Genomic DNA, 56,219 nt, shown 5'->3' on the forward strand with positions numbered 1-56,219 from the left:
TGTCATTCAGAAAACGTGCATACAACCAGTCCCCCACATCACGTTCAGCCATGCGGTTCAGGCGGCGACGTTCAGCCATCTGCAAAGTCGTATCATCCTGCGGTCGGGAAATTGTCTCACCTTTGATGACGGCCTTAAGCAGGCGATGGTTAATCATGTCGCCATACTTACGGATAGGCGAGGTCCAGGTGGCATAAGCTTCCAGGCCCAGACCAAAATGCGGACCTGGCTCGGTGCTGATCTCAGCGTAAGACTGGAATCGGCGGATGCGGCTGTCGAGGAAACCGGAAGGCTGCGCATCCAGTTCACGACGCAGTTTACAGAAGCCTTCCAGCGTCAGGACCTCTTCAGCATCAACGTGCATACCATGGGTTTTCAGGAGGGCAGCCAGTGCTTCTGCGTTCGCCGGATCGAATCCCATATGCACGTTATAAATACCGAAACCCAGCTTGTCGCGCAGTACGCGGGCTGCACAAATGTTTGCCGCAATCATGGACTCTTCCACAATGCGGTTCGCGATGCGGCGCGGCTCAGCGACGATGTCCAGTACTTCACCTTTTTCACCGAGAACGAAACGGTAATCCGGGCGATCTTTAAATACCAGAGCATGATTATGGCGCCACTCACCACGGCTCAGACAAATGCGGTGCAGCAGGCGGATCTGCTGTGCAATTGCGTCATTCTCTGGTTGCCAGTCACCCGTGCCTTCAAGCCAGTCAGAGACGTTGTCGTAGGCCAGCTTCGCTTTCGATTCAATCGTTGCTGCGAAGAAAGTGATATTGTCTTCGATCGTGCCGTCAGCAGTGATGCTCATGCGGCAGGCCAGAACCGGGCGAATTTCGTTAGCGCGCAGAGAACACAGATCGTCAGAAAGCTCGCGCGGCAACATTGGGATGTTGAACCCCGGCAGGTAGTTGGTAAATGCACGAATTTTTGCAATGTTATCCAGCTTACTGCCTTCAGCAATCCAGGCGGTAGGATCGGCAATCGCGACGGTTAACTGCAATTTGCCATCCGTTTGTTCTTCGGCGTAAAGCGCGTCATCCATGTCCTGCGTACTGGCGCTGTCGATGGTGACGAAGTTCAGTGCGGTTAAGTCCTCACGCACCAGGCCCTCATCCAGCATCTCAGTGGCGACACCATCGGGTGCTTCTTTTTCCAGATTATGGCGAGCCAGTGTGACCCACCACGGAACGAAGTGATCGTCAGCGAAGGTAATAAATTGGGTTAACTCGGCGTAGAAGGTGCGGTCGCCTTTTAACGGGTGGCGGCGCATTTCTGCTACAGCCCAGTCACCTTCTTTAAATTCATGTTCAACGCCACGCGCGGCGCGGCAGGGAATCGCATCTTTCAGCAGCGGATGATCCGGCACAATGGACAGGCGGTCATTCTTACCCTGAACTTTGCCCACGAAGCGCGTCAGGAACGGTTCGATCAGTTCTTCCGGCTCGGCAGATTCGCGATCTTTTTCCGTATGGATAACCGCCACAATGCGGTCGCCATGCATCACTTTTTTCATCTGCGGCGGTGGAATGAAATAGCTTTTTTGTGCATCGACTTCCAGGAAGCCAAAGCCTTTTTCCGTGGCTTTTACCACCCCTTCAGCTCGTGGCGTCTGGGAATGTAGTTGCTGTTTAAGCTGCGCTAGCAGCGGGTTGTCCTGAAGCATAATTGTCTATTTTCGTGGCTGAAAGAGCGGCTGACAGTTTTACGCGAATCTGCCAGTCGCAGCAAGCGCTCTTTCAGCAAGTGGATCGGTTAATACGTCTCGCCCAACGCGATCTTCAAACGATTTAGCCATCCGCACAATCCGCTCCAGGCCAGCACGTTAATTGCCTGTTCTGAGGATATACCCTGATCGAGCAATGAGGTAAGCAGTGCGGCGCTAAAGCGATCGGGCGCCCGGGTTAACCATTGTACCGCCTGCAGGGTGACGCGCTCAACCGGATGTCGTTGCTCCCAGCGCTGTATTTGACGCTCATCCTGGCGAAGTACGGTGATAATCTCAGTGAGCTCAGTGGCTGAGAGGGCGTACTCATTGAAGCAGGATACGCTACCGTTAATCCGCGATGTGAGCAGCGTTGCCAGAGAAAATGTCCGTGAGTGCACATCGCTGTGTAATGTGCTGGTAAAAAGCGCTTTAAATAACGCCAGTTCGTCAGGTGAGTGTTGCAGTAATGGCCCCAGCGTTTGCAATACAGTGGGAGTATGGCTGACATGTGTTTCTGCGCTGGGAAAATGTTTTTCAATCGGCAGGTCGGCGGTGTGCCACTGGGCTTCTTCTGCACTAAAGGGGGATGCCTCGGCAAATTGCTGAATATCGAGGCCAGGAATGCGGCGCACAGGATGGCCAAACCAGGCCTGAAACAACGCAACGACGCGGGCCTGAAAGCCGACAAAGCCAACGATTTGATTCATCAGAACACTGTCGCTGGTCGTGAGTCCAACCGCCACCAGATGCTGGCGATCCCGTGAGCCGATGACGGCCGGAGAGCTGGCGAGCTGGCGAGCGTATTGGGTGATTTGTGCCAGTCGATGGTTACTTTCCCTGGATGAATTAGGGCCAGGAAGGGGGGTGAGACGTGCAGCATAATGATTACATAAACGCTGTACGCCACAAACCTGAGCGACGGTTAAGGCGGTACTCATACGCTCGTAGGCGCTGAACGTGTGCATTGAGTCCAGAGCAGCATGTACAGGGAAGAGAAGGTGAGCAAGTTTACGGGCAGGTTCTAACCAGGACTGAAAGGGTAAAAGCGCAACGGCAGGTATCGTCAGATCCAGCAAAAATCGGTCCTCGACGTGTGCGGCTTCTGGCACTAACGGCAGAACATCTTGCGGATATGTACTGGATTGTGTCTCATGATACCAGTGGCTTTTGCCTTCAATTCGGCGTTGTTCCATGGGCGTTCCTTGGTCTAAAAAGTGGCGACCCGGATACGTCGTCATAGCTGTACGCCGGATCGTTTGCGCTGCGATATCCTGACCTAAGCGAATGAGGTGATGAAAGATTGTTAAGTGATAATAAATATCAGAAAAGCATATATAGCGACGAGCGAGGGGGAAGGGAGTGGAAAATAATGGGCGACGGAGCGTCGCCCATAGAGGAAGTCTGAAAGATTATTTCAGTTCCAGTTCGTTCATTGCGGCGATGCTGAAGCCGCCGTCAACGTGAACGACTTCACCGGAGATACCTGCGGACAGGTCTGAGCACAGGAATGCCGCAGAGTTGCCCACATCTTCAATGGTAACGGTACGACGAATCGGCGTAACCGCTTCGCAATGCGCCAGCATTTTACGGAAATCTTTGATACCGGAAGCAGCCAGAGTACGGATTGGACCAGCGGAGATTGCGTTCACACGCACGCCTTCAGGACCCATCGCGTTAGCCATATAACGAACATTGGCTTCCAGAGAGGCTTTCGCCAGACCCATTACGTTGTAGTTCGGGATTGCGCGCTCTGCACCCAGGTAGGACAGCGTCAGCAGTGCAGAACCAGGGTTCAGCATGGAACGGCATGCTTTTGCCATTGCAACAAAGCTGTACGCGCTGATGTCATGAGCAATTTTAAAGCCTTCGCGGGTGACCGCATTCACGTAGTCGCCATCCAACTGGTCAGCAGGTGCGAAACCGATGGAGTGTACGAAACCGTCGAATTTCGGCCAGACTTTGCCCAGTTCAGCGAACATGGTGTCGATGCTGGCGTCTTCAGCCACATCACACTGCAGTACGATGTTGGAACCCAGCTGAGCGGCAAATTCTTCCACGCGGCCTTTCAGTTTGTCGTTCTGGTAGGTGAACGCCAGTTCAGCGCCTTCGCGGTGCATCGCCTGAGCGATACCATAGGCGATGGACAATTTACTGGCAAGACCGGTCACCAGAATGCGCTTACCGGAAAGAAAACCCATAGCTTTAATCCTTATAGTCATTACTTATTTTTTTTAGCAATCAATGAGTTATGATTGCAATTTCAAGGTCACTCGAAATTGGTGTGAAATTATATCCCACTCTTTGCCCCTTGTGTCACGATCTTTCTCTGCTATTCACCCGTCGGGGAGCAGCAGTAAACGGCATTTCAGTGGGCAGGGAATTGTTGTCAGCACCCGGTGGCCTGTCACTATTCATTGCACGTGAGGAGTATATCACTCCCCCCTGGTTCTGCCTCATCCAACCAGAGAAGAGCAGGGGGATAAGGTGAAAATACAAGGCGTCAGAGGGTTAAAATGGTATGATCTGACCTCTAGTCGATGTTTTAACGTATATCAATGTAAGAACATTCTTAAAACAAAAAATATGACCATATTCATTTAGTTATGATATATTGTTTTTATCGATCAATATCGATTCATTGATCGATATTATTGATTGATTCTGATTAGAAGTGCATTATCAGGACGTTATGATCAATTGGAGTGGTCTTATGCACTATCATTTCATCGCGGAACCGATGAGAGACACAACAGATAAGTTGCTGGGTGTTGAGATGCTCGCCCGCTTCGCTTCTGAGACGGTTCATCCGTTACATGCAGATTCCATTATTTCGGCATGGAGTAGCGAACAAAAACGTAATTTCATGCTTGAGCAAATTCGGTTAATTGCAGAAAAGCGTGATTGGTTCGAGAACAATAATCTGCTCTGTACGCTAAGCCTTGTTGATGAAATGGCGCTATTAGCAATCGGTGATCCTGTCATTAAGTCGGCCTTACATTCCATGCCTTTTATTGCGCTGGAACTCTCAGAACGCTTTCTGTCGAATACAGTTTGCCTGAACAATCTGCTCATTAATTCGCTGAGTGATGGCCCAAATGCCTTGTGGCTGGGCGATCTCGGCTCTGGCAGTATTGGCGCGAGTCCGCTGGTGTGCGGCCGTTTTGACGTTGTGAAAATGGATCGCGACTTCTTCCTGTCACAGGTAGAAAAAACAATATTCCCGGTGTTGATTAAAAATATCAGGGGGTATTGCGACCGCGTTGTGGTTGAGGGGGTAGATACGACCCATCTTATCGAGGAGGTCTGCACCGCCGGCGTTTGGGCGATGCAGGGAGAGATTTTCCCGTCAGTCACCTTCTCTGAGGTTGACGCGCTACTCTTGCCCCGGTTTTGTCACTGATGACTGAACGGATAGCCCTCCCGTCCTGGTGGGCTATTATTTCATTAACGGTCTTTCCGCCAGGCATCAGCGGTAAGCGCCTCGCCAAAATGTCCTGCAATAAGACGACGAGTCAGTTCATGTAGCGGTGAGGCCAGCACATCCGCCGTACTGCCGCGCTCGACAACTTCGCCCTGATGCATGACTAACACCTGGTCGCTGATGTGTTTCATCATCCCAATGTGTTGGGTCACATAGATATAGGAAATCCCCTGTTTTTCCTGTAACTCGAGCATCAGGTTGATGAGCTGCGATCGCATCGACATATCCAGAGAGGCCAGCGCTTCGTCGGCGATAATCACTTTTGGGCGCAAAATCAGCGCACGGGCAAGGCCCAGGCGTTGTTTTTGCCCTGGCGCGAGCATATGCGGATAGTAGCTAACATGATCGGGTAGCAGACCCACCATACGCATGGTTTCCACAATCTGTTTGCGGCGCTGTTCAGGCTCCAGATCGGTATTCAGGCGTAACGGAAAATCGAGGATCTGCGAAATACGTTGGCGCGGATTAAGCGACGTGGACGGATCCTGGAAAATCATGCGAATACGCTGACTACGAAATGAATAATCGCCATATTTTAGCGGATGATCGTCAATCAGCAGCTCGCCGCTGCTCGGTTCAACCATCCCAGCCAGCATTTTTGCCAGCGTGGACTTGCCTGAGCCGTTCTCGCCAATAATGGCGAGCGTTTGACGTTCACGCAGCGTAAAGCTCAGCGGTTTAACAGCTTCGACGGTCTGGCGGCGAAATAATCCCGTCCGGTAGCGAAAGGTTTTGCTCAGATTGCGAACTTCGAGCAGGGTTTCTACCATCTCACTCTCTCTCCATGTTCAGGGGGAAATGACAGGCGTAGAGATGATTCTTTGCTCCGGTCAGTCTTGGGGTTTCAATGCATTCGCGCTGCGCATAAGGGCAACGTGGCCCCAGACGACAGCCGATAGGCAACTGTTCTAACAACGGAATTGCTCCTGGCATGGTATTCAGGCGGCTTTTATGCGGCATTGCGCTACCAAAATCAGGAATAGCGCGAATCAACGCTTGCGTATAAGGGTGATGGGGTATCGTCACCAAATCTTTACTGGGCGCGGTTTCCACCGTTTGTCCGCAGTACATTACGTTGATTTTGTCGGCCCATTGGCTGAGCATTTGCAGGTCATGGCTGATCAACAAAATGGTGGTATTGCTGTTTTGATTCAGTCGGGTCAACAGACGAAAAATTTGCGCCTGTGTGGTGGGTTCCATCGCGTTGGTGGGTTCATCTGCAATCAGCAGACGAGGTTGGTTTGCCAGTGCGATGGCGATCATGACCTTCTGGCACTCGCCGTCGGTCAGCTCATAAGGGAAACTGCGCATTGCATCTTTATGGTCTTTTATCCCGACGCGGTGCAGCAGTTCAATCGCGCGACGTTTGCGCCAGCCAATACGTTGCCACCAGCGCCCCTTGTATGTCCAGGCGGGAATGTTTTGCATCAGTTGGCGTCCAATACGTTCGGACGGATCCAGACAAGACTGTGGCTCCTGAAAGATCATGGACACATTATGGCCGACGAGCTTACGTCGCTCGCGGGCGGAAAGGCGCAACAGGTCGATATCATCAAAACGCATGCGGTCCGCGGTCACGCGCCAGTTATCTTTGGCGACGCCGCAGATGGCCTTAGCGATCAAGCTTTTACCTGAACCCGATTCACCGACCAGTCCACGGATCTCACCTTCGTTTAGCGTCATGCTGACGCGGTCAACCGCTTTCACCCAGTCGTCACCGGTCCTGAACTCGATAGTCAGGTTGCGGATATCCAGTAATGGCATTATTCCACCCCCGCAATAATCGCGCGACGCACGCCGTCACCTAGCAGGTTTACCAGCAGCACACTTATCATAATTGCCGCTCCGGGCAGCATGACTGTCCATGGTGCAACATAGATCAACTCCAGCGCATCGCCGAGCATGGCTCCCCATTCTGGGGATGGGAGTTGTGCGCCGAGATCAAGGAAGCCCAGGGCGGCGATATCCAGAATCGCCATTGACAGTGCTCGGGTGATTTCAGTGATAAGACCGGCAGTGATATTCGGCAGAATCGCAAACCACAGAATATTGAGCGTGCTCGCGCCATCCAGACGAGCGGCAATGACATACTCTTTTTCCAGTTCGTCATGCACCATGCTGTAGACGGAGCGCACCATACGCGGCAGTAAAGCCAGCCAGACGGCGAACATCGCATGCGTCAGATGTGGCCCGGCAAAAGCCACCACAATAATGGCCAGCAGTAGCGATGGGATTGACAGCAGGGTATCCAGAATATGGTTCAGCACCGCTGAGCGTAGTCCGTGCGTTGCCCCGGCAACCACGCCCAGCAACAGACCGCAGAGTGTGGCGGCGAGGGTAACGACAAACGCACCACCTACAGTAGGGGCCGCGCCGCTAAGCAGACGGCTTAATACGTCGCGGCCGAGATCGTCGGTTCCGAGGAAGAATGACACTTCGCCATAGCGTGACCAGGACGGTGGCAACAGTTGGTAGCCGAGAAATTGCTGATCGATGCCGTAAGGGGCAAACCAGCCACCAAACACGCACAGAATGACCAGTCCCGCACAACCGTACAGACCCACCATCGCAGAAGCATCGCCATAAAAATTACGCCATGCGGTGCGTAGTGTTCCGGGCGGGCGCTTTTCGCTATATACGCTATCGTAAGGCATACCATTCCTTATGTTTCAGAGGGTTAGCCATAGCACCCAAAATATCAGAGATAACGTTAACGATAATAACCAGGGAGCCAATCACCATCACACCCGCCGAAATAGCGGCGTAGTCTTGCTGGCGAATCGCGTTAATCAACCAACGCCCCAGCCCTGGCCAGCTAAAGACCATCTCGGTGATCATCGCCAGCGTCAGCATGGTGGAAAACTGTAATCCAAGACGAGGAATGACCGGCGGAAGGGCGTTGTGCAATACGTGGCGACGCAGAATGGTGAAGCGTGACAAACCGCGCGTGGCTGCCGCTTTAACATAGTTCTGATCGAAGACCTCAATGGTGCTGATCCGCATCAGGCGGATGACCTCCGTCGTGGGCGCGACGGAAAGCGTCAATACCGGAAGCACCATATGACGGATTGCGCTGACCAACATTTCGTCGCGCCAGGGGGAGTCAGAGATCCACGCATCAATAATGGCGAAACCGGTCACCGGTTTTACTTCGTAAAGCAAATCGAAACGTCCCGAAACGGGTAACCAGCCGAGAGTCAGTGAGAAGAGGAGCGTCAGCAGTAGCGCCAGCCAAAAAACGGGAATGGAAAACCCCATCAGAGCCAATGCGCTGATGCAGCGATCCTGCCATTTATTACGTGTGATGCCGGCCAGCATGCCGATAGGGATCCCGACCATCAGCGCAAACCCAAAGGCAAGAATACACAGCTCCATCGTGGCTGGGAAAACCTCTTTCAGCTGTTCTGAGATTAACTGACCGTTAATACTGGAAACGCCAAAATCCCAGTGAATCAGACCGTTGAACCAGAATATCCAGGCGTTCCATAGCGATGCACCTTGTAACGGCGCATGGGGGGTGAAGTAGCTCAGACTGAACCCAATGAATGTCAGGAAGAACAGGGTGACCAGCAGCAATAAGAAGCGGCGTAGGGTGAAGATAATCATGGTTTTTTCACCTCATCAGTCTTTTCCCTGGAAACCCCGGCAAAGGAAGCATTCCCGAACGGACTTAGCACCAGACCTTTGATGTCATAGCGGTAAGCCTGTAGGCGCAATGATGAGGCCAACGGCAGGATCGGCAACTCTTGCGCCAGGATATTTTGTGCTTCGTCATAGGCGTCAATACGTGAGGAGAGCTGCTGCGAAGACAATGCCTTGCGCAGTATGCTGTCGAACTGCGGATTACACCAGTGCGCGAAGTTGGTCTGTGAGTTGATGGCGGCACAACTGAGCAGCGGTCGGAAAAAGCTGTCAGGATCGTTACTGTCTGTCGCCCAACCGGACAACGTCAGATCATGGTTCATATCCATTAATCGCGCCTCCTGAAAACGACCTTCAACCGGGATGATCTTCACTTTCACACCCACCTGCGCCATATCTGCCTGGATCAGTTCCGCTGTTTTCAGCGGACTCGGGTTCCAGGCCTGAGAGCTGGTCGGGACCCACAGTTGCAACGTCAGGTTCTCCAGTCCCAGTGCTTTTAACTGCTCACGGGATTTAGCCGGGTTGTATTCAGTAATCTTAGCTTCGTTGTCATAAGCCCACGAGGCGCGGGGCAAAATAGATGCTGCAGTTTCTGCCGTACCGTAGTAGATAGACTGCATCAGACGCTGGTTGTTAATGGCCAGAGCCAGCGCATGCCGCACTGCGGGGTTATCCAGCGGCGGTTTATTGGTGTTGAATGCCAGATAGGCAATGTTCATTCCAGGGCGCAGTGTCAGGCGCAGACGTGGGTCATCACGTAATATGGTGAGCTGACTGGCCGCGGGCCAGGCCAGAACGTCGCACTCACCGGTCAGGAGCTTTGATAACCGTCCGGTTCCGCCTGAACCAAGATCCACAACGACCTGTGGCATCAGGGGCGTGCCGCGCCAGAATTTTTCGTGACGTTGTAGACGAATATATTGTCCCGCGCGGTTTTCTGAAAGCAGGAACGGTCCTGTGCCGACGGGCTGCCTGTCGAGTAATTCCTGGCGATCTTGTTTGGCCAGTTGTGTGGCATATTCAGCCGACATTACGGAGGCATAGTGTGTCGCCAGATGCCACAGGAAGGAGGCATCTGGCTGAGTCAGACGAAATTCAACCGTGTTGTTATCCAACTTGCGCACGCTTTGCACGTTGTCAGCGAATTGCAGGCTATCGAAGTAGGGAAAACTGCTGCCATTGACGTTGTGCCACGGATGATGACGGTCAAATATGCGCTCGAAGGTAAACACCACATCATCTGCATTTAGCTTACGGGTAGGGGTAAACCAGGCCGTCTTTTGAAACGAGACATCGCGGCGCAAGTGAAAACGGTAGGTTGCGCCGTTGTCCAGCACTTCCCAGCTCTCAGCCAGTTCTGGCACCAGTCGGTAGGTGTACGGGTCCACATCAAGCAGCCGGTCATAGAGTTGGGCAGCCAGAGTGTCGACAATCAGGCCGCTGCTCGCTTTCTGTGGGTTGAATGTATTGACTTGCCCGCTGACGCAATAGACAAAGCCGCTGTCACGAATATCAGCGTGCGTGGTCTGCAGAGGCGCGGCAACAGCCTGACCACTCAGAAGTCCAGCCATCACGATCAGAGTTGATAAAACCAGGCGCATAATTTTAAGGGACTATGAATAAAGAAGCTATCTTACTAATATTTAATGACATTCGCCATTACCGTTTGAGTTTGGGCGCAACCATACCGTTAGTTGCAAATTCAACGTTGTGGTCTGGTCAATATTCATACCAGCGATCCACTTTGAATATAACTCATAAACTATCTTAGCATTTTCATGCCCCATCTGACCCGTAATAAACGAAGCGCGAGCCTCGTGAGAGTATAGCTATGCCAAATTTATGTGCTGTGGTGGCGCAAGAGCCGAAACTTAAGGAAGGGATAGCGTTAAAGGGAACCTGGAAGAGGTACAGAAATCATATGAATGCTGAACTATAATCATTCAGGTAGTGGTTTATGTTAAATACAGGGCAATAAAGCGAAAATATATAATTATTTCATCATATTACTTACCCATCTTTTTCTGGCGTCTTTATTTTCTACACCCGGCGTATGTTAATGGTTTCTATTGGTTATTACAGGTGAGTTGACTATCCGGTTATCAATGACCTTCTCGCGGCCATCTAACCATTAATGGAATGATTACTATGAAGAAATTACTTGGTATTGCTGTTTCACTGATCCTTTTATCGGGCCCCGTTTTTGCGACTCCGGCTCCAGAGTGTGTGAAGGTGGACAAAGCACAAATCGAAGCGCTATTCGACAAGTGGAATGAATCACTGAAAACGGGTAATGCGAAGACGGTCTCCGAAAATTATCTTAGTGATGCCGTATTACTTCCCACAGTATCGAATAAAGCCCGTTTAACAGATGCTGAACGTGAGGATTATTTTGAACATTTCCTGGCGAAGAAACCTACCGGGAAAATTGACAGTCGAACTATTCGCCTTGGCTGTAATAAGGCGATTGATGCTGGTACTTATACCTTCACCTTCGCAGATAAATCGACCGTTTCGGCCCGTTATACGTTTACTTACGCGTGGGATGGGAAGGCGTGGAAAATTTCCACCCACCATTCTTCAGCAATGCCTGAAGGGTAACAGAACAGATACACAGGGGCGGGGATTCACCGCTCCCTGGTGTATTGCGGGCTTGCTTAGCCAGGGCTAACCGATAATGGCAATCCCAAGTCGTTCCATGATTAAAGAGGCCTGGTAGCTATCTATCTTAACGCCTTGTAAATCGACGCCCCGAACATCTAAATCACCCAGTTCAGAATTGGTCAGATCGCAATGCGTGAAGTTCGCAGCTCGCCAGTCGAACGACGTAAACTCACCACCAGAGAGATCGGAGCCGCTAAATGTTGCGCCGAGTATCTGCGTGCCAATCCAGCGGTTTTCCCACAGCTCACATTTTTCTAACACGACTTTTGAAAAATTGGCGTAGCTCAGGTTGGTGTTGGTGATATATGCGCTGCAGAACCAGGTGCGCGTGGTTATCATATTCATAAAACTTGCGCCGCGAAAATCCGCACCTTGAGCGCGGCATCCACGGATTTCAACACCCAATGCGCTGACATTCCTGAAGTCTGCCATTGATAAATCACAGCTTTTAAAGATGGCATCCTTCAGGATAGCCCGGCTGAAATGACACCCTTTTTGGCTCTCACGGTCGTAAAACTGACAACCGATAAATTCAGTGCCACTAAGGTCGGTGCCAGAAAAGTCGCAGTTAAAAAACGTGCTGTTTTCAATTTTCGCCCCGGTAAAGCGGTTCCTGTCAATTTTTTCGCCCACTAACGCTAGAGTCATAATGCTAATCCTGTTTTTTTATACAGTATTTGCATCATGGTAAACTGATTACCGTCCTCGCGTCAAACGGCCAACTTATTCGCCGATAGCGTTAGCCTGACGGGCGTACAGGTAGGCGGTTGCTCTGGACACGCCCAGATGCTGCGCCACCGTATCCATGGATTTACGTACGTTCAGTAAACCTTCTTTACGCAATTGTTGAATCAGTACCTTTCTGTCTTCTGTTTTCAGCGCTCGCGCCGTTGTTGCACGTTTAGCCGCAAAGTCATCAATACGCTGGCGAATCACTTCATTACTGCCAGGATCGAGGTGTTCGCTGACAGGTGAGCACTCGGTTTCAGTAAACCGTGCCAGTGCACTCTGCATCCCGCGAAATAGCGTCATATCAACATTCAGGCAAAGCGCCGCGACGTATTTGCCTTGTTCGTCCTTGATGCCAATAGAGGTACTTTTTACCGGGCGACCATCCGCAAACTGATTGCTGTAGTTGGCAACGATGTTGGGAAAATCAGCTGATGCGATCCGCGCCAGCCCAAGCTCTGTTGCGGGCTGACCCGGTTTGCGACCGGACAGATTATTGTGTATGGACAAGATCGCATGCTCAGGGTTCTTGAGGTCATGAACCACAACCTCGCAAAACGGAGAGAAGGTGTCGCTCAGTCCTTTGGCGATAATATCAATTTGATTGAGTAGCGAGTTATCGTCGGTTTTTGGCATGCCAGTCTCCTGCAGTGATGCCTGTTGCCATTATGGCGGCCAGTTTACAGCGTCCTGGGGCTTCTTTTCCAGACTGGAACAGGCGCATAGCGATAAGGTATCCGCACCGCAGATACCTTAATGAGATTACCCGGCAAGGAAATCACTGTAGCGGCTGATATCAACATTGCCACCACTGATGATAATGCCGATTTTCTTTCCTCTAAGGTCCGCTTTTCGCGCTCTTGCGGCGGCAAAACCAAGGCAGCCCGTTGGCTCCACGACCATTTTCATTCGCTCCGCGATAAATTTCATTGCGGCAATTAATTCATCATCTGAAACCGTCAGAATATCGTTAACATGCTTCTGGATCAGTGGAAAGGTATGCTGTCCAAGATGTTGGGTTTGCGCGCCATCAGCAATGGTTTTCGGCGTATCGATATGCACAATTTTGCCACTGCGAAACGACTGTTGACCGTCGTTGCCTGCCTCAGGCTCTACACCATAGATAAGACAATCAGGGGACAAGTGTCGCGCGGCCAGTGCGGAACCCGATAGAAGACCGCCACCGCCCAGACAAACAAAAAGGGCATCCAGAGCACCAACTTCTTCAATCAGTTCTTTCGTTGCGGTACCCTGGCCTGCAATAACGTGCGGGTGATCGTAAGGTGGGATCAGCGTCAGTCCTTGTTTTTCTGCCAGATCCCGGCCAATTTTTTCACGATCTTCAGTGTAACGGTCGTACATCACGACATGTCCGCCATATCCTTTCGTGGCAGCAACTTTAGCGGCTGGCGCGTCGTGCGGCATGATAATTGTCGCCGGAATACCCAGCAATTTTGCGGACAGGGCGATTGCCTGAGCATGGTTTCCGGATGAAAAAGCCACAACGCCGGCGGCTCGCTGCTGTGGCGTAAACTGGCGCAAAGCATTCATCGCGCCGCGAAACTTAAATGCCCCCATCCGCTGGAAGTTTTCGCATTTAAAGAAAACGTCAGCGCCAAACTCTTCATTCACCGTTCGTGATGTCATAACCGGTGTCTTGTTAGCATAACCTGCGATGCGCTCAGCGGCCGCGGCAACATCGTGGTAATCAGGTAGTGTCATTTCAGTCATTGTTTTTCACCTGTAGCAGTTAAAAGTCACACTTGTTGTGCTAACGCGATGGCTTCAATTTCTACGGCAAAGCCATAATGAAGCTCTGCAACGCCAGCGACAGCACGGGCTGGACGGGAATCACCAATCCATTCGCCGTAGATCCGATTAAACGTCGGCCACTGGTTAATGTCCGTGACATAGACGCGTACCGATACCAGTTGCTGGCGAGAAACGCCGGCCCCCGCCAGACAAGCATCAACATTTTGTAGAGCCAGTCTGGTCTGTTCTTCAAAAGAAGCATCCGCTTTTCTTTCGCCATTAGTCGTGACAGGTAGCTGTCCGGAAATGAAAACGAATCCCCCGGCAGTCACACTATGTGAGTAATGGCCTGCTGGTGGGAAGCTATCCGTCGTGGTGTTCAGGGTAATATTGGTGGGCATGGTTTAATCTCCAGCTTAAGTAATAATGATTCATTTAGTATAAAATAATACTATTTGTATTATTTTATACACCATCGTCATCCATGCATCCAGTCTCTTTTTCAGCGACGCTGTCTCTGTAAACGGCGTAAAACGTTCGGCATATCAGCTGAGATATTTGTATGGCATTACGGTGTGTGGCTGTAAGAGCGGATAGAAATGATGAGATCGCAGAAATGTTTTTTTTGCTTTTACGCGTGGTCGGGATCTCAGGTGCAACTCATCATTAACTGTATAAATTGATACGTTATGTATTGATTATGTTGATGTCCGCAATACCCACTTCTGGCTCGAAGTGGGCAGGGGAAAGATCAGAAAGCAGGCGAGGGAAGTATTTTATTTGAGCAACTTTGACATTAAATCAGGGAATGCGGGTACATCTGTGGCCAATGAAAACGCAGGGTTAATAGCCTTACGGGCAATCAGCCCGTCAATAAATGCAAACAGAATGATGGTGATCGCTTCCGGGTTAATATCCCGACGAAACTCTCCTGCGGCGATACCTTGCGCAATTATTCCCGCAATGCTTTGCCGCATGATGTTATCACTGGCGATAAACGCTTCCCTGAGCTCCGGGTTGCGTGCCGATTCGGCCATGATTTCTACCCAAAGGTGGTGCGTGACAGGGTAACCGACATCGCTTATGCAAGAAACGACCTGCTTGCAAAGACGATCAAAAAACGATCCGCCACAGGGCTCATTATGGGCAGCCAGGGCAGTATTTTGCTCTTCCAGAACGATTGCCCGTATAAGCTCATCCTTACTTTTGAAGTAAGTATACATAGCCCCCTGGCTGATACCTGCACGCGTGGAAATTTCGCGCACGCTGGTAGCACTGAATCCCTTCTCAGCAAAACAGGCTGCGGCAGCGGTAATAAGCTTATGGTAGGTTTCAGTATTCTTTAGCATATCGACCTTTATCTTTGAATCTATGGCGAAACTTTACCGCGCTTTAAGGCCTGGAACCAGCGATGAGATTTATCGATATCTTGCCTTACTTCATGAGAGGTAATGCGCTGAGCATATTCTTGAGGTTTACCATATCCCACGGCAGATGTTCAGCAATGGTAAGCCCGACGGCCTCCGCGTGTGCGGTGGCAAGATTAACCAGTTTAAGCACCTCTTCAATAGTCAGTTTACCTTCGGCCACATCGCCAAAATCATGTTCACCTCTGCCTGGTTGGGCGAACAAAACAGAACGGAAAAGTGACGGGTCCAGAACATCCAGATCAATATGAATCGCCAGATATTCGATGTGCTCGCGGGCAATCCACGCCATAACCTCGTTGGCACCGTTTTTGACATCATCAGGGCCAGTCGTCGCAATACTGTGATGGGTCAGATAGTCGCTTTCGTATATCAGTGGATTGTGAATGCCGGCAATCATAATTTTTGACGCAGAAACCTTGTGCGTGACGTGGGCTACTAAATCTTTATCGCCCGTGCCGATCAGCGCGCCAAGAACATGGGCATGCGCATTTGGATACTGTTCAGCCGTCTGCACGTCGGGGTGAGAGTCGATCCAAAGCACGCCCAACTTATCACCGTACTTATGCAGCAGATGCGCGAAGGGCACCAAAGAAACATTTTCATGTGCGTTGTGGAGGATTTTGCACATGAAGGCGCTTAACGGTCGGTAATGCATCACTAAATCTGGTGTTTTTTAAGCAACGCGCGCAGCTGATGGTACGTCAGCCCCAGCAGTTCGGCGGCCTTTTTCTGGTTGAATTTTGCCTGTTGTAAGCTGGTTTGCAGAAACGTCTTTTCTTGCTGTTGCTGGAATGCGCGGAGATCCAGCGGTAACGTTGCCACTGTAGAGTGGGTTTCCTGCTGCTGAACGTCTGTGGTGTGGCGCTTAAACGGATCTATCACTACCTCGTCCAGTGGATATTCGCTGGTACCATGTCGATATACCGAGCGTTCAACAACGTTTTTCAATTCACGGATATTGCCCGGCCAACGATAGTGGAGAAGTGTTTCTCTGGCTTGTGCGCTAAAACCGGGAAACAGCGGCAATCCAATCTCGCGGCACATTTGAATCGCAAAATGTTCGGCCATCAACATGATGTCGCTTTTACGCTCCCGTAAAGGTGGAAGTTGCACGACATCAAAGGCCAGTCTATCCAACAGGTCTGCGCGGAAAGTACCTTCGCTGACCATTCTCGGTAAGTCGGCATTGGTAGCACAGACAAGTCGTACGTTAACCTGCAGCGGCTGGCTACCGCCTACGCGCTCGAGTTCTCCATACTCAATAACGCGCAGTAATTTCTCCTGTACCAGCATCGGTGCGGTTGCCAGTTCATCAAGAAAAAGTGTGCCACCGTCGGCGCGCTCGAAGCGACCCGGATGGCGTTTTTGCGCCCCGGTAAAAGCGCCAGCTTCGTGGCCGAAGAGTTCGGAATCGAGTAAATTTTCGTTGAGCGCCGCACAATTAAGAGAAATAAACGGTCCTTGCCAGCGCGTGGAAAGGTAGTGCAGACGGTTGGCGATTAACTCTTTTCCGGTGCCACGCTCACCGATAACCAGCACGGGTTTTTCCAGGGGAGCCAGATGGGAGACTTGTTCCAGCACTTCAATGAAGCTGTTTGCTTCTCCCAGAAGAGTATCTTTGTATCCTGCCATGATGAAATTCACCATTTGTTAGTGTTATTCACCAATTTACCCTAATTATCTCATCAGGTAAAATTAGATATTATCTTTAAAATCAATAAAATAAAAAGTTGGCACGACAAGTGCATTATTGAAGCAGCAGGGCATTGCCCGATATCAGAACAGTAAGTGAGGATTACATTATGGGTATTTTTTCTCGTTTTGCCGACATCGTGAACGCCAATATTAATGCGTTGCTGGAAAAGGCCGAAGATCCGCAGAAACTGGTGCGGTTGATGATTCAGGAAATGGAAGACACACTGGTTGAGGTTCGATCTAACTCAGCGCGTGCTCTGGCAGAAAAGAAACAGCTGTCTCGCCGGATTGAGCAGGCCAGTGCGCAGCAGGCGGAGTGGCAGGAAAAAGCGGAGCTGGCGCTGCGTAAAGAGAAAGAAGATCTGGCGCGTTCTGCATTAATTGAAAAGCAGAAACTGACCGATTTAATTGCTTCTCTGGAGCATGAAGTGACGCTGGTTGACGATACGCTGGCGCGGATGAAAAAAGAGATTGGTGAGCTGGAAAATAAACTCAGTGAAACCCGGGCTCGTCAGCAGGCATTGATGTTGCGTCATCAGGCGGCGAGTTCTTCCCGCGATGTCCGTCGTCAGTTGGATAGCGGCAAACTGGATGAAGCAATGGCCCGCTTTGAATCTTTTGAGCGCCGTATTGATCAGATGGAAGCGGAAGCCGAAAGCCATAACTTTGGTAAGCAAAAATCTCTGGATCAGCAATTTGCAGACCTGAAAGCAGATGATGAAATCAGCGAGCAGCTGGCGCAGCTTAAAGCCAAAATGCAGCAAGACAAGCAATAATAACAACTGGCGGCGCCCGAACGCGCCGCCGCTCATCACCTGTAAGGAGTACTCATGAGCGCGCTATTTCTGGCCATTCCGTTAACTATCTTTGTGCTGTTCGTTTTGCCGATCTGGCTGTGGTTGCATTACAGCAACCGTTCCAGCCGTGGTGAACTCTCGCAAAGCGATCAGCAACGTCTGGTGGAACTCAACAATGATGCACAGCGTATGCGTGAACGTATTCAGGCGCTGGAAGATATCCTTGATGCCGAACATCCAAACTGGAGGGACCGCTAATGGGGGGCGTTAACCTGAACAAAAAGCTGTGGCGTATCCCACAGCAGGGCATGGTAAAAGGGGTCTGTGCCGGTATTGCGCACTATCTCGATGTCCCCGTGAAACTGATAAGGATCCTGGTGGTACTGTCAGTCTTTTTTGGTCTGGCCTTTTTCACCGTAGTTGCCTACATCGTGCTGACGTTTGTGCTGGACCCAATGCCGGACAACGTCGCATCCGGCGAGCAACAGCCATCGAGCGGAGAATTGTTAGATTCCGTCGATCGTGAACTGGCCGCGAGCGAAAAGCGTTTGCGTGAAATGGAGCGTTATGTGACATCGGATACCTTCACATTACGCAGTCGTTTCCGTCAATTGTGAGGATTGAAATGAATAATCGCTGGCAACGTGCCGGGCAAAGGGTCAAGCCGGGCTTTAAAATAGCAGGCAAGCTGGTGCTTCTTACTGCGCTTCGCTACGGCCCTGCGGGCGTTGCGGGGTGGGCGGTGAAATCCGTAGCCCGCCGTCCGTTAAAAATGTTGCTGGTGTTGGTACTGGAGCCATTATTGAGCAAGGTTGCCAGGAAAATTTCCCAACGCTATGGCCAGTGATAGTACGCTCGCAATATTTCCTTAAGATCAAGTATATAGTGTTAGGTGACTTTCCATCATTTAACGGAACGATACTATGTTGAAAAAAGGCGTATTCGCGCTGGCGCTGGTCATCGGCATGCCGGTGTTTGCGGCCGAGCACTGGATTGATGTTCGTGTTCCTGAACAATATCAGCAGGAACACGTTCAGGGGGCCATCAACATCCCTTTAAAGGATTTGCAGGCTCGAATTGCGGCAGAAGTCCCTGATAAGACCGACACCGTGAAGTTGTATTGCAACTCAGGTCGTCAATCCGGGATGGCAAAAGATATGCTGACCGGGATGGGCTATACACAGGTCACCAACGAAGGCGGTATCAGCGGGATTAATCTTCCTAAAGTAGAGAATAAATAATCCGCATGCTTTCTTTTGGCTAAAGGCGACATGAACGATGTCGCCTGATTTCTTTCAGGGAGTTGATAACTCAGTATTAAACCTTATGTTTACTCCCTGTTTGTTATAATTTCTTCGGTTCCTTCAGCATAACGGGATGGCGATGAAGCGACTTAAAAATGAACTCAACTCGCTGGTTAATCGCGGCGTAGATCGGCATCTGCGCCTGGCTGTCACCGGACTTAGCCGCAGCGGTAAAACAGCGTTTATTACCGCAATGGTAAACCAGTTACTCAATATTCATGCTGGTGCTCGTTTGCCGTTGCTCAGTTGTGTGCGTGAAGAGCGTCTGCTTGGCGTAAAGCGGGTTCCTCAGCGCGATTTTGGTATTCCGCGCTTTACCTATGACGAGGGACTGGCCCAGCTATATGGCTCTCCGCCAACCTGGCCGACGCCGACGCGTGGTGTTAGTGAAATTCGCCTGGCGTTGCGCTACAAATCCAACGATTCTTTGCTGCGTCACTTTAAAGATACGTCTACGTTGTACCTGGAAATCGTCGATTATCCGGGGGAATGGCTGCTTGATTTACCGATGCTGGCCCAGGATTACCTTGGCTGGTCACGGCAAATGACCGGATTATTACAGGGACAGAGAGGTGAATGGTCGGCCAGATGGCGGCAGCTATGCGAGGGGCTTGACCCGCTGGCGCCTGCTGACGAAAACCGTCTGGCGGAAATCGCCGCGGCGTGGACAGATTATCTGCATCAGTGCAAACAGCAGGGATTGCATTTTATTCAGCCCGGGCGCTTTGTGCTGCCGGGGGACATGGCTGGCGCACCTGCGCTGCAATTTTTCCCGTGGCCGGATGTTGATGCCTTTGGTGAGTCAAAACTGGCACAGGCGGGTAAACATACCAACGCAGGCATGCTGCGCGACAGGTTTAATTACTACTGCGAAAAGGTCGTGAAAGGGTTCTACAAGAATCACTTCCTGCGCTTTGATCGCCAAATTGTGTTGGTCGATTGCCTGCAACCGCTTAACAGCGGACCACAGGCGTTTAACGATATGCGACTGGCGCTGACACAACTGATGCAAAGCTTTCATTATGGGCAGCGCACGTTGTTCCGCCGGTTGTTCTCGCCGGTAATCGATAAGTTGCTGTTCGCTGCCACCAAGGCCGACCACGTTACGATCGATCAACATGCCAATATGGTGTCGTTGTTGCAGCAATTGATTCAGGACGCCTGGCAAAATGCCGCGTTTGAAGGCATCAGTATGGACTGTCTGGGGCTGGCATCGGTGCAAGCAACCACCAGTGGGCTGATTGATGTGAAGGGCGAGAAGATCCCCGCGCTGCGCGGCAATCGTCTGAGCGACGGTGAGCCGTTGACCGTCTATCCGGGAGAAGTCCCTGCGCGTTTACCGGGCCAGGCTTTTTGGGATCGCCAGGGTTTCCAGTTTGAAGCCTTTCGCCCACAGGTCATGGATGTGGATAAACCCTTACCGCATATTCGCCTGGATGCCGCGCTGGAGTTTTTAATAGGAGATAAATTGCGATGAGCGAGCCGTTAAAACCGCGTATCGATTTCTCAGGTCCACTGGAAGTGGAACCAAACACGGCATTTAAAGCACAGCAAATGTTCAACGATACCGAAGCGCAGACTTTTTCTCCGGCGACAGTGGATGAACAGCTGGAAGACGAAGGTCAGGCTGAAGCCGTTATTGATGCCGCGTTACGTCCTAAACGCAGTCTGTGGCGCAAAATGGTGATGGGCGGGCTGGCACTGTTTGGTATCAGTGTGGTTGCTCAGGGCGTGCAGTGGACGATGAACGCCTGGCAGACTCAGGACTGGGTTGCGCTGGGGGGCTGTGCTGCGGGTGCGCTGATTATTGGCGCAGGCGTGGGGTCGGTGGCAACCGAGTGGCGTCGGCTGTGGCGTTTACGTCAACGCGCACACGAGCGTGATGAAGCGCGTGATCTGTTACACAGTCACGGAACCGGAAAAGGCCGCGCATTTTGTGAAAAGTTGGCACAACAGGCAGGTATCGATCAGTCTCACCCTGCGCTACAACGCTGGTATGCCTCTATCCATGAAACGCAAAATGATCGAGAAGTTGTGAGTCTGTATGCCCACCTGGTGCAGCCAGTGCTGGATGCGCAAGCACGACGTGAGATCAGTCGTTCTGCGGCGGAATCCACGCTGATGATTGCCGTGAGCCCGTTAGCGTTGGTGGATATGGCGTTTATTGCCTGGCGAAATCTGCGGTTGATTAACCGTATAGCGACGCTGTATGGCATCGAACTCGGCTATTACAGCCGCCTGCGCCTGTTTCGTCTGGTACTGTTAAATATTGCTTTTGCCGGGGCCAGCGAGCTGGTGCGGGAAGTGGGGATGGACTGGATGTCGCAGGATTTAGCGGCCCGGCTATCCACGCGTGCCGCGCAGGGTATTGGCGCGGGCTTATTAACAGCGCGTCTGGGGATTAAAGCGATGGAGTTGTGCCGTCCATTACCGTGGATTGATGATGATAAACCGCGACTGGGGGATTTCCGCCGTCAGCTGATCGGTCAGGTGAAAGAGACCTTACAAAAGAACAAATCCCCGCGTGAAAGTTGAGTAAATACGGGTGCCGATCGTATAACTTTACGCCCCGGCGCCCAATTTTCCAGCGTGCTGTCAATATTTGTTGACAGAGTCCTTCCTGCTAACCCAATACTGGCTTATCATCTAACACATGATCCCTTGTTTAGGTGAAGGTTCCTATGCGTTTGGAAGTCTTTTGTGAAGACCGTCTTGGTCTGACCCGCGAATTGCTCGATTTACTGGTGCTGAGAAGCATTGATTTACGCGGTATCGAGATTGACCCCATCGGGCGAATCTACCTTAATTTTGCGGAACTGGAGTTCACTAACTTCAGCAGCCTGATGGCTGAAATCCGCCGCATCGCAGGGGTAACAGACGTCCGCACCGTGCCCTGGATGCCTTCCGAACGCGAACATCTGGCGCTTAGCGCGTTGCTTGAAGCACTGCCTGAACCCGTTCTTTCCCTGGATATGAAAAGCAAAGTGGAGATGGCAAACCCGGCAAGTTGCCAGCTTTTTGCCCATCCCCAGGAGCGGATGCGCAACCACACGGCGGCACAGCTCATTAATGGGTTTAACTTCCAGCGCTGGCTGGAAAGTAATCCGCAGGATTCCCATAGTGAACATGTTGTGATTAACGGGCAAAACTTCCTGATGGAGATTACGCCAGTCCATTTGCAGGGTGAAAACCAGGAGCAGATGCTGACGGGAGCCGTTGTCATGTTGCGTTCCACCCTCCGCATGGGCCGTCAATTGCAAAACATGACCACCCAGGATCTGAGCGCATTCAGCCAGATTATTGCCGTTAGCGCCAAAATGAAACACGTTGTTGAACAGGCGCGCAAGCTGGCGACGCTGAGTGCGCCGTTGCTGATCACCGGAAATACCGGTACGGGCAAAGATCTCTTTGCGCATGCCTGCCATCTGGCGAGCCCACGTGCGTCAAAACCCTATCTGGCGCTGAACTGCGCGTCTATTCCTGAAGATGCGGTAGAAAGCGAACTGTTTGGCCACGCACCGGAAGGGAAAAAAGGGTTCTTTGAGCAGGCGAATGGCGGTTCAGTGCTGTTGGATGAGATTGGCGAAATGTCGCCGCGCATGCAAACGAAATTGCTGCGCTTCCTCAATGACGGGACGTTCCGTCGCGTGGGCGAAGATCATGAAGTTCATGTTGATGTTCGCGTAATCTGCGCGACGCAAAAGAACCTGGTGGAACTGGTGCAGAAAGGTCTTTTCCGTGAGGACCTCTATTATCGTCTGAATGTCCTGACGCTTAATCTGCCGCCGCTACGCGATTGCCCGCAAGATATTATGCCGCTCACCGAGCTGTTTGTGGCGCGTTTTGCCGACGAGCAGGGCGTACCGCGTCCGAAGTTGTCTGCCGATCTCAGCACGGTGCTAACCCGCTACGGCTGGCCGGGTAATGTGCGTCAGCTTAAAAATGCTATCTATCGGGCGTTAACTCAGCTTGAAGGCTATGAACTGCGCCCGCAGGATATCTTATTGCCGGATTATGATGCAGCAACAGTTGCCGTCGGAGAAGAGGTGATGGAAGGGTCGCTGGATGAAATCACCAGCCGCTTTGAACGTTCTGTGTTAACGCAGCTTTATATGAATTATCCCAGCACGCGCAAACTGGCTAAACGCCTGGGGGTTTCACATACCGCGATTGCCAATAAATTACGCGAGTATGGTCTGAGCCAGCAGAAAAAAAGCGAAGAGTAATGATGTAAATAAAAATGCCTCCATCTGGAGGCATTTTTGTATTCAGGGCAACTTAGGCTTTCAGCACGGCCAACGCTGCATCATAGTCAGGCTCGTTGGTAATTTCATTTACCAGTTGGCTGAACACGATGTTGTCATTTTCGTCAATAACGACAACGGCACGAGCAGCCAGACCTTTCAGCGGACCTTCGGCAATTTCAACGCCGTAGTTTTTCAGGAATTCAGCGTTACGCAGGGTGGACAGCGTGATAACGTTGCTCAGACCTTCTGCGCCGCAAAAACGAGAGTGGGCGAATGGCAGATCGGCTGAAATGCACAGTACGACGGTGTTGTCGATTTCTGTCGCCAGTTGGTTAAACTTACGTACTGATGCCGCGCACACGCCGGTATCGATGCTTGGGAAAATATTCAGCACTTTGCGCTTGCCTGCGAACTGGCCCAGCGTAACGTCAGACAGGTCTTTAGCCACAAGGGTAAAAGCCTGAGCTTTGCTTCCAGCCTGAGGAATAGAGCCGGCGACTGCAACCGGGTTGCCCTGGAAATGAACGGTTTGTGACATGGTTATCTTCCTGTTTACATATAGTTAACGTCAAGGCTAGTTTATGCCATCAGCAGTTAACACGGCAAACGCTATTTGCGGATATCCGCTTCAGGGACTGCATTAAGGAAAACAAATGAGATCAGTTAAGGTGTTTGAGGAAGCCTGGCCGTTACACACTCCCTTTGTGATTGCCCGCGGGAGCAGGACCGAAGCGCATGTGGTGGTGGTTGAACTGGAAGAGAATGGTGTAAAAGGTATTGGAGAATGTACGCCTTATCCTCGCTATGGCGAAAGCGATGCGTCGGTACTGGCTCAAATTATGAGTGTTGTGCCACAACTGGAACACGGTTTGACGCGTGAAGCGCTGCAGGCATTACTGCCTGCGGGGGCGGCGCGTAATGCCGTTGACTGTGCGCTTTGGGATCTCAATGCACGTCAGCAACAACAGTCTCTGGCCGACTACGTTGGTACTGAACTGGATGCAACAGTAACGACCGCGCAAACCGTCGTGATTGGCTCGCCGGAGCAGATGGCGGCGAGCGCGACCGCGCTCTGGGATAACGGTGCCAGATTGCTGAAAGTCAAACTGGATGCACACTTAATCAGCGAAAGGATGGTTGCGATCCGGGCGGCTGTGCCTGAGGCGACAATCATTGTCGATGCTAATGAGTCCTGGCGTGCTGAAGGGCTGGCCGCACGCTGCCAGTTAATGGCGGATTTAGGCGTTGCGATGCTGGAGCAGCCTCTGCCGGCTAATGATGATGCCGCGCTGGAGAATTTCGTGCATCCGCTGCCTGTCTGTGCTGATGAAAGCTGCCATACCCGCAGCAGTCTGAAAGCGCTGCATGGCCGCTATGAAATGGTGAATATTAAACTGGATAAGACAGGCGGACTGACGGAGGCGCTGGCGCTGGCGGCCGAAGCTCGCGAGCAGGGATTTGCGTTGATGCTCGGCTGTATGTTGTGTACATCCAGGGCGATCGGCGCTGCATTGCCGCTTACACCACAGGTCAGCTTTGCCGATTTGGATGGCCCAACCTGGCTGGCCCGAGACGCCGAGCCTGCCTTGCATTTTACAACCGGACAGCTTCATCTCAAGGATGCCAGCGCAAAAGATTAGACATTGCCAGCAGGTATTTTTCGCTCGCTTCATCCGATGAAATGGGCGGAAATTCTGCAGTAATGCAATGTAGGTTTAGATCGGCGCACCAGCTACCAAAAGAACCTGGCGTTTCATAACCGACGCTGGTTACCAGCGGCAATTCGAACGACCGCGCCAGCCACGCGCCTAATTCGCTGTGTCTGGGATCTTCAATACAGGCCAGCGGATCGTGGAAAGAAACTACCCATGCAGGATGAATGTGGTGAATAAGTTGGCATAGTGCCTGGGTCTCAGGCTCTGATCCCGGATGATCGCCGGTTAATAACACCACATCACGCTCTTCTGCGCTGCTGTTCCAACGATATACCGTTTCACCGGATTTCCAGTTTGCCGCCGGAAAGTTACGGTTAAGATCAACGCCGTTAGCATTTGCACGCAGACCCAACTGGCAACCGTCAGGGTTAACGGCCAGCACGACATGATGACGACGCAGGGAAGGGTTCAGCGTACGTAAGGCACAGGACAGGGTGACGACTGATGAGTTTTCATCACCGTGAGTACCAGCCAGTATCAAACCGCTTTCACGATCGGCTGCCGGTGCCGGGAACCAGATTAGCGGTGCGCCCAATAGTGAACGTCCGTAATGTTCAGTTCCTGGCGGAAATGCGCCACGCTCGGCACGGGGACGGGTAACGGTCATAATCATCTCTGAATGCATGTATTGTTACTCGCAGTGTTGTGCAAAATTTATGGATAATCAAATCGTTTTCACACACTTATCTTTTCAGGTGTAATATCACTTTCCTGTCGGAAGTTAATTGCATTTCCTGCTGGCGATACAAATAATTACTCATTCACGTAGTGGCCAGATTTGAGGGTATTTTATGAGGCATTCTGTTTCAGTAACCTGTTGTGCGCTGTTGGTTAGCAGCATTTCTTTATCCTATGCTGCGGATGTTCCCAGCGGGACGGTACTGGCAGAAAAGCAAGAACTGGTGCGTCATATAAAAGATGAGCCAGCGTCACTCGATCCGGCAAAAGCCGTTGGGCTTCCAGAAATTCAGGTTATTCGCGATTTATTTGAAGGGTTGGTCAACCAGAATGACAAGGGTGAGATTATTCCCGGTGTTGCCACACAGTGGAAGAGTAATGATAACCGCATCTGGACGTTTACGTTGCGCGATAATGCACAATGGGCCGATGGTACGCCGGTAACAGCACAGGACTTTGTCTACAGTTGGCAGCGTCTGGTGGACCCGAAAACACTATCGCCGTTTGCCTGGTTTGCCGCGCTTGCTGGGATCAACAATGCCCAGGCGATCATCGATGGCAAAGCCACGCCCGATAAGTTGGGTGTCAGCGCGGTGGATGCGCATACCTTCAAAGTGCAGTTGGACAAACCACTACCCTGGTTTGCCAACCTGACAGCGAGCTTTGCGTTTTATCCCGTGCAAAAAGCCAATGTCGAAAGCGGTAAAGAGTGGACGAAACCAGGCAACATTATCGGTAATGGTGCCTATGTGCTGAAAGACCGTGTGGTTAATGAGAAACTGGAAGTTGTGCCGAACACACATTATTGGGACAACGCCAAAACAGTGCTGCAAAAAGTGACTTTCCTGCCGATTAACCAGGAGTCTGCTGCGACCAAACGCTATCTTGCCGGCGATATTGATATCACTGAGTCCTTCCCGAAAAACATGTATCAGAAGCTATTGAAGGATATTCCTGGGCAGGTTTATACGCCACCGCAGCTTGGTACTTATTACTATGCGTTTAACACGCAAAAAGGACCGACTGCCGATTCACGCGTGCGTCTGGCGCTTAGTATGACTATCGATCGCCGTCTTATGGCGGAGAAAGTATTAGGGACTGGAGAAAAACCCGCATGGCATTTTACGCCGGATGTGACGGCAGGGTTTATCCCGGAACCTTCTCCGTTTGAACAAATGAGTCAGGAAGAGCTTAACGCTCAGGCGAAAACGCTGCTGCGTGCGGCCGGTTATGGTCCGCAGAAACCACTGAAATTGACGCTATTGTATAACACGTCTGAAAATCATCAGAAGATTGCTATTGCTGTGGCTTCCATGTGGAAGAAAAATCTTGGTGTGGATGTGAAGCTACAGAACCAGGAATGGAAAACGTATATCGATAGCCGTAATACCGGTAATTTTGATGTGATCCGCGCATCCTGGGTGGGAGATTACAACGAGCCATCCACATTCCTGTCGCTATTAACCTCGACCCATACGGGCAATATTTCCCGCTTTAACAATCCGGCATACGATAAAGTGTTGACTCAGGCGACGCTGGAAAATACAGAGAAAGCACGCAACGCCGATTATAACGCAGCAGAAAAAATCCTGATGGAACAGGCACCTATTGCGCCGATTTATCAGTACACCAACGGGCGTTTAATTAAACCGTGGCTGAAAGGGTATCCGATTACCAACCCGGAAGATGTGGCATACAGTCGCACTATGTATATTGTTAAACACTAGTTGCGTACGTTCTCCTGTTAACCTTCGTTAACCTCGTTAAACCCAGAACTGGCGCTGACTTCAGCGCCAGCATCTCCAGATAACCAGTATTAACCTCATTAGAAATAATAATAAGAACATATCTAATGGATTATTCATACTGCAGACTTTGATTTACACTGTCATTTAAATTTGATGAGATGGCATCTTTCAATAAAAGACACTGTTAGTGCTTATCGAAACTGAGTTCAATAATTAGAATAGTGGTACAAAACATGGAGCATAGCTGAAAACATCGGGGCACCTCGCTTGTTCATAGTGGATGCATATAATATTGCGAACCACAACAAAGAACTCTCAACTATATTAGTCTTCATAAACTGATTTCATATTTGAAGGAAAGAGCGGTCGTGCCGTCCTGGCTACAGCACTTGAGATACGTCAACTGATGAGCAAAATATCGAAAATGCCACGGTCTGTAGTCCAAAAAATAGATGATAATTGTCATCATTGCAATTAATCAATGTTTGTTAATATTATGTCATGTGTTTATGTTTGTGGTTAGATTTCAGTCTAATTAAGTCACTATTGGTATCTGGCCGGGTTATCAGGTTGTGATTGTGGTGATTTTCAGGTGTAGAAAATAATATGGATTGCATGTGGGTTAGAATTAATTTTGTTGGCATATCGCAAGAAATTTCCACTACCGACAGTGACACCATTGTCTGTTGAATAATCGTGGTTTTCTCCGGGGAAGCCTTATGTAGTCGGCATTGTAGCTTAACCGGCCCCAGTGATCGTAACGTTAGTATCCGTGCCAGGCACATACCTAAACCTGTCTCTTCTCTGGGGAGGGGCTATTTCCTGGTGTTTCAGGTGACTACATTATATTGCTAAACAGCAGGGAAACGCTGTATATTTCGCATGGTTGACATGCTCTGACTTGTAAGTGCGGTTACTAGCTTATAAACAAAGGATTATGAATGTTTTTGATCACTATCTGTTACGCGCTTTTTGCTTTGTGTCTTTTTGCCACATTGTATGTCTTGATGACGTATGAAGAACCGGGAAAATTGCATAACTGGGAAATTATAGTATTAATATTTATTTCTACATTCTGGCTTCCTGAACTGATTATTCTGGTTGTCTCTTTTGCGCTTCTGGGACCAATGCTTTTGGGGATCAGGCATCTGCGCCGGCAGAGTATTTCTGCCTGAATCATAGATACCTTGATCTCGCCTTCTGCAAATGGGTTTCGATCAAATCTGACCTGTGAACAGTGAGAACTGGCTGGAAGATTGTTCGCGATTGGTGCGACTCGCAACAGGGTTACTCTCATTATTGACGTCGAAATATCGACCCTGTACAAACGATTCCCGGCATCTAAACGATAAATTAGGGTCGTGCAGGAGATCCAATTTTAATTGTCCGGGTGTCGTTTCCTGGTACGCGGCGGAGAGAACGCAGGTAGCGATTATCTACGATGTGGATGTTTCAACGATGTATAAAAACTTCCCGCGGGGTGAGCATAAACCTCATAGCGAATCATCTATATATCTTGAACAGTGTTGAAGTATCGGCAGATATCCCTTCCCTGAATTGTTAATTATGTTAGGTTAATGTGAAAATAATGATTATTGTATTGGTATGGGTTTTGAATCAATTAGTTGTGAATTAGTATAAAATATATCCATAGTGGCTTTTCCTTGCAGTGTTTCATCTGGTTATCTGATGCAATTTAGTTTGGCTCACTGATTTTTACATTCTTGCCTGTATGTGTTGCGACCTGTCATATCAATTTTGCAGCTGGCATGAAACCATCGTCTGCAATCTCCTCGGCTTCTTTCCCTCTAAAATCCGGCCTCATCTATTCGCGAGCGGCCTCTGGTGGCAGAGTCACCAAACCGACGCACTTTGTATGCATAAAATTGAAGGGCTGGTTGAAACAAATAAAGGAATAGGAAAATTCACTGTAAAGGAGTGTGATGAGCATGGCCACATTGCTCAAACTCTTTATCAGCTTGCTCTGAACAAGGAACGTGATGCCAGCAAATTGCAGAAGTTGAATGTTTTTTAGCGTGGTTTGTCAGTATCGGTGTCATTATTAATTCCCTACATTGTCAAAACATCGTCTACGCCTGGGATGCCGCGCGCCAGGAATATTGCTTTAAAGTCATTGATGGTTTTGTGACAAAACGTTTTTTCAGCTCAGTAAGTTTTCAGCGGCAATACGCGATAAGAATAAAATCAAATGCCTCAAGCGGGTGCTAAGGGATCTTAACCACCTGCAACATACGGAATCCGCAGAAATGTTGACGATATGGCGTAGAAACTCGGTTTCCATGATATCGACGCGCCAAATACCTGGAGCGAGAGGCTACCCTGGAAAGCGGCAATCCGACCACACTGAAGACACTAAACCAGAGAAGATCATACGTCCGGGGGCTGATGCTCCCGACAAATTAACGTCGAATCATCCTCACTCAACAGTTCTTTCGTTAAATTACAAAAACCTCGACCGTTTACTTTTTGGTGAAACCGGCAGCTCTGGCACAGACCAAATCCCGGCACATTACTGGTGCGCTGAATGCCTCTCAGCAGTTCGAAAAGTAGCTCCTTGAGTAAACCCGCGCATTCACCCATAGCAGATTCACCCGTCACCAAAAATGAGGGGGGAAGCAGGGAATCCAGCAGATTTTTGGCCGACTCGGTGAGCTGCAGATGAACGCTACGCTTATCCCTGGCATCCTGCGTGCGTATCACCAGTCCTTTTGATTCCAACAATTTTAGCGATTGTGACACCGTTCCTTTGGTGAGGCCGAGGTAGTCCGTCACGGCGAGAGGCGTATTGGAATAGCGATTACAGCGTGCGAGATACATCAACGCACTGAGCTGTACTGGCTGAAGATCCGCCAGTAAAGGATGCTGGCGAAACCACATCCGCGTCAGACCAGACAGCCGGTCCAGTACGTCAAAAAGCGACATGTCATGCATAACAAAATCCTCCTCGGCATATAGTATCGACTAAAAACTATATTGACAAAGCATAAAACTGGCGTAGCATAAATTATAGTATCGAATCGATACTATAATTTAAAGGAGAGGTATCATGACCAAAGCCCGTTTTTATCATGCTGGTTGCCCGGTTTGCGTTTCCGCAGAAGAAACACTGCTGCAGCATCTGTCACCCGATGTGGAAATCGACGTTATTCATTTGGGAGAACAACCTGATCGAGTTGCAGAGGCGGAGCGAATCGGAGTGAAGTCTGTTCCTGCACTGGTGATCGACGGCAATGTGCTGCATATCAACTTTGGCGCACCGATTGAAGCGTTGAAATAGCGTCGCATGTTCGGGAAGTTGCGAGAGCAATTTCCCGAACCAGCGTGGACATGGGGAAGGGGGCATTTATGTGTGCTACAGAAAAGTACCATCCTGTAGATTGCGATCTGCATGACTATCTGGAGATTGCCTGTCTTTATCACTATTTGCTGCGCATTGAACTGACCACTGGGGAACACTTTGATGGCAGGGCCGTGACGACGTGTACTACAGCAGACAAAGAGGAATTCTTGCTTGTGGAGTGCCAAGAACACCATCATAGAATTCGCCTGGATTATCTGTCAGCCATTACCCCATTGACGGCTGGCGCCACTTTTAGCACCGTGATATTCCGTTGAATCTGTACGTAAAAAGACTGCGCCACTGTTATACGGTGTAAATGCGGATGTCATGCGCCTGAAAAGCGGTGCCGTACTGTTTGCTGATGTTTTCCTCCACGACAATGACATCAATGTTACCGCTGGCGGTGACAACATAACGTGCGACGGCAGGGATCTTATCTGCCGTCAGTGCGACGATAGTTTCGTTACACTGCTTAATTACCGCTTTTTTAAACTCACAATCGGCGTAATCAAACCCGGTTAATCCGGACTCCGGTGCCATCGCACAACCACCAATAAAACCTTGATCAAATAAAATATCCTGTACCTGGGCAATGGCTGTCGGACCTACGCACCCTCCGGACGATCGCTGCACTGGCCCACCTAACATGATGACCTCGAATAGCGGTTTTTTCAGCAGTACGGCGGCAATATCAGGTGAATTTGTCACGACGGTTAATGCCAACTCAGCGGGAAGGGCTTCAGCCATTGCCAGGTTGGTCGTTCCTGTGTCGATAAAAATACAGCTACCGGACTTCACTAGCCGGGCGCATCTTTGCGCGATGCTGCTCTTTTTCGCTGTATTAATATTCTTGCGTACTGCGATGTCAGCTGACTCTGGTAGTGAAATTACAGCCCCGCCGTAGACTTTCTTGCAAACACCTTCTTTGCACAACTCATGTAAATCACGGCGAATCGTATGTTCTGACACTCCCAAACGGGTGGCCAGTTCAGTACAGATCACTCTGCCGTTTTCCTGCAGGATCTGATAGATAAGCGCCTGGCGTTGATCCGGGAATGCAGCGTAATCGAGCATGATAACTCCATAAAAATAAACATCGAGCAATAACGTGCATGATCGTGCATTATATTGCAGGATGTCAATATCCCTTAGCGGGGGCATACCGTTCAGAATAAAACGATAAGAGGATCGCGATGAAAATTGCACATATGGCTTTATGGACCCGGGATCTTGAGCGACAAGCCCAGTTCTGGGTGTCATTTTTTGATGGTGTGATAAACGAAAAATACTGCAGCAAAACCAATCCTGGGTTTGAATCTTATTTCGTCAGGATGGGTGAGGACATTGCGATTGAGCTAATGACAAAACCGGGACTGACCCACCCGGTACCTGACAATAACACTTCAGGGTGGGTGCATCTTGCTCTCTCTGTTGGTGGCGCGGGGCATGTTGATGCACTGGCGATACGCGCAAAAGAACAGGGCATCCTGGTCTCCGGACCACGAACCACCGGTGACGGATATTACGAGGCCGTCATTCAGGACCCCGACGGTAATTTAATCGAGATTGTAGCGTAATACGTAAATCAGGCCGGATGACAAAATTGCTCGCGCAGGATCTGTGTTAGAAGTTCAAATACCAGCCTTACTCTGCCCGGTAGCAGCGGAAGATGTGGCCGAAAAATATAGAGTTGCCAGGGCTGATAGTTAAGTTCTGGCAGCAGGTTTACCAGTTCACCGTTTTGCAAATAAGGCCGAACAGAGATATCTGCCAGTTGCCCAACCGTTCTTCCCGCCAGGGTGGCGGCCAGTTCGCTCTCAATATCGGAAGCGATAAACACCGGGTTTGCCGGAAAGAAACTGTTGCCATCGGCAAACTGCCATGGCCAAACGCGCCCTGAATTACTGTTGGTCAGGGCACTGAGCGGGTAGTTATGTTGCAAATCCTGGCGGTTTTTTGGCTTGCCCATTTTTTCAACTAATTGGGGAGACGCAACGATATTGACACCTACCGGGCAGATTGTTTTCACGATATATCGGTTATCCGGGACGGTGCCAATACGAATACCCATGTCGATCTGCTCGTCAATAATATTCAGATGTCTGCCGGTATTGTGCCACTCGATGCTGATTTCCGGATAACCGGCAAGGCCGTGCAGCAACTGGCGAATAATCTCACGGTTTTCGAATAGCGGGGGTAGTGTAATGCGTACTTTGCCTGCTATTTCCTGCGGGTTGTGACGTTTACCTTCTGAGAATAGCGCTTCGCTTTCAGCCAGCAGACGCTCTGCTTTTGGCCAGAACAGCTGACCGAAAGGCGTCAGCTTCATCTGCCGTGTATTGCGCAGAAACAACATTTCGCCAAGGCTTTGTTCCAGTTCAGCAATACCTCGAGTGATTTGTTGGGGGGCCAGACCGAGTGTTGCGGCAGCCTCTCTGAACTTCAGCGTTTCGGCTGCCGTACAAAATATCTTTAATGCGTCGAGTTTATCCAGCATACCGGGTGCACTTTTACGGGAAGATTATTCCTTCATTATATCAATATCTGGAATTCTGAAAGCATAAACGATTCATATACGAGTGATAATTATGACGTAATAATCATGCTCATTGAGATTCGGGTGGCGTAATACCCCGGATGCGTAACACTTAAAACAATGAACAGGAGGGAGTATGGTGCAACGTACATGGCTAATCACCGGTGTCAGCAGTGGGTTCGGTCGCGAAATGGCGCAGCAACTTCTTGAACGCGGTGAACGCGTGGTGGGGACCGTACGCGATCGCGCTAAAGTTAGCGATCTCCTGAGTCGCTGGCCCGTGACATTTGATGCACCGCAAGTAGATGTGACGGATAGCGCTGCACTGCGTCATACAGTGGATAGTGCCTGGCAGCGCTATGGGCGAGTTGATGTGGTCATCAGTAATGCGGGATACGGCCTGTTTGGTGCTGCGGAAGAGTTGAGTGACGATCAGGTCCGCCAGATGCTTGAGACAAATTTGTTGGGGTCCATTCAGTTAATCCGCTGCGCATTGCCACATATGCGAAAACAAGGCGGTGGACGTATCATCCAGATCTCCTCATATGGCGGACAGGTCGCATTTGCCGGAAACTCCCTGTATCACGCGACTAAATGGGGTATTGAAGGATTTGTCGAGTCGGTTGCCCAGGAAGTTGCTGCGTTTGATATCGGAATGACGATTGTTGAACCCGGCGGTGCACGGACTGAATTCCGTTATGGTAGCGCCCAGGTTGCCACACTGATGCCGGAATATGACGCGACACCTGCGCACAGTTTTCTGAAAATGCTTGATCCTGTCAATGGGCTTGCGCCTGGCGATCCGGCGCGTATGGCCGCGCAAATCATTGCCAGCGCCGACCTTGTTCCTGCGCCATTGCGTATGGTTCTGGGTTCGCAGGCGCTGCAAAGTACGCTCTCGGTGCTGCGTCAACGTGTTGCTGACTTTGAGACCCAGCATGCGCTTGCGGCATCAACAGATTTCCCTGCCGGTGAGTAGCACCTGCCACAGCGCTATTCATGACTTGTCTTCATAAGTTTGTCCTGATTTAACCCTCTAATCGTCGATACGCTGTGCCTCTATAATTTTGTTGTTTTCAGCATTCGGCGGCAGAGACTGTCGCCTGCCCGGAGAATCGAACATGTCAAATCATTTGAATGCCAGACAGCTGGCAGTCGTCCCCATTGCAGCATTCACTGCCACAGGACAGCCAGATAAGCTGGAGGCAGCGCTTAATGCAGGGTTAGATGCAGGGCTAACCCTGAATGAAGTGAAAGAGATTTTACAGCAGCTTTACGCATACTGTGGTTTTCCCCGCAGTCTGAATGGCCTGTCGTGCCTGATGTCGGTAGTGAAAGACCGCAAAGAAAAAGGGATTGTGGACCCAGAAGGGAAATCCGCTTCGCCGCAACCTGCTGACTGGAACAGCCTGCTGGCGGGAAGCCAAACGCAAACCCAACTGGTTGGACAGCCGGTTAGCGGCCCGCTGTTTGATTTTGCCCCTGCCATTGATACCTGGCTTAAAGCACATCTGTTTGGCGATATTTTTCAGCGCGATGTGCTGGACTGGCCGACCCGGGAACTGGCAACCGTCTCTGCGTTAGCCGTACTGGGCGGCGTGAACGGCCAACTGAAAAGTCACTTTGCGATCAGCCTGAATGTTGGGCTTCGCCCTGAGCAACTTATCGCGTTTACTGCGCTTCTTAAGCAGCACTGTGGTGCTGAGATTGCGGAAAATGCCCGTGCAGTTCTTGATGAATGTACTTCAGGAACACAGTCAGCTACTACCCCTACGGGAGTCATAATGAACGAACAATTTGATGGCAACAGCGTCTTTCCCCGGGGAGAGAAAAATGAAGCCTATGCGAAGTACTTCACCGGGACCAGCTATCTGACCATGCTTTCAATGGAAGGTGTGGTGATTGGTAACGTGGCATTTGAACCTGGCTGCCGTAATTTTTGGCACATTCATCATCAGGGCGGTCAAATTCTGCTGGTGACTGGCGGCAGAGGCTGGTACCAGGCGTGGAATCAACCCGCGCGAGAACTGAAAACGGGTGATGTGGTTCATATTCCGGCGGGAATGAAACACTGGCATGGTGCTGCGCGTGATAGCTGGTTTGCCCATATTGCGGTGGAAATCCCGGCAGCAGGCGCATCGAATGAATGGCTGGAGCCGGTCGCTGACGCCGAGTACAACCTGTTGCCCTGAGCTATGCTGGTTGAGGTGCACTTTATCCCTGAGGAGATCTAAATGGTCATGAATGTGAAGGGTTATGCCGCGTTGGCGGTAAAAGAAGATCTGGTCCCGCACAGTTTTGTTCGTCGGGATCCGCGTGAAGATGATGTCGTTATTGAGATATTATTCAGTGGGGTGTGTCACTCTGACATCCACAGTGCCTACAATGACTGGGGCGGCGCTACGTATCCGATGGTTCCCGGCCACGAAATAATAGGCCGCGTAGTGCATGTTGGGAAATCGGTAACAAAATTTGCGGTCGGCGATCTTGCCGGCGTGGGGTGTATGGTTGATTCATGCCAGCACTGTAGCGCCTGCGAACAGGGTCTTGAGCAATATTGCGAAGAGGGGAACACCCTTACGTATAACGATACGGACCGTCATGATGGCCTGCCTACTTTCGGTGGCTATTCTGACAAGATTGTCGTGACCGAGAAGTTCGTCGTGAAGGTGCCGGAAGGAATCGACTTACGCGGTGCTGCGCCGTTGTTGTGCGCCGGTATCACCACATGGTCGCCGTTACGTCACTGGCAGGTTGGGCCGGGGAGTAAAGTCGCTGTTGTTGGGTTGGGTGGTCTGGGACACATGGCGATCAAGCTTGCTAAAGCATTGGGGGCTGATGTTACGTTGTTCACGCGGTCGCCAGGCAAAGAAGCTGATGCCCGACGCCTGGGAGCCAGTCATGTTGTGCTTTCAACCGAAAGCGAGCAGATGAAAGCCGCGGCGAGCCAGTTTGACCTGATTATTGATACTGTTCCCTACGTGCATGATCTGAACCCGTATATTCCAACGCTGGCGCTTAGCGGAACGTTGGTGCTGGTGGGATATCTGGGGCCGTTGGATCCGTTCCTGAATACGGTTCCGCTGATCCTCGGTAGAAGAGCCGTTGCGGGTTCGGTGATTGGGGGGATTGCGGAAACTCAGGAGATGATGGATTTCTGCGGTCAGCATGGCATTACGGCCGATGTTGAGGTTATCAATATTCAGGATATTAATACCGCGTGGCAACGGATGTTGAAAAGCGACGTGAAATACCGCTTTGTCATTGATATCGCGTCACTGAAATAAAGGCAAAAAAGACGCGGATATCCGCGTCTTGGTTTTGGTTAGTGGGCAGAAGGTTGTGCCTCGGCGTTATCCATATACAACGTCTGACTGGGGAACGCAAAGTCAGCTCCGTTTTCCTGAACTATTGTAATAATTTTCAAGTACACATCTTGTTGTACAGCAAGCCACTCCTGCCACACGGTGGTTTTTGTGAAGCAATACACCATGATATTCAGCGATGAATCGGCAAACTCATTAAAATAGACCAGCAGGGTTTGCTTTTGATCTATTCCGGGATGACTTTGCAGCATTTTTCTGACCGACTCGACCACTGCGCCAATTTTATCAGCATCTTCATAACGTAACCCGATCACCGTTTTGATTCGTCGATTACTCATCCGCCCCGGGTTTTCTACACTGATGGAAGAGAAAATTGAGTTCGGCACATATAACGGACGGTGGTCGAAGGTGTTTATTTTGGTCATTCTCCAGCCAATTTCCGTCACCGTACCTTCGATATTTCGGTCCGGAGAGCGGATCCAGTCACCGATGCTAAACGGTCTGTCGAAGTAGAGCATAATGCCAGAGAAAAAATTACTCAGGATATCTTTACCTGCCATACCGACAGCGATACCGCCGATGCCGCCGAACGTTAACAGCCCTGACAGGCTCATGCCGAAATGCTCGCCGTACAGCAGGATGATGGCGACGACGATGGTAATCTTAATGATGCGCGACATGATCCGCGCACTGGTGATATCTCTGCCCTTGTTAATCTGCGTTTTTTCAAACTGGTTGATGACCAGAAAGAGTTTTATCGTCAGGATCAACGCAATCAACGAGGTACAGATAAAGTCGACCACGCTTGGAGAGATAAATTTCAGCTTATAACTATCGATGACGTTATTCGCAATAGTGCCAAATGTACCAATGATAATGGCATAAACAAAAAACTGTGCCGCATGGAATATGAATCCTTTGCAGTGTTTTTCACTACGATGAAACCAGACGCTCATCAGGACTAACGCTGCACAGCTGCTGAGAATTACCGTTAAATTAAACGCATTATTTATAAACAGTTCAGCGATCATGATTCTCCCAGGTCACTCCGTGTTAGCTAAATATCATCTGACATCCTTCATCAGCGGATATTTTACCCAGTTCAGGCTGTCAGATCATTAATCAAAAGGAGAGAGAAATAATACAATCAGCGTTATTTTCAGGCGAATAGTGCGCATGTCAAGTCTGAGTGTGGTGTATGTAGCAGACAGTGAGTTTATGTCATGGTATTGTTGCTGCAAAGTAACACGGTTTTCATCTGCAAAAGGACAGTACTATGATCATGGCTAAGCTGAAGACAGCGAAGGGACGGAAGTTTCTGTTATGTCTGCTTGGGGTATTTATCATTGCGGCATCGGTTGTGACGCGCGCGACGATTGGTGGTGTCATTGAACAGTATGACATTCCGCTTTCCGACTGGACAGCCTCGATGTATGCCATTCAATCCGCAATGATTTGCGTCTACAGTATGGTTTTTACTATTTTGCTGGCTATTCCGCTTGGTATCTATTTCCTCGGAGGCGAGGAGAAGCACTAGGTACATGTCATGCCGGATGACATCGCCATCCGGCATTTTGCTGCAGGATTAATCGTCTTCTTCGTCGTCCAGTTCAACCGGGGTCTGGTACTGATCCGGTTTGATAACCAGCAGGTCGCAACGCAGATGGTCGATAACCTGTTCTGCGGTATTCCCCAAAAACGCGGCTGATATACCGGTGCGCCCAACGGTGCCGAGAACCACGATACCCGCCTGTAAATGCTCAGCTAAATCCGGGATGACTTCTTCAGGCAATCCTTTTTCAACGTGTGTAACTTTTTCATCAATACTGAATTTTTGGCGTAACGCCTTCATGGCCAGCAGATGTTGTCCACGGATGGCGTCGTTGTACACGCTGGGATCAAATTCAGGTAGCTCAATCGCAATGTTGATAGGCGTTACAGGATAGGCACCCACCAGGTGTACTTCGGTATGGTTAACCTGTTCTGCAAGCTGCAACGTCTCTTTGACCAGTTTTTCGTTGAGTGCATTGTGATATGCCTCTTCACTGGCGAGATTCACCGCCACCAGCGCTTTACCCCCTTCCGGCCACGGCTGATCTTTGACCATCCACACCGGGCTTGGACATTTACGCAATAAATGCCAGTCGGTTGGTGTGAAAATCACGGCTTCAAGGCGGTCGTGTTGGTGTGCCATTTTGAGCACCAGGTCATGCTTAGCGCTGATCACTTCCTGGATGATGGCTTCGAAGGGACGGTTGTGCCAGACCACTTTAATATCAAGCGGGATCCCTGCTTCGATATAGTATTTCGCTTGTTCACGTATCCATGCTGTTCGCTGGCTGATGACCCCCTGACGCATTGCCGTACGCTCGTCCGGCGACAGCAGGGTGGTCATTTCGTAGGAAAAGTCATAGATCGGCAAAAAGGCTTTAATTTTGCCACCAATCCGTTGATGCAAATAAACTGCTCGCCGTAATGCTGGTTGATCGTCCTGGTTTGGATCGATGACTACCAGCATGTTTTGATACATAGCCATACAGGGTCTCCTTACAACTGTCACCGCAGTTCGTATTTAAAAGAGTAACCCAATAATGTGGATTGAAACAGGGGAGAACCTTCTGTCAGATCAATAAATGGAGGGAATCTGTGGTTTCAGCCCACATCCAACTCAATGTAAATCGCTTTTTCTCAGGATATGACTCCCGCCGGGAGCAACATTGCTTTCAGCACATCATTTGTTTCTCCTGGTAGCCGTTATTTACACAGGTGAAGAGTAGGGTTATCCCTGATTTAGCAACAGGCTGTGAATAATGAAGACTGGAATGGTTAGATATTTATAAGGAACAAAAATGCAAAATCCTATTCCCCTTGAAGAAGGGCGCGCCTTGTTTGGCCGGAACACTGAGATCTACCAGGAGGGCAGGCCTGATTATCCTGAACGGGTATATGATTTATTGAAAAAACATTGCGGTTCTGAAAACCATTTTCAGGCTTTTGAGATTGGGCCAGGAACGGCGCAGGCAACGGAAAAACTGCTGCATATGGGCTATCAGGTTACTGCAATTGAACCCGACCCGAATTTGGCGATGAAGTTAAACAAACGGCTGGAAGGTTATCCGCAGAATTCATTTACGCTAGTCCATTCCACCTTTGAAGATGCTAAATTGCCAACGAGTTACTTTGATTTAGGTATTGCCGCAACGTCTTTTCACTGGGTTGATCCTGCAAAGGGACTCGAAAAGGTTTTCCAACTTTTACGGTCTGGAGGATGGTTTGCTATGTGGTGGACTGTTTTTGGTGATCCATCCAACATGGACGCTTTTATGCAGAAAACTAATCACTTATTTGCCCCCCTGAGCACCAGCCCTTCGCATAAGGCTGGCTACCGTCACCCCTATCCATTACAAAAAGACGAAAGGATTAACGATCTGAAAAAATCCGGATTTACCGAGATCCTCAGCGAGGAGATCAGATGGGCGTCTCAAATGGATGTCAGACGAACAATCCAACTCGTATCGACATTCTCCCCGGTGGCTCGCCTGAATGAAACGGAGCGCGCAACATTTCTCTGTGAGATAGAGAGAATCATCAATAACGATTTCGGTGGCACGGTTAAGCGCAATTTCGTTACTGCTATTTATCTTGCCAGGAAGCCGGAGTAAAAAACGAGACGTTTATGCGCTCAGGAAAATAGGCTGGTGGGCATGTGACTTTGCTGGAAGAGGAGGAAAGCGGAACCTCCTGCCAGATCGTTAAATCGGAAAATTTAGAGATTTGACAGAAGGTTAGCTGAGAAGGTTACGCAACGTTACGCGTGTGTCCAGCCAGGACGGCCAGCGCATCGCTATTCTCAATCGTGATATATTTACCTTTCACCGCCAGCATACCGCTTTTCTGGAAGCGACCCAGCAGGCGGCTGATGGTTTCAACCGTCAGGCCGAGGTAATTCCCGATATCGCCACGGGTCATCGTCAGACGGAATTCGCGCGGAGAGAAGCCTCGCTGGGCAAAACGGCGGGACAAATTGTAGATAAAGGCCGCCAGGCGCTCTTCAGCATTCTTCTTCGACAGCAGCAGGATCATGTCCTGGTCGCCTTTGATTTCGCCACTCATCAGACGCATCATCTGCTGACGCAGGTTCGGCATTTTACCGGACAGGTCATCCAGGGTTTCGAAAGGAATTTCGCATACCATTGACGTTTCCAGCGCCTGGGCAAAGCTTGGGTGATGACCGCTGCCAATTGCGTCAAAACCAACCAGGTCACCCGCTAAGTGGAAACCGGTGATTTGCTCATCGCCTTGTTCGGTAATGGTATAGCTTTTTATCGTTCCGGAACGGATAGCATAGAGTGACTTAAGCTCGTCACCTGCTTTAAAGAGCGTTTGCCCCTTTTGGATAGGCTTTTTGCGCTCGATGATGTTATCGAGCTGGTCAAGCTCATGCTCGTTAAGTGTGAACGGGATGCAAAGCTGGCTGATGCTGCAATCCTGGCAATGGATAGCACAACCGCCAGACTGAATGCGCCGTATAATTCGCTTTTCCGGGATCATAGGTCTGCTCAAGCCGTAATTGATATTTGTCAATTTTAACATCTTTTTGGTGAGCACGTAAGCCTGAGCTACTCCCAATAGAGAATAATTCAGGCATAAGCGAGTTGAATGTTTGTATCTATATGATTAACCGTACTTTATTTGTGGGTGTATTGTGTGGAAGTGTGATGAATAAGGCATTAATTGCCTGGATTCTAGAGTAGTAGATAGCCTTCATGGCGCAATAACCACTCTTTTCGCTGCACGCCACCCGCATATCCAGTCATTGTGCCATTCCGTCCAATCACGCGGTGGCATGGGACGACGATGCTGACAGGATTGGAACCATTAGCCGCGCCAACGGCTCTGGCGGCACCGGGGCGCCCCAGCTGTTCAGCCAGTTGTCCATAATGCATGACCTGCCCGCAGGGGATAGTACGCAACGCTTTCCAGACCTCGCGTTGGAAAGGGGTTCCCGCGGTTGCGGTTTCAAGCGTGTCTATAATGCTGAGATTTCCCGCAAAATACTCTGCCAGCTTATCGCTTAGCCCTCCGGGGTTTTTGGCAGCAATACGCTGATAACCCTCAGAACGATAATGAATATCCAGCAATTGCTCCATACGATCGCGATGTTGATCCCATTCAACCGCACGCAGGCGAAATTGCTCATCACAAATTACCCACAACGGGCCAAGGGGCGTTGCAATGGTGTCTTCAAGTAAGTTCAGCATCCGTTTCTCTCATTACAGGCGGGGTTACACATTATCATGTCAGTGATAGTTGCAGCTATACCCCCAAAAACGGATCTTAACTTGTGGAGGTAAAGGAATGTCGCATGGTGCGTTATTGGAAATAACCGTAAACCGTTGTCGGTATAATAGTGCGCGGTTATGATAATGACCGTCGCATAATCGCTGGAGGATGAAACATGAACCTTGATGATGCATCGCTGTTTCTTGACGCCATGGGGGATGTTCAACCACTGAAGGGATGCGCCGATGTTCACTGGCAGCCAACGCGTAATCTTCGCGTCCCGGCACGTATTGATACGCTGCAGTTGGATAACTTTCTCTCGACAGGTTTTCTGGATATCGTCCCGCTGAGCGTGCCGCTGGAATTTCGTCGCGAAGGGTTACAGCATGGCGTGACTGACAAGCTGCGAACCGGGAAATATCCGCAACAAGCAAGCCTTAATCTTGTGCGGCAGCCCGTTGAAACCTGCCGCCAGATGCTATTTAGCTTTATTTTACAGGCGCAGCAGGATGGGTTACGCAACGTCCTGGTGATTCACGGTAAGGGGCGTGATGATAACTCCCATGCCAACATCGTTCGTAGCTACGTCGCGCGTTGGTTAACGGAGTTTGATGATGTGCAGGCCTTCTGCGCCGCACTGCCGCATCATGGCGGCAGCGGGGCATGTTATGTGGCGTTACGTAAAACTGCGCAGGCAAAACAGGATAACTGGGAACGCCACGCTAAACGTAGTCGCTAAACAGGGCAGTCATCAGGCAGCCAGCACTCTGTTTCTGCCTTCATTTTTGGCTTTGTACAATGCGTCGTCCACGCGCTTAAATAACTCATCAATACTTTCATTGGCTTCGTGTCGTGCTACACCAATACTGACGGTAAAACGGGGAAGGCCAGGGAGGCTCACCTTGGCTACCGTCGCGCGTATGACTTCAGCCAGATTAAGGGCTGCATCTAAAGACGTGCGTGGCAAAAGCAGTACAAACTCTTCTCCCCCCCAACGAAAAACCAGATCGTCTTTTCTTGCACAGGATTCCAGGGTGCGTGCCAGCGCGCAAAGTACATCATCGCCTTTTAAATGCCCGAAAAGATCGTTAATGCTTTTAAACCGATCGGTGTCGATTAGCAGCAAACTGTAATCCTGCGTTAACGATGTTGTGTGTGTCTGCTCTGGCTCAGTTATCTGATAAAAATGCCGCCGGTTGAGTAACCCGGTTAACGCGTCATGTAAGGCGGCGCGTTCCAGTTCCAGTTCCAGACGTTTTTGCTCGGTAATATCGTGAACAATACACAGCATCAGCTTATTGCCGTAGATTTCGATAGGACCGGCATAGGTTTGTACGTGACGGGTACTTCCATCGGCAAGTCTGTGGACAAAATGTAAGGGCTTATGGCCGCCAGGCAGATGCGCAATCTTATGCATTACCGGCAATATATGGCGCCCCAGCATATTGATTTCCCAGGTATGCTTCTGACACATTACGTCATGATCATAGCCATAGAAATGCAGGGCACTGAGGTTTGCATCCACAATCAATCCGTCGCGTGACGGATCGATAAGCAACATTGGTGCTGAGTTAGTCTGGAAAAAACGGGCATAGAATCCTTGTTTTTTCCGCTGATAGGTGGCAGAGCGGCTGGCTTTCAGACCTTGCGCTGTCGGTGTTTCAATGCCTTCATAGAGGATAACATCACCTATATCCTGAAGCGTCCTGATGGACAAACGACAGGCCAGCGCGATTTCCTCGCTTTCGCGGTAAACCGTGAGGATCTCCACAATGTCATGATGATTGCGCAAATCACTGAGATACATAGGTAAATCATTTTGTGCGTGCGTGGAGAATGTGCCTTTTCTGAGAGGGGGGAAACACGGGGCCTGCATCAGTTCCCGTGCAACGGTATTGGCGAACACCAGTTCTTCGGTATGTGGCGAAACGATCCAGACCGGAATGGTTAATAAATCCAGTGAATGCAGCTCGTTTATGCTCATCGATAATCCCGTTATCTTCATATGCTGTGTTGCCGGTTTATTGGCGAATTTTTTTAATTATGCAATCTCACAATGTTATTGATTGTCGGTGAGACAAGGGTTGTACCGTTGGTTTTACTGTTGTGGCGTTTTCAGTTTGTATCAATTCATAGATTTTATGTGCTGGCAGCGGTTTCGCATACAGGAAGCCTTGCAGCACACCGCAGCCCATCTGGGTTAACAGCGCTTCCTGCTCCTGGGTCTCTATCCCCTCCGCCACAACGCACATATTCATAGAGTGCGCTATGTCAATAATAGTAGACACGATTTTTGTATTTTTGCTGTTCTCACTAATATCTTTGACAAATATTCTGTCTATTTTTAATTCCCGCGCCGGAAGTGATTTCAGCATCAATATATTTGAATAACCGGTGCCAAAATCATCAATAGAAACGGTGATCCCCAAATCGGCAAACGCGTTCAGGACTTCCACGCTGCGTTTTAAATTTTTAAGTGCCGTACTTTCAGTCAGTTCCAGCGTGAGATGTGCAGGTGAAAGCTGATATTGCGCCAGGGCGTTGCAGACTATATCGACAATATCAGGTTGTTCAAACTGGGCGGGTGACAGATTAACGGCAAGGGTCCACTCCGTGTGGCCTTGTGACTTCCATTGATATAACTGGCGGCATGCCTGCTGGAGAACCCAGGTGCCGACAGGAATAATCAACCCCGTTTCTTCAAGTGCGGGCAGGAATTCAGCCGGCAGCAGAACGCCGCGTTCAGGATGATGCCAGCGTAACAACGCCTCAAAGCCTGTCAGAGAGTGATCCCCGGCGGTGTATTTAGGTTGATACCATAATTCGAATTGATTCCGCTCAAGCGCTTGTGACAGTTCTTGCAAGAACGTTGGCGGCGTATCGGCGATAGCCTCCATCTCTGGGGAGTAAATCGCCCAGCCGTTTCTGCCCGCCTGTTTGACATGATACATCGCAGTATCGGCTTTTACTTTTAGCTCATGTAACGTTGAGCCGTGTTCGGGATAAAGACTGCTTCCCGCGCTTAACGAAACACGAATGGTGTGTCCAAACAGTGTAAACGGTTCTTTGACTGCGCTGGCAATGCGGGTCATCAGCACCGAAATGGCTTCCCGGTTGCTGTTTGGCACCAGCAGGATAAATTCATCACCACCCAGCCTCGCCAGCGTCATGGTGTCATCAAGGCAGCTGTATATGCGTTGCGTGCTGGCGATAAGCAACTGATCGCCAATGTGATGGCCCCAGGTGTCGTTTACGATTTTGAATCGGTCAAGGTCGATAAAGACCAGGGCGAAGTGTTGTTGATGCAGTTTGGAATGACGCAGGCAGGTCTGTAAGCAGGCGTCTATTTGCGTTCGATTGGCAAGGCCGGTCAGCGCGTCGAAGTGGACCTGGTGCTCAAGCTGGCAGTTCAGTTGATGCAGATTATCGGCCAGTCTTGAGGTACGTAGCTGAGAATCCACCATCGAAATGACCAGCATAATACCCAGAATCACCAGCGTGACGGCGCAGACCCAGATAGAGAGTTCCAGTGTGCTCAGCCCATCATGTGCGGTGTGTCCGAAATGAGTGAAGGTGGCCGCCCCCATCCCGGTGTAATGCATTGAGGCAATCGCCAGTGCCATTACCAGAGCGGCAATAAGTCGGTTTATTAATGCGCGTCGGGTATTTTGCCGCAAATGAAAAGCTAACCACAGGCCGATCCCTGACGCGATAATGGCAATGACCACGGAAAGTAAAATGAGTGAGAACTGCCAGCGGATAGCAACATGTTCAACGATAGCGACCATGCCAACGTAGTGCATGGCCACAACACCAGTGCTTAATAGGCTTGTTGCAACAATAAGCCGCCTGGTCGAAAGCGTTTGACCTGATATTGCAATATTGATGGCAAGCGTCGCGGAAATGAGAGCAATCAAAAAAGAAAATGCCGTGAGCGAAAAGTGATAATTAATAGGCATGCTCATTTTCATGGCCAGCATGCCAATAAAATGCATCGACCAGATCCCCATCCCCAGCGTTGCACCGCCAGATAAACGCCAGAAAGTCGATTCCCGACGACTGGAGATCGCCACTTTCCCTGCGCTATCGAGGGCAATAAACGAAGCAATGAATGCGACAACAAAGGAAATCCCAATCAGTACAGGGTCCCATGACACGTGCAACATCTTACTACCCATCGATAAAAAACCGTGATGATAAATCTAGCAGATTCTGTCCAGTTAACCTGGTAAAACCCGGCGCGTTCTTATTTTCCTGTCAGCAGTATTAGTCTGAGCCGCTATAACGGTGGAATATGTGATGTTCGCTTATGAAAACATTCACCATATTTATGGTTTGGTGTATTTTTGTTCGTATTGTGCACTGGGTGACAATAGTCTGGCAACTGGCGTGAATGCCAGCTTATGCGGGATAAACAACCAGACTAATGTAAACTGGTGGTGTGATAGTGCGCTTTAAGTGAAAAGGCGACATGCTCTCATTGAAAATGGAACTTTCGGTATCGCGGAATGGCAATCTGCATTGCAGGTGCTATAAAAAATAATACTCCGCGTTATTCTTTGGCAGGCAGGATTAAAATGTTAAATAATATAAGCGTCAGGACGTTTATTATTTTATTTCTGGTATGTACCGTAGTTGCCCTCAATATCGTTGAGGTAATATTATCTGCAGGGTTTGATGTCATTATTGGCACTGATGTGGTTTGTACTATTTCACTATTATATTTATGGTGGTATATGACAAAATATCTCGTCGTGCCGATTAATACGGTAAAAGAAAGCATTGAAGAGGTGACCGCAGGGAATCTGGCGATGAGTATTCCTGAGTTCGGTAATAACTGTGCAGGCAGACTTATTCCGGGAATTAACAGTCTGGCGAGTAATATTTCTACGTTAGTCAGTGAGATCAGAACCTCTTCGCGGACCGTGATGACGCTTTCCGAACAGCTCGCAGAGCGTAGCGCCGAATTGTCCGTAAAAACAGAACAGCAGTCTGGCGCGTTAATGCAAACAGCTGCAAATATGGATGAGATAGCGGTTAGTACGCGCAATAATGCAGATAATACGCAAATGGCGAGCGCCCAGGCAAATATTGCGACACAATCTGCTCGCCAGGGGGGCGATTTAATGGTGCAGGTCGCCACCAATATGCGCTCGATCACCGACTGCGCTCAGCAGATGACTGAAATTATCGCGTTAATCGATGGTATTGCATTCCAGACGAATATTCTGGCATTGAATGCGGCGGTTGAGGCGGCGAGAGCCGGCGAACATGGCAAAGGTTTTTCTGTCGTTGCAGGTGAAGTGAGAATATTGGCACATCGTAGCGCAGAAGCGGCAAAGAGTATTAAACGTCTTATCGATGAAACGCATTACAATGTCCAGCAGGGTGCGGCGGTTGTACGTGAAGCCGAAAAGAACATGCAGGATATTGTGGGTGGTGCTGGGCAGCTAAATCAGCTGATGGCGGAGATATTAACAACCACACGGGAACAGGAAAACGGGATCACCAGAATTACCCAGGCTCTGACCGAACTGGAAAACGTGACGCAAAGTAATGTCAGCATGGTCGATGAATTATCTGATTCGTCCGGCATCCTGAAAAGTCAGGTGAATGATCTTCTGTCACGTACACATAAATTTCGCTTAAGTAAAAATATGTCTGTCGAAACAACCACGATCTTGCATCGAGATCCCCCTGTTTCCGGACTACGTCAACGGGTTAAATACGGTTCTTCATTTTAAGATTCAACATCTGCTCGCCACAGCGCCGAACCCGTCGGCGCTTTTTATTTTCTTGAACACTTTTATGAATCATTTCAGCATAATGGGACAATGCGATATTGCTTAACATATACTGAAGACTAGACTAACGAAAAGTTTGAATGTTTATGGAGGCGCTGTGGAAGCCATTAAGGGAACCGAAGTTAATGTGCCGGATGCCGTGTTTGCCTGGCTGCTGGATGGTCGCGGTGGCGTGAAACCGCTGGAAGACAACGATGTTATCGACAGTGCGCATCCGTGCTGGCTGCATCTTAATTACACCCATTCTGATAGCGCGCAATGGCTGGCGACAACGCCTCTGCTTCCTAATAATGTGCGTGATGCACTGGCGGGAGAAAGTACTCGCCCGCGCGTAAGCCGGGTCGGGGAAGGGACGCTGATTACGTTACGCTGTATTAATGGCAGCACCGACGAACGCCCTGACCAGCTTGTCGCCATGCGCTTATATATGGACGAACGCCTGATTGTCTCAACGCGTCAGCGTAAAGTGCTGGCACTGGATGATGTGGTGAGTGACTTGCAGGAAGGGACGGGACCGTCTGACTGTGGTAGCTGGCTTGTGGATGTTTGTGATGCCTTAACCGATCATGCCAGTGAGTTTATCGAACAATTGCATGACAAAATTATCGATCTGGAAGACAACCTGCTGGACCAACAGATCCCGCCTCGCGGCTTTCTGGCATTGCTGCGCAAACAACTGATAGTCATGCGGCGCTACATGGCCCCTCAGCGCGATGCTTATGCGCGCCTGGCGAGTGAACGTTTACCGTGGATGACTGACGATCACCGACGTCGGATGCAGGATATTGCCGACAGGTTGGGAAGAGGGCTGGATGAAATCGACGCGTGCATCGCCCGGACGGGCATCATGGCGGATGAAATTGCTCAGGTTATGCAGGAGTCTCTGGCGCGAAGAACCTATACCATGTCGTTGATGGCAATGGTTTTTCTGCCCAGCACATTTTTAACCGGCCTGTTTGGCGTCAATCTCGGGGGGATTCCCGGTGGCGGCTGGCAGTTTGGTTTTTCACTATTCTGTATTCTGTTAGTTGTCCTGATTGGTGGTGTTACTTTATGGTTGCATCGTAGTAAATGGTTGTAACAACTACATTTTTTAGCGACTTTCGTGAGTGAAAACGGCTAAGTTTTTGAGCGAGGTCAATAAACCATCTACCTATTCGGGGCAATATCTCTCTCGCAGGTGAATGCAACGTCAAGCGATGGGCGTTGCGCTCCATATTGTCTTACTTCCTTTTTTGAATTACTGCATAGCACAATTGATTCGTACGACGCCGACTTAGATTAGTCGGCTTTTTTTTGCCTGCAGGAAACCAGCGTCTACCCTAAAAGGGTCAGTCTGACTCACTGGAGGGTAATATGACCTGCTTATTCGCCCCGTTGCCGTTGCAACGACCCCATTTCGATACTGTCCCCACCGACCCGGTTCCGATTCCCGATCCAATACCTCGTCCGCAACCTATGCCGGACCCGTCACCGGATGAAGAGCCGATTAAATTGTCGCATCACGGGCGCAGATCTGCGAGGATACGCGCCTGCTGAATGTGAGTTTTTACCGCGAGATTAAATTGTGACCGCTTTTTCAACCCTGAATGTTTTGCCTGCCGCCCAACTCGAGAATCTTAATGAGCTGGGTTATCTTGAAATGACGCCTGTTCAGGCTGCTGCCTTGCCGGCAATCCTGGCAGGAAAAGATGTTCGTGTGCAGGCAAAAACCGGCAGTGGCAAAACGGCCGCGTTTGGTCTTGGCCTGTTACAGCATATTGATGCTGCGCTGTTTCAGACTCAGTCGCTGGTACTGTGCCCAACACGCGAACTGGCTGACCAGGTCGCGGGTGAATTGCGTCGATTGGCGCGTTTTCTGCCAAATACCAAAATTTTAACGCTGTGCGGTGGTCAGCCCTTTGGCGCTCAGCGTGATTCTCTGCAACATGCCCCACACATTATTGTTGCCACGCCGGGGCGTTTGCTCGACCACCTGCAAAAAGGCACCGTCTCCCTTGATGCGTTGAATACGCTGGTGATGGATGAAGCCGACCGGATGCTGGATATGGGATTTAGTGATGCGATTGATGATGTGATCCGCTTTGCGCCAGCGTCACGTCAGACACTGCTGTTTTCCGCAACCTGGCCGGAAGCGATTGCCACGATCAGTGGTCGCGTACAGAACAACCCGTTAACGATTGAGATTGATACAGTCGATGCGTTGCCAGCGATTGAACAACAATTCTTTGAAATCTCCTCACACGGCAAAATTCCGCTGTTGCAAAAATTGCTTAGCCAGCATCAGCCGGCATCATGTGTGGTTTTCTGTAATACCAAAAAAGATTGTCAGGCTGTTTGTGATGCACTGAACGCAGCAGGGCAAAGCGCATTATCGCTTCATGGCGATCTTGAGCAACGCGATCGGGACCAGACGCTGGTACGTTTTGCCAACGGCAGTGCTCGTGTGCTGGTTGCCACTGATGTGGCGGCGCGTGGCCTGGATATTAAATCGCTCGAGCTGGTGGTTAACTTTGAACTGGCATGGGATCCGGAAGTTCATGTACACCGTATTGGACGTACTGCCCGTGCGGGTAACAGTGGTCTGGCGATTAGCTTCTGTGCGCCGGAAGAAGCGCAACGTGCCAATATTCTGTCCGAGATGCTGCAACTGAAGCTGAACTGGCTACCTGCACCGGGTAATGCCTCAATTCTGCCGCTGGAGGCTGAGATGGCGACGCTGTGCATCGATGGCGGTAAAAAAGCGAAAATGCGGCCTGGTGATGTATTAGGGGCGTTGACCGGAGATATTGGTCTGGACGGGGCGGATATCGGCAAGATTGCCGTGCATCCGGCGCATGTCTACGTGGCCGTTCGCCAGTCTGTGGCACATAAAGCGTGGAAGCAACTGCAGAACGGTAAGATCAAAGGCAAGAACTGCCGGGTTCGTTTATTAAAATAAATGCCCGTAGGCGTGCCTGATGGCGCTCCGCTTATCAGGCCTACAGCGCTTGTGCACGTTGTAGGCCTGACAGAGGTTTACTTCACTTCCACCACGTTCAGACGCAACTCATCTAACTGGTTTTCATCTTCTTCCGGCTGCCAGCCTGCTGGTTGCAGTGGGATCTCTTCACGATCGAATGCCAGATCACCGCCATCTACCACTTCTGAGCCGTGTTTGATGCCTTTAAAATCGAACAGATTAATATCGCTCAGGTGAGAAGGCACCACATTCTGCATCGCACTGAACATCGTTTCAATACGACCTGGATAGCGCTTGTCCCAGTCACGCAGCATATCCGCGATCACCTGACGTTGCAGGTTAGGCTGTGAACCACACAGGTTGCACGGAATAATCGGGAAGCCTTTCGCTTCAGAGAAACGCTCAATATCTTTTTCGCGGCAATAGGCCAGCGGACGGATCACAATATGCTTACCATCATCGCTCATCAGCTTCGGTGGCATACCTTTCATCTTTCCGCCGTAGAACATGTTTAAAAACAGTGTTTGCAGGATGTCGTCGCGATGGTGTCCCAACGCAATTTTGGTGGCACCTAATTCGGTTGCCGTGCGGTACAAAATGCCGCGGCGCAGACGGGAACACAGAGAGCAGGTCGTTTTGCCTTCAGGGATTTTATCTTTGACGATCCCGTAGGTGTTTTCTTCGACAATTTTATACTCAACTCCCAGTTGTTCCAGATACTCCGGCAGGATGTGCTCCGGGAAGCCCGGTTGTTTTTGATCCAAATTTACGGCGACCAAAGAGAAACTGATCGGGGCGCTTTGCTGCAAATTCCGCAGGATTTCCAGCATGGTGTAGCTATCTTTCCCACCGGAAAGACACACCATAATGCGATCGCCGTCTTCGATCATATTGAAATCGGCAATAGCTTCACCTACGTTACGACGCAGGCGTTTCTGTAATTTGTTCAGGTTGTATTGTTCTTTCTTTGTAACTTGTTGATTATCTTGCATTATTACCGTTCTCAAAAACCAAAAGGGGCATATAAGGGGCAAACTTCCATCACAGGGCTAGTTTGTTATTCAACATTGCAACCTGATCGCCATTCATTTCTTCAATCCATGTACTGTAGACTTCGTACACCATCTGCGCGTTTTCATGCCCCATCTGATTAGCTATAAATGATGGATTTGCTCCAGCCGATAACAGCCAGCAGGCAAAAGTATGCCGCGTATGGTACGGATTACGGCGACGAATACCAGCACGTTTTACAGCTGCGATTTATTTGATTCCGATACTACTCACAGAGTAGTAAGGTTTCTGCTCGCCTATACCCCAGGCATTGGGCCACAATTTGACAACGTTGAGCTCGTCCTTGCAAGCCATCGGCACCGCAGGTTTTTTTATGCCATCGCCATGGGCAGACCTATAGCAATGGCTAAAAGATCACTTCTTACAAAGGATGCGCAACTCTTTGCGGTTGAAACCACCTTCTTTCGATAAATCTTGATAACCGTTGGGGCAAACTTCATTGGCTTTTGAATAGCAAATATTCCATCCGGTAGCAGCCCCACATTGGATATCGTACTCACTTGAACCATCTGGGCGTTTAATTTCCTGGGATGTGGAACATGCTGCAAGAAGGCATGCTCCCATGAACACTATTAGTAATTTCACTTATCGTCTCTCTTCATTGCCTGTCGGCATTTCCAAAGGTAAATTAATGGCACTCGACGCAAAGCAAGACACGTTTTCCGCGAGTATCTCATCAATTAAAGCGCCACACAGGTGGCCATCAAAAGTTGACATCCGGAACAGGATTGTCGAGCTCAAGAATAATTGAAGTAAGGTATTGGGTATTGATGCTAGTTATGTATTGCGTTACTTACTGCAAATCTAACTGATGGACAGAGGAACAACTTTGTGTATCCAGTGTTCGAAGTGGTATCAATAATGCGAGAACGGCAATGTTTGATGGCAGTTCGTCAATGTAATCATATCTGTAGGGTATCAGATACGCTGGGTTTATTGATTTATCAACTGCACCATATATCATCTGTTCGAAAAAATTCGATGATAAAGGCTGGCAATGAAAAAGTTGATGATGATTGTTTTACTCCTTTCTCCTGCTGTAACGGAAGCTAACGTTCAAAGAATTGCATGTAGTTTTGATGTAAATGGCTCTGGGCGTGAGTTAGTCGCAGAACGAAGTGAAGCGCAGGGAGAGCGGGTGTTGACTGTTAGAGGAGATGCTTTTACGCCTTCTGATACGGGGCAATGGATAAGAGATAGCCAAAAAGGAAGGGTTTATCTTGAAAACTGGAAAGACGATAAGGGTAACACTGCGCAACTGTACTCGAACTCAAACGATCAACTTGATAGCGGACTGGTTGTATACCATAAAGATGGCAGCGAAAGTCTTTACTCTTATCTGTGTTCATTTGTGGATTAATCATCTCGGTACTACTCAATCAGAGCACTGATTTTTTACCTTCCGCACGGTATGCGTTATAGCAACCAGATAGCTTAATCTGCCGACATGGAACCATCAGCTATTTTTCCCTCCAGGTCAGGAATCGCGGGGTAAACGAGGGAGAAACAAAAAGCCCGCAACGGTGTGCGGGCCAGACAGCTTAGCGGACTACCAGTACCGAACACTCTGCATGACGCACCACGGCTGCGGCGTTAGAGCCCAGCAGATAAGTGGTGATGTCCGGTCGGTGTGAGGCAATAATGACCATATCGGCCGGTAATTTTTTAGCGATCTCCAGGATTTTATCTTTCGGCGCACCTTCAGCAACGTGAACATGCACTCTGTCCGTTGGGATATTGAACTTCTTGATAATCTCTTCCAGTTGAGATTTCGCTTCGGCTTTCAGATCGTCCATGGCCGGTAACTCTGCCGAGTAGGCCAGTCCCAAAGAAGCGTAATAGGGCAGTGACGGAATAACGGTCAGAAAATGCACCTGCGCATCGTCAATTTTTGCCTCTGCTTCAACATGGGCAATAACGCGTTGAGTTAATTCTGAGTCTGAAATATCGATGGGTACAAGAATCGTTCTGTTCATAAAACCTCCTGTTTAAGTATCCACGTAAAGCTTACCGCGTAATGGCACTTTATGTACAATGACAAAGATCACATTTTGGCATCACTTTATTTTGATTTCAGGAAATTTCCCTTTTATAACCCCATCATAAAATCGGCCCTTGGAGACCACGCTCAGGAAATCTCGAAAAATACGCGCCGGGACATGTTGATACTGCAATGTAGTTAGTTGATGAAAGCGAATTTCAAGTGTGCGCGAGGATTCGTCATAGCCGACGGATGCAATACGGGATGATTTAACGGGGTGATGATTCATTGCAGGTATCCTCTACTACAGGTATTAATGCAAGATATCATCTATCAGAGATGTGTTTTAACGCAACAGATATAACGTTTTGATCTGGATAAAACAGAATTGCTATTAATGAAAGGATAGCCCGCTGTTGCCAGCGGGCTGACAGAGACAGATTAGAACTGGTAAACCATACCCAGTGCCACAGTGTCATCGGTAGAGATGTCGTTGCCAGCGTAGAAACTGTCATCTTCGTCCAGCAGGTTGATTTTGTAATCAACGTAGGTGGAGAAGTTTTTGTTGAAGTAGTAAGTTGCACCTACATCAACGTATTTAACCAGATCTTTGTCGCCAGTCGTTCCGTTCGGGTTGCCTGCATTGCCTGCCAAAGAAAGGTCTTTACCTTTAGACATCAGGAAAGAGACTGCCGGGCGCAGACCGAAGTCGAACTGGTACTGTGCAGTCACTTCGAAGTTCTGAGTTTTGTTTGCAACAGTATAATCGCTACCATTTGAGCCGCCATACGGGGTCATATTACGGGTTTCAGAATACATGGTTGCTAAATAGATGTTGTTCGCGTCGTATTTCAGACCGGCAGTCCACGCATCCGCTTTGTCGCCGCCAGCAGTGGATTGATTTACCTGCTCGTTTGTACGATCGGAAGAGGTATATGCTGCGCCGAAGCTTACACCCATACCCAGATCGTAGGTAGAGGAGATACCGAAACCATCACCGTTGGAATGTTTCAAATCACGGCCATCGTTGTTGGTACCTTCCTGGCCATTCTGGTTTTCATTCTTACCCTGATATTGCAGCGCAAAGTTCAGACCATTAACCAGACCGAAGAAGTCGGTATTACGGTAGGTTGCTACACCGTTAGCGCGGCCGGTCATAAAGTTATCTGAGTAAGTGTAGGAGTCACCGCCGAATTCCGGCAGCATATCGGTCCAGCCTTCTACGTCGTAAAGTACGCCGTAGTTACGACCGTAATCGAATGAACCGTAATTGCCGACTTTTAAGCCTGCAAATCCCAGACGAGTCCAGGCGTTAGAACCTTCAGATTCAGTGCTATTAGCCTGAACCTGATATTCCCACTGACCATAGCCGGTGAGCATATCGTTAATCTGAGTTTCGCCTTTGAAGCCACCACGAACATAAGTCTGATCGCCATCGCTGCCTGAATTATCAGAAAAGTAGTGCAGGGCATCTACTTTACCGTAGAGATCTAACTTGTTGCCGTCTTTATTATAAACTTCAGCAGCGTGAGCAGCGCCAGCAGCTAACAGTGCAGGAATTACGAGTGCCAATACTTTTCTGTTCATTGAAATAATCCTTTAGTTTTTTTATTAACCTGTGACTACCCGTGTAGGGAGTAAAAGCATGCTAAAGGAGAAGTTCCGTAAAGAGATAAATATGAATTGTTACGTCTTAAGTAAAACCTTAAATAAATAATTCTGTTGAAATGATGATAATTATCATGAATGTTTTGTTGTGAAAATATATAAAATAAAAATTATACAAGAGGGGGTTATTGCGTTATTCTGCGCAGGTTATATGCCTTTATTGTCACGATTTAATTTATTTTCGTTGGTATGTTGGCAGGAATGCCCACTACCCAGCGAATAAATTGACAAGCCCGAACAATTGTTCGGGCTTTTTTTTGGACTCCAGGTTAATACCTAACTGAGCGTATTAATCAGTACTGCTCTTTTCTGCTTTTCCTGCCAATTGCGCCAGGAAATCGTAGCGTTTTTGCAAGTCAGCCGTTGCGTCTTTCCACAGTTGCTCCGCAACCTCGGGTTGTTGCGCATTCAGACGACGGAATCGTTGCTCATTAAGCAATGTTTCAGCCAGCGCGTCTGACGGTGGACGAGAATCCAATGCCAGCGGTAATTTGCCTTCGTCTGCACGACGCGGGTCAAAGCGATACAATGGCCAGAACCCGGTTGCGGTGAGCTGACGCATCTGATCGTGACTCAGCGCGAGATCGTAGCCATGTTCTTCACAGGGGCTGTACGCAATAATCAGCGATGG

The 56,219-nt window shown here is 49.6% G+C and carries 58 protein-coding genes and 5 pseudogenes (2 of these 63 cut by a window edge); 30 read left to right on the forward strand and 33 right to left on the reverse strand.

The window, feature by feature from the left end:
• The 3 genes from QMN38_RS12045 to fabI form a co-directional block, all read right to left on the reverse strand.
• A protein-coding gene (locus QMN38_RS12045; RefSeq protein WP_323605124.1) for an exoribonuclease II crosses the window boundary here: on the reverse strand, positions 1-1,669 show its 5' portion. 266 nt of this gene lie to the left of the window's left edge; 1,669 of the gene's 1,935 nt are visible here — the first part of the coding sequence; its start codon is at positions 1,667-1,669; its stop codon lies off the left edge, out of view.
• An 89-nt stretch (positions 1,670-1,758) separates the two neighbouring features.
• The gene (locus QMN38_RS12050; RefSeq protein WP_323605125.1) at positions 1,759-2,904 is read right to left on the reverse strand and encodes a carboxymuconolactone decarboxylase family protein; all 1,146 of its coding nucleotides are present in this window, start codon (positions 2,902-2,904) and stop codon (positions 1,759-1,761) included.
• A gap of 216 nt (positions 2,905-3,120) precedes the next feature.
• Positions 3,121-3,909, reverse strand: coding sequence for an enoyl-ACP reductase FabI (gene fabI, locus QMN38_RS12055; protein WP_005126472.1), 789 nt, complete (start codon positions 3,907-3,909; stop codon positions 3,121-3,123).
• A 512-nt stretch (positions 3,910-4,421) separates the two neighbouring features.
• Here fabI and QMN38_RS12060 point away from each other — a divergent pair.
• Positions 4,422-5,111, forward strand: coding sequence for an EAL domain-containing protein (locus QMN38_RS12060; RefSeq protein WP_323605150.1), 690 nt, complete (start codon positions 4,422-4,424; stop codon positions 5,109-5,111).
• Between the two features lie 44 nt (positions 5,112-5,155).
• Here QMN38_RS12060 and sapF read toward each other — a convergent pair whose 3' ends face one another.
• From sapF to sapA, 5 genes are read right to left on the reverse strand one after another with little or no spacing between them, the layout of a single operon-like run.
• Positions 5,156-5,962 (reverse strand): peptide ABC transporter ATP-binding protein SapF, encoded by an 807-nt coding sequence (gene sapF / locus QMN38_RS12065; protein WP_005126478.1) that lies wholly within the window; start codon positions 5,960-5,962, stop codon positions 5,156-5,158.
• A gap of 1 nt (position 5,963) precedes the next feature.
• Entirely contained in the window at positions 5,964-6,956 is a 993-nt protein-coding gene (gene sapD, locus QMN38_RS12070) for a peptide ABC transporter ATP-binding protein SapD (RefSeq protein ID WP_003020556.1), read from the reverse strand.
• Positions 6,956-7,846, reverse strand: coding sequence for a peptide ABC transporter permease SapC (gene sapC, locus QMN38_RS12075; protein ID WP_005126480.1), 891 nt, complete (start codon positions 7,844-7,846; stop codon positions 6,956-6,958). Before sapC ends, sapD begins: the two co-directional genes overlap by 1 nt.
• Positions 7,833-8,798, reverse strand: a complete 966-nt coding sequence (sapB, locus tag QMN38_RS12080) for a peptide ABC transporter permease SapB (RefSeq protein ID WP_005126482.1) — start codon at positions 8,796-8,798, stop codon at positions 7,833-7,835. Before sapB ends, sapC begins: the two co-directional genes overlap by 14 nt.
• Entirely contained in the window at positions 8,795-10,438 is a 1,644-nt protein-coding gene (gene sapA, locus QMN38_RS12085; protein WP_202038530.1) for an ABC transporter substrate-binding protein SapA, read from the reverse strand. Before sapA ends, sapB begins: the two co-directional genes overlap by 4 nt.
• A 547-nt stretch (positions 10,439-10,985) precedes the next feature.
• On the opposite strand from sapA, the gene QMN38_RS12095 reads away from it, so the two are divergent.
• The gene (locus tag QMN38_RS12095; RefSeq protein WP_271442675.1) at positions 10,986-11,438 is read left to right on the forward strand and encodes an SgcJ/EcaC family oxidoreductase; all 453 of its coding nucleotides are present in this window, start codon (positions 10,986-10,988) and stop codon (positions 11,436-11,438) included.
• Between the two features lie 66 nt (positions 11,439-11,504).
• Here the strand turns inward: QMN38_RS12095 and QMN38_RS12100 are convergent, their stop codons facing one another.
• The 7 genes and pseudogenes from QMN38_RS12100 to pspF form a co-directional block, all read right to left on the reverse strand.
• Entirely contained in the window at positions 11,505-12,149 is a 645-nt protein-coding gene (locus QMN38_RS12100; RefSeq protein WP_149691965.1) for a quinolone resistance pentapeptide repeat protein QnrB98, read from the reverse strand.
• 75 nt (positions 12,150-12,224) lie between these two features.
• Complete coding sequence (locus QMN38_RS12105; protein ID WP_137381736.1) at positions 12,225-12,866, reverse strand: helix-turn-helix transcriptional regulator; 642 nt, start codon at positions 12,864-12,866, stop codon at positions 12,225-12,227.
• Positions 12,867-12,992: 126 nt separating this feature from the next.
• Positions 12,993-13,961 (reverse strand): threo-3-hydroxy-L-aspartate ammonia-lyase, encoded by a 969-nt coding sequence (locus QMN38_RS12110; protein ID WP_271442672.1) that lies wholly within the window; start codon positions 13,959-13,961, stop codon positions 12,993-12,995.
• Between the two features lie 26 nt (positions 13,962-13,987).
• Positions 13,988-14,383, reverse strand: coding sequence for a RidA family protein (locus QMN38_RS12115; RefSeq protein ID WP_271442671.1), 396 nt, complete (start codon positions 14,381-14,383; stop codon positions 13,988-13,990).
• 375 nt (positions 14,384-14,758) lie between these two features.
• The gene (locus tag QMN38_RS12120; protein WP_271442670.1) at positions 14,759-15,331 is read right to left on the reverse strand and encodes a TetR/AcrR family transcriptional regulator; all 573 of its coding nucleotides are present in this window, start codon (positions 15,329-15,331) and stop codon (positions 14,759-14,761) included.
• 85 nt (positions 15,332-15,416) lie between these two features.
• Positions 15,417-16,007: pseudogene (locus QMN38_RS12125) on the reverse strand (arginase family protein); the annotation flags it as partial.
• Between the two features lie 62 nt (positions 16,008-16,069).
• The gene (gene pspF / locus QMN38_RS12130) at positions 16,070-17,059 is read right to left on the reverse strand and encodes a phage shock protein operon transcriptional activator (RefSeq protein WP_271442668.1); all 990 of its coding nucleotides are present in this window, start codon (positions 17,057-17,059) and stop codon (positions 16,070-16,072) included.
• Between the two features lie 155 nt (positions 17,060-17,214).
• On the opposite strand from pspF, the gene pspA reads away from it, so the two are divergent.
• The 8 genes from pspA (at position 17,215) to tyrR (ending at position 23,434) form a co-directional block, all read left to right on the forward strand.
• Positions 17,215-17,883, forward strand: a complete 669-nt coding sequence (gene pspA, locus QMN38_RS12135) for a phage shock protein PspA (protein ID WP_003020532.1) — start codon at positions 17,215-17,217, stop codon at positions 17,881-17,883.
• 54 nt (positions 17,884-17,937) lie between these two features.
• On the forward strand, positions 17,938-18,162 hold the full coding sequence (gene pspB, locus QMN38_RS12140; RefSeq protein ID WP_048211519.1) for an envelope stress response membrane protein PspB: 225 nt from the start codon (positions 17,938-17,940) through the stop codon (positions 18,160-18,162).
• Complete coding sequence (gene pspC / locus QMN38_RS12145; RefSeq protein WP_323605126.1) at positions 18,162-18,521, forward strand: envelope stress response membrane protein PspC; 360 nt, start codon at positions 18,162-18,164, stop codon at positions 18,519-18,521. Before pspB ends, pspC begins: the two co-directional genes overlap by 1 nt.
• Positions 18,522-18,529: 8 nt before the next feature.
• A complete protein-coding gene (pspD, locus tag QMN38_RS12150) occupies positions 18,530-18,751 on the forward strand; it encodes a phage shock protein PspD (protein WP_040230893.1) in 222 nt (73 codons plus the stop codon).
• 76 nt (positions 18,752-18,827) lie between these two features.
• Positions 18,828-19,145: a thiosulfate sulfurtransferase PspE gene (gene pspE, locus QMN38_RS12155; protein ID WP_271441959.1), complete on the forward strand. Its 318-nt coding sequence runs from the start codon at positions 18,828-18,830 to the stop codon at positions 19,143-19,145.
• A 142-nt stretch (positions 19,146-19,287) separates the two neighbouring features.
• Positions 19,288-20,685, forward strand: a complete 1,398-nt coding sequence (locus tag QMN38_RS12160; protein WP_323605127.1) for a YcjX family GTP-binding protein — start codon at positions 19,288-19,290, stop codon at positions 20,683-20,685.
• A complete protein-coding gene (locus QMN38_RS12165; protein ID WP_323605128.1) occupies positions 20,682-21,743 on the forward strand; it encodes a YcjF family protein in 1,062 nt (353 codons plus the stop codon). The genes QMN38_RS12160 and QMN38_RS12165 overlap by 4 nt, the downstream gene beginning before the upstream one ends.
• 146 nt (positions 21,744-21,889) lie before the next feature.
• Positions 21,890-23,434: a transcriptional regulator TyrR gene (tyrR, locus tag QMN38_RS12170; RefSeq protein WP_199973940.1), complete on the forward strand. Its 1,545-nt coding sequence runs from the start codon at positions 21,890-21,892 to the stop codon at positions 23,432-23,434.
• Positions 23,435-23,486: 52 nt separating this feature from the next.
• Here tyrR and tpx read toward each other — a convergent pair whose 3' ends face one another.
• On the reverse strand, positions 23,487-23,993 hold the full coding sequence (tpx, locus tag QMN38_RS12175) for a thiol peroxidase (protein ID WP_040230898.1): 507 nt from the start codon (positions 23,991-23,993) through the stop codon (positions 23,487-23,489).
• A gap of 115 nt (positions 23,994-24,108) precedes the next feature.
• Between tpx and ycjG the strand changes: the two genes are divergently transcribed.
• Complete coding sequence (gene ycjG / locus QMN38_RS12180) at positions 24,109-25,095, forward strand: L-Ala-D/L-Glu epimerase (RefSeq protein ID WP_271455338.1); 987 nt, start codon at positions 24,109-24,111, stop codon at positions 25,093-25,095.
• On the opposite strand, the gene mpaA is transcribed toward ycjG, so the two are convergent.
• A complete protein-coding gene (gene mpaA, locus QMN38_RS12185; protein WP_271441962.1) occupies positions 25,070-25,777 on the reverse strand; it encodes a murein tripeptide amidase MpaA in 708 nt (235 codons plus the stop codon). The genes ycjG and mpaA overlap by 26 nt on opposite strands.
• Before the next feature lie 184 nt (positions 25,778-25,961).
• On the opposite strand from mpaA, the gene mppA reads away from it, so the two are divergent.
• From mppA to QMN38_RS12200, 4 genes and pseudogenes are all read left to right on the forward strand, one after another.
• Positions 25,962-27,575 (forward strand): murein tripeptide ABC transporter substrate-binding protein MppA, encoded by a 1,614-nt coding sequence (mppA, locus tag QMN38_RS12190; RefSeq protein WP_323605129.1) that lies wholly within the window; start codon positions 25,962-25,964, stop codon positions 27,573-27,575.
• A gap of 962 nt (positions 27,576-28,537) precedes the next feature.
• Entirely contained in the window at positions 28,538-28,771 is a 234-nt protein-coding gene (locus QMN38_RS12195; RefSeq protein WP_323605130.1) for a hypothetical protein, read from the forward strand.
• Between the two features lie 72 nt (positions 28,772-28,843).
• Positions 28,844-28,948 (forward strand): annotated as a pseudogene (locus QMN38_RS26995) (DNA-invertase); the annotation flags it as partial.
• A gap of 524 nt (positions 28,949-29,472) precedes the next feature.
• Positions 29,473-29,825: pseudogene (locus tag QMN38_RS12200) on the forward strand (YrbL family protein).
• 159 nt (positions 29,826-29,984) lie between these two features.
• On the opposite strand, the gene QMN38_RS12205 reads toward QMN38_RS12200, so the two are convergent.
• Entirely contained in the window at positions 29,985-30,548 is a 564-nt protein-coding gene (locus tag QMN38_RS12205) for a MarR family winged helix-turn-helix transcriptional regulator (protein ID WP_323605131.1), read from the reverse strand.
• A 115-nt stretch (positions 30,549-30,663) separates the two neighbouring features.
• Here QMN38_RS12205 and QMN38_RS12210 point away from each other — a divergent pair, with 115 nt between their 5' ends.
• Together QMN38_RS12210 and QMN38_RS12215 are read left to right on the forward strand one after the other, a co-directional pair.
• A complete protein-coding gene (locus QMN38_RS12210; protein ID WP_271441966.1) occupies positions 30,664-30,894 on the forward strand; it encodes a glutaredoxin family protein in 231 nt (76 codons plus the stop codon).
• A 68-nt stretch (positions 30,895-30,962) separates the two neighbouring features.
• On the forward strand, positions 30,963-31,232 hold the full coding sequence (locus QMN38_RS12215) for a Rho-binding antiterminator (protein WP_271441967.1): 270 nt from the start codon (positions 30,963-30,965) through the stop codon (positions 31,230-31,232).
• A gap of 28 nt (positions 31,233-31,260) precedes the next feature.
• On the opposite strand, the gene QMN38_RS12220 is transcribed toward QMN38_RS12215, so the two are convergent.
• Positions 31,261-32,031 (reverse strand): DeoR/GlpR family DNA-binding transcription regulator, encoded by a 771-nt coding sequence (locus QMN38_RS12220; protein ID WP_271441968.1) that lies wholly within the window; start codon positions 32,029-32,031, stop codon positions 31,261-31,263.
• Between the two features lie 119 nt (positions 32,032-32,150).
• Here QMN38_RS12220 and QMN38_RS12225 point away from each other — a divergent pair, with 119 nt between their 5' ends.
• On the forward strand, positions 32,151-32,534 hold the full coding sequence (locus tag QMN38_RS12225; protein WP_323605132.1) for a VOC family protein: 384 nt from the start codon (positions 32,151-32,153) through the stop codon (positions 32,532-32,534).
• A gap of 8 nt (positions 32,535-32,542) precedes the next feature.
• On the opposite strand, the gene QMN38_RS12230 is transcribed toward QMN38_RS12225, so the two are convergent.
• On the reverse strand, positions 32,543-33,454 hold the full coding sequence (locus QMN38_RS12230) for a LysR family transcriptional regulator (protein ID WP_323605133.1): 912 nt from the start codon (positions 33,452-33,454) through the stop codon (positions 32,543-32,545).
• A gap of 175 nt (positions 33,455-33,629) precedes the next feature.
• On the opposite strand from QMN38_RS12230, the gene QMN38_RS12235 reads away from it, so the two are divergent.
• The 4 genes and pseudogenes from QMN38_RS12235 to QMN38_RS12250 all read left to right on the forward strand — a co-directional run bounded on the left by QMN38_RS12235 (position 33,630) and on the right by QMN38_RS12250 (position 36,780).
• The gene (locus QMN38_RS12235; protein ID WP_323605134.1) at positions 33,630-34,472 is read left to right on the forward strand and encodes an SDR family oxidoreductase; all 843 of its coding nucleotides are present in this window, start codon (positions 33,630-33,632) and stop codon (positions 34,470-34,472) included.
• Positions 34,473-34,614: 142 nt separating this feature from the next.
• Positions 34,615-35,235 (forward strand): annotated as a pseudogene (locus QMN38_RS12240) (carboxymuconolactone decarboxylase family protein); the annotation flags it as partial.
• Positions 35,236-35,277: 42 nt separating this feature from the next.
• Positions 35,278-35,685, forward strand: a complete 408-nt coding sequence (locus QMN38_RS12245; protein ID WP_249357525.1) for a cupin domain-containing protein — start codon at positions 35,278-35,280, stop codon at positions 35,683-35,685.
• Between the two features lie 42 nt (positions 35,686-35,727).
• Positions 35,728-36,780: an NAD(P)-dependent alcohol dehydrogenase gene (locus QMN38_RS12250; RefSeq protein ID WP_323605135.1), complete on the forward strand. Its 1,053-nt coding sequence runs from the start codon at positions 35,728-35,730 to the stop codon at positions 36,778-36,780.
• A gap of 38 nt (positions 36,781-36,818) precedes the next feature.
• Here the strand turns inward: QMN38_RS12250 and QMN38_RS12255 are convergent, their stop codons facing one another.
• The gene (locus QMN38_RS12255; protein WP_271441973.1) at positions 36,819-37,850 is read right to left on the reverse strand and encodes a mechanosensitive ion channel family protein; all 1,032 of its coding nucleotides are present in this window, start codon (positions 37,848-37,850) and stop codon (positions 36,819-36,821) included.
• A gap of 245 nt (positions 37,851-38,095) precedes the next feature.
• On the opposite strand from QMN38_RS12255, the gene QMN38_RS12260 reads away from it, so the two are divergent.
• Positions 38,096-38,356 (forward strand): DUF2534 family protein, encoded by a 261-nt coding sequence (locus QMN38_RS12260; protein ID WP_048211538.1) that lies wholly within the window; start codon positions 38,096-38,098, stop codon positions 38,354-38,356.
• 48 nt (positions 38,357-38,404) lie between these two features.
• Here the strand turns inward: QMN38_RS12260 and uspE are convergent, their stop codons facing one another.
• Entirely contained in the window at positions 38,405-39,355 is a 951-nt protein-coding gene (gene uspE, locus QMN38_RS12265) for a universal stress protein UspE (RefSeq protein ID WP_005126626.1), read from the reverse strand.
• A gap of 313 nt (positions 39,356-39,668) precedes the next feature.
• Here uspE and QMN38_RS12270 point away from each other — a divergent pair, with 313 nt between their 5' ends.
• Positions 39,669-40,481, forward strand: a complete 813-nt coding sequence (locus QMN38_RS12270; protein ID WP_323605136.1) for a class I SAM-dependent methyltransferase — start codon at positions 39,669-39,671, stop codon at positions 40,479-40,481.
• Positions 40,482-40,617: 136 nt separating this feature from the next.
• Here QMN38_RS12270 and fnr read toward each other — a convergent pair whose 3' ends face one another.
• Positions 40,618-41,370 (reverse strand): fumarate/nitrate reduction transcriptional regulator Fnr, encoded by a 753-nt coding sequence (gene fnr / locus QMN38_RS12275; protein ID WP_003020397.1) that lies wholly within the window; start codon positions 41,368-41,370, stop codon positions 40,618-40,620.
• 194 nt (positions 41,371-41,564) lie between these two features.
• Positions 41,565-42,080, reverse strand: a complete 516-nt coding sequence (gene ogt / locus QMN38_RS12280) for a methylated-DNA--[protein]-cysteine S-methyltransferase (protein WP_121584698.1) — start codon at positions 42,078-42,080, stop codon at positions 41,565-41,567.
• A gap of 197 nt (positions 42,081-42,277) precedes the next feature.
• Between ogt and smrA the strand changes: the two genes are divergently transcribed.
• Positions 42,278-42,841: a DNA endonuclease SmrA gene (smrA, locus tag QMN38_RS12285; protein ID WP_323605137.1), complete on the forward strand. Its 564-nt coding sequence runs from the start codon at positions 42,278-42,280 to the stop codon at positions 42,839-42,841.
• A 12-nt stretch (positions 42,842-42,853) separates the two neighbouring features.
• On the opposite strand, the gene QMN38_RS12290 is transcribed toward smrA, so the two are convergent.
• Together QMN38_RS12290 and QMN38_RS12295 are read right to left on the reverse strand one after the other, a co-directional pair.
• A complete protein-coding gene (locus QMN38_RS12290; protein ID WP_271455568.1) occupies positions 42,854-44,086 on the reverse strand; it encodes a GGDEF domain-containing protein in 1,233 nt (410 codons plus the stop codon).
• A 67-nt stretch (positions 44,087-44,153) separates the two neighbouring features.
• The gene (locus tag QMN38_RS12295) at positions 44,154-46,268 is read right to left on the reverse strand and encodes a putative bifunctional diguanylate cyclase/phosphodiesterase (protein ID WP_271448777.1); all 2,115 of its coding nucleotides are present in this window, start codon (positions 46,266-46,268) and stop codon (positions 44,154-44,156) included.
• Positions 46,269-46,679: 411 nt separating this feature from the next.
• On the opposite strand from QMN38_RS12295, the gene QMN38_RS12300 reads away from it, so the two are divergent.
• The 4 genes from QMN38_RS12300 (at position 46,680) to dbpA (ending at position 50,847) form a co-directional block, all read left to right on the forward strand.
• On the forward strand, positions 46,680-47,846 hold the full coding sequence (locus QMN38_RS12300; RefSeq protein WP_271457284.1) for a methyl-accepting chemotaxis protein: 1,167 nt from the start codon (positions 46,680-46,682) through the stop codon (positions 47,844-47,846).
• Positions 47,847-48,003: 157 nt separating this feature from the next.
• A complete protein-coding gene (gene zntB / locus QMN38_RS12305; RefSeq protein WP_005126644.1) occupies positions 48,004-48,987 on the forward strand; it encodes a zinc transporter ZntB in 984 nt (327 codons plus the stop codon).
• A 275-nt stretch (positions 48,988-49,262) separates the two neighbouring features.
• Positions 49,263-49,445, forward strand: a complete 183-nt coding sequence (ynaL, locus tag QMN38_RS12310; protein ID WP_318048358.1) for a proline-rich small protein YnaL — start codon at positions 49,263-49,265, stop codon at positions 49,443-49,445.
• Positions 49,446-49,473: 28 nt separating this feature from the next.
• Positions 49,474-50,847, forward strand: coding sequence for an ATP-dependent RNA helicase DbpA (dbpA, locus tag QMN38_RS12315; RefSeq protein ID WP_323605138.1), 1,374 nt, complete (start codon positions 49,474-49,476; stop codon positions 50,845-50,847).
• Between the two features lie 77 nt (positions 50,848-50,924).
• On the opposite strand, the gene ttcA is transcribed toward dbpA, so the two are convergent.
• From ttcA to QMN38_RS12330, 3 genes and pseudogenes are all read right to left on the reverse strand, one after another.
• Positions 50,925-51,860 carry a tRNA 2-thiocytidine(32) synthetase TtcA gene (gene ttcA / locus QMN38_RS12320; protein WP_061067980.1) on the reverse strand — a complete coding sequence of 312 codons (936 nt, stop codon included), beginning with the start codon at positions 51,858-51,860 and terminating at the stop codon, positions 50,925-50,927.
• Between the two features lie 49 nt (positions 51,861-51,909).
• Positions 51,910-52,176, reverse strand: a pseudogene (locus QMN38_RS12325) (tyrosine-type recombinase/integrase); the annotation flags it as partial.
• A 117-nt stretch (positions 52,177-52,293) separates the two neighbouring features.
• The gene (locus QMN38_RS12330; RefSeq protein WP_323605139.1) at positions 52,294-52,524 is read right to left on the reverse strand and encodes a hypothetical protein; all 231 of its coding nucleotides are present in this window, start codon (positions 52,522-52,524) and stop codon (positions 52,294-52,296) included.
• A 412-nt stretch (positions 52,525-52,936) separates the two neighbouring features.
• On the opposite strand from QMN38_RS12330, the gene QMN38_RS12335 reads away from it, so the two are divergent.
• Positions 52,937-53,299: a hypothetical protein gene (locus QMN38_RS12335; protein ID WP_323605140.1), complete on the forward strand. Its 363-nt coding sequence runs from the start codon at positions 52,937-52,939 to the stop codon at positions 53,297-53,299.
• 181 nt (positions 53,300-53,480) lie between these two features.
• On the opposite strand, the gene uspF is transcribed toward QMN38_RS12335, so the two are convergent.
• The 4 genes from uspF to nifJ all read right to left on the reverse strand — a co-directional run.
• Positions 53,481-53,915 carry a universal stress protein UspF gene (uspF, locus tag QMN38_RS12340; RefSeq protein ID WP_003833207.1) on the reverse strand — a complete coding sequence of 145 codons (435 nt, stop codon included), beginning with the start codon at positions 53,913-53,915 and terminating at the stop codon, positions 53,481-53,483.
• Positions 53,916-53,996: 81 nt separating this feature from the next.
• Positions 53,997-54,209 (reverse strand): KTSC domain-containing protein, encoded by a 213-nt coding sequence (locus QMN38_RS12345; RefSeq protein WP_071887345.1) that lies wholly within the window; start codon positions 54,207-54,209, stop codon positions 53,997-53,999.
• Between the two features lie 152 nt (positions 54,210-54,361).
• Positions 54,362-55,507, reverse strand: coding sequence for a porin OmpC (gene ompC, locus QMN38_RS12350; protein WP_323605141.1), 1,146 nt, complete (start codon positions 55,505-55,507; stop codon positions 54,362-54,364).
• A 370-nt stretch (positions 55,508-55,877) separates the two neighbouring features.
• On the reverse strand, positions 55,878-56,219 hold the final stretch of the coding sequence (gene nifJ / locus QMN38_RS12355) for a pyruvate:ferredoxin (flavodoxin) oxidoreductase (RefSeq protein ID WP_323605142.1). The gene runs 3,183 nt beyond the window's last position; only the last 342 of its 3,525 coding nucleotides appear in the window; the start codon falls outside the window, past its right edge — the gene reads right to left on this strand; it ends in the stop codon at positions 55,878-55,880.

Source organism: Citrobacter sp. R-1.5.2, assembly GCF_035064245.1.
In the GTDB taxonomy this organism is placed as follows: domain Bacteria; phylum Pseudomonadota; class Gammaproteobacteria; order Enterobacterales; family Enterobacteriaceae; genus Citrobacter.

Excerpts from the sequence above, each read along its gene's own strand:
- QMN38_RS12050 (WP_323605125.1), bottom strand. The coding sequence starts at position 2,904 with ATGGAACAACGCCGAATTGAAGGCAAAAGCCACTGGTATCATGAGACA.
- fabI (WP_005126472.1), bottom strand. The coding sequence starts at position 3,909 with ATGGGTTTTCTTTCCGGTAAGCGCATTCTGGTGACCGGTCTTGCCAGT.
- QMN38_RS12060 (WP_323605150.1), top strand. The coding sequence starts at position 4,422 with ATGCACTATCATTTCATCGCGGAACCGATGAGAGACACAACAGATAAG.
- sapF (WP_005126478.1), bottom strand. The coding sequence starts at position 5,962 with ATGGTAGAAACCCTGCTCGAAGTTCGCAATCTGAGCAAAACCTTTCGC.
- sapD (WP_003020556.1), bottom strand. The coding sequence starts at position 6,956 with ATGCCATTACTGGATATCCGCAACCTGACTATCGAGTTCAGGACCGGT.
- sapC (WP_005126480.1), bottom strand. The coding sequence starts at position 7,846 with ATGCCTTACGATAGCGTATATAGCGAAAAGCGCCCGCCCGGAACACTA.
- sapB (WP_005126482.1), bottom strand. The coding sequence starts at position 8,798 with ATGATTATCTTCACCCTACGCCGCTTCTTATTGCTGCTGGTCACCCTG.
- sapA (WP_202038530.1), bottom strand. The coding sequence starts at position 10,438 with ATGCGCCTGGTTTTATCAACTCTGATCGTGATGGCTGGACTTCTGAGT.
- QMN38_RS12095 (WP_271442675.1), top strand. The coding sequence starts at position 10,986 with ATGAAGAAATTACTTGGTATTGCTGTTTCACTGATCCTTTTATCGGGC.
- QMN38_RS12100 (WP_149691965.1), bottom strand. The coding sequence starts at position 12,149 with ATGACTCTAGCGTTAGTGGGCGAAAAAATTGACAGGAACCGCTTTACC.
- QMN38_RS12105 (WP_137381736.1), bottom strand. The coding sequence starts at position 12,866 with ATGCCAAAAACCGACGATAACTCGCTACTCAATCAAATTGATATTATC.
- QMN38_RS12110 (WP_271442672.1), bottom strand. The coding sequence starts at position 13,961 with ATGACTGAAATGACACTACCTGATTACCACGATGTTGCCGCGGCCGCT.
- QMN38_RS12115 (WP_271442671.1), bottom strand. The coding sequence starts at position 14,383 with ATGCCCACCAATATTACCCTGAACACCACGACGGATAGCTTCCCACCA.
- QMN38_RS12120 (WP_271442670.1), bottom strand. The coding sequence starts at position 15,331 with ATGCTAAAGAATACTGAAACCTACCATAAGCTTATTACCGCTGCCGCA.
- pspF (WP_271442668.1), bottom strand. The coding sequence starts at position 17,059 with ATGGTGAATTTCATCATGGCAGGATACAAAGATACTCTTCTGGGAGAA.
- pspA (WP_003020532.1), top strand. The coding sequence starts at position 17,215 with ATGGGTATTTTTTCTCGTTTTGCCGACATCGTGAACGCCAATATTAAT.
- pspB (WP_048211519.1), top strand. The coding sequence starts at position 17,938 with ATGAGCGCGCTATTTCTGGCCATTCCGTTAACTATCTTTGTGCTGTTC.
- pspC (WP_323605126.1), top strand. The coding sequence starts at position 18,162 with ATGGGGGGCGTTAACCTGAACAAAAAGCTGTGGCGTATCCCACAGCAG.
- pspD (WP_040230893.1), top strand. The coding sequence starts at position 18,530 with ATGAATAATCGCTGGCAACGTGCCGGGCAAAGGGTCAAGCCGGGCTTT.
- pspE (WP_271441959.1), top strand. The coding sequence starts at position 18,828 with ATGTTGAAAAAAGGCGTATTCGCGCTGGCGCTGGTCATCGGCATGCCG.
- QMN38_RS12160 (WP_323605127.1), top strand. The coding sequence starts at position 19,288 with ATGAAGCGACTTAAAAATGAACTCAACTCGCTGGTTAATCGCGGCGTA.
- QMN38_RS12165 (WP_323605128.1), top strand. The coding sequence starts at position 20,682 with ATGAGCGAGCCGTTAAAACCGCGTATCGATTTCTCAGGTCCACTGGAA.
- tyrR (WP_199973940.1), top strand. The coding sequence starts at position 21,890 with ATGCGTTTGGAAGTCTTTTGTGAAGACCGTCTTGGTCTGACCCGCGAA.
- tpx (WP_040230898.1), bottom strand. The coding sequence starts at position 23,993 with ATGTCACAAACCGTTCATTTCCAGGGCAACCCGGTTGCAGTCGCCGGC.
- ycjG (WP_271455338.1), top strand. The coding sequence starts at position 24,109 with ATGAGATCAGTTAAGGTGTTTGAGGAAGCCTGGCCGTTACACACTCCC.
- mpaA (WP_271441962.1), bottom strand. The coding sequence starts at position 25,777 with ATGACCGTTACCCGTCCCCGTGCCGAGCGTGGCGCATTTCCGCCAGGA.
- mppA (WP_323605129.1), top strand. The coding sequence starts at position 25,962 with ATGAGGCATTCTGTTTCAGTAACCTGTTGTGCGCTGTTGGTTAGCAGC.
- QMN38_RS12195 (WP_323605130.1), top strand. The coding sequence starts at position 28,538 with ATGTTTTTGATCACTATCTGTTACGCGCTTTTTGCTTTGTGTCTTTTT.
- QMN38_RS12205 (WP_323605131.1), bottom strand. The coding sequence starts at position 30,548 with ATGCATGACATGTCGCTTTTTGACGTACTGGACCGGCTGTCTGGTCTG.
- QMN38_RS12210 (WP_271441966.1), top strand. The coding sequence starts at position 30,664 with ATGACCAAAGCCCGTTTTTATCATGCTGGTTGCCCGGTTTGCGTTTCC.
- QMN38_RS12215 (WP_271441967.1), top strand. The coding sequence starts at position 30,963 with ATGTGTGCTACAGAAAAGTACCATCCTGTAGATTGCGATCTGCATGAC.
- QMN38_RS12220 (WP_271441968.1), bottom strand. The coding sequence starts at position 32,031 with ATGCTCGATTACGCTGCATTCCCGGATCAACGCCAGGCGCTTATCTAT.
- QMN38_RS12225 (WP_323605132.1), top strand. The coding sequence starts at position 32,151 with ATGAAAATTGCACATATGGCTTTATGGACCCGGGATCTTGAGCGACAA.
- QMN38_RS12230 (WP_323605133.1), bottom strand. The coding sequence starts at position 33,454 with ATGCTGGATAAACTCGACGCATTAAAGATATTTTGTACGGCAGCCGAA.
- QMN38_RS12235 (WP_323605134.1), top strand. The coding sequence starts at position 33,630 with ATGGTGCAACGTACATGGCTAATCACCGGTGTCAGCAGTGGGTTCGGT.
- QMN38_RS12245 (WP_249357525.1), top strand. The coding sequence starts at position 35,278 with ATGAACGAACAATTTGATGGCAACAGCGTCTTTCCCCGGGGAGAGAAA.
- QMN38_RS12250 (WP_323605135.1), top strand. The coding sequence starts at position 35,728 with ATGGTCATGAATGTGAAGGGTTATGCCGCGTTGGCGGTAAAAGAAGAT.
- QMN38_RS12255 (WP_271441973.1), bottom strand. The coding sequence starts at position 37,850 with ATGATCGCTGAACTGTTTATAAATAATGCGTTTAATTTAACGGTAATT.
- QMN38_RS12260 (WP_048211538.1), top strand. The coding sequence starts at position 38,096 with ATGATCATGGCTAAGCTGAAGACAGCGAAGGGACGGAAGTTTCTGTTA.
- uspE (WP_005126626.1), bottom strand. The coding sequence starts at position 39,355 with ATGGCTATGTATCAAAACATGCTGGTAGTCATCGATCCAAACCAGGAC.
- QMN38_RS12270 (WP_323605136.1), top strand. The coding sequence starts at position 39,669 with ATGCAAAATCCTATTCCCCTTGAAGAAGGGCGCGCCTTGTTTGGCCGG.
- fnr (WP_003020397.1), bottom strand. The coding sequence starts at position 41,370 with ATGATCCCGGAAAAGCGAATTATACGGCGCATTCAGTCTGGCGGTTGT.
- ogt (WP_121584698.1), bottom strand. The coding sequence starts at position 42,080 with ATGCTGAACTTACTTGAAGACACCATTGCAACGCCCCTTGGCCCGTTG.
- smrA (WP_323605137.1), top strand. The coding sequence starts at position 42,278 with ATGAACCTTGATGATGCATCGCTGTTTCTTGACGCCATGGGGGATGTT.
- QMN38_RS12290 (WP_271455568.1), bottom strand. The coding sequence starts at position 44,086 with ATGAGCATAAACGAGCTGCATTCACTGGATTTATTAACCATTCCGGTC.
- QMN38_RS12295 (WP_271448777.1), bottom strand. The coding sequence starts at position 46,268 with ATGTTGCACGTGTCATGGGACCCTGTACTGATTGGGATTTCCTTTGTT.
- QMN38_RS12300 (WP_271457284.1), top strand. The coding sequence starts at position 46,680 with ATGTTAAATAATATAAGCGTCAGGACGTTTATTATTTTATTTCTGGTA.
- ynaL (WP_318048358.1), top strand. The coding sequence starts at position 49,263 with ATGACCTGCTTATTCGCCCCGTTGCCGTTGCAACGACCCCATTTCGAT.
- ttcA (WP_061067980.1), bottom strand. The coding sequence starts at position 51,860 with ATGCAAGATAATCAACAAGTTACAAAGAAAGAACAATACAACCTGAAC.
- QMN38_RS12335 (WP_323605140.1), top strand. The coding sequence starts at position 52,937 with ATGAAAAAGTTGATGATGATTGTTTTACTCCTTTCTCCTGCTGTAACG.
- uspF (WP_003833207.1), bottom strand. The coding sequence starts at position 53,915 with ATGAACAGAACGATTCTTGTACCCATCGATATTTCAGACTCAGAATTA.
- QMN38_RS12345 (WP_071887345.1), bottom strand. The coding sequence starts at position 54,209 with ATGAATCATCACCCCGTTAAATCATCCCGTATTGCATCCGTCGGCTAT.
- ompC (WP_323605141.1), bottom strand. The coding sequence starts at position 55,507 with ATGAACAGAAAAGTATTGGCACTCGTAATTCCTGCACTGTTAGCTGCT.